This is a genomic window from Hyphomonas sp. (assembly GCF_018402285.1).
Classification (GTDB): Bacteria; Pseudomonadota; Alphaproteobacteria; order Caulobacterales; family Hyphomonadaceae; genus Hyphomonas.
On record NZ_JAGYJH010000003.1, the window covers coordinates 1,388,972 to 1,442,839 of the forward strand.

Consider the following 53,868-nt stretch of genomic DNA (forward strand, 5'->3'; position numbering starts at 1 on the left):
CGGACGATCATGAAACCTGGCGGATCCATTCTTTCAGATTGTAATAGGTGGTGACGCGCGTGATCTGGCCATCCTTCACATCGAAGAAGGCGCCGGCGGGCAGGCGGTAGGCCTGGCCGGTGGCTTCAGGGAGACCGGCATCGGTTTTCTTGTAGACGCCGTTGACGATAAATTCGGCCGAGGCGCGGGCGCCATCGGGCGTGGCCATGACGACGATCTCGGTCAGGGTCTCGTCATAGCAATCGTCCATATGGGCGATGAAATCTGCGAAGGCGGCGCGCCCGCCGCGCTTGTCGCCTTCATTGACGAAATGGTTGATTTCTTCTGCCACGCAGGCGGCCATGCCGGCCCAGTCCTTGGCGTTGAAGGCAGCGTAATAGCGGGAGACGAGGTCTGTGGTGGTCATTTGGGGAGCCCTGGCTGGCCAGCCTGTTCGGGGTATGCCGTGACATACGCTTTCTTCAGCTCAATGGAGCGGTTGTGTGCACCCTGCGGGCTCCAGCCGGGGGCATTGACCGCGCGGCCCGCCCAGCGCCACGGGCGCAGCCCGTCTTTTGCGCAGTCGCTCAGGAAGCCGCCAAATTCGTGGAAGGCGATGGTTAAGGGGTTGTGGGTGGTGAGCTGCTTGACGATGCCGTAGCTGGGTTTGTCGTCGTCCCGTTCCGGCACGAATGTGCCGAACATCTTGTCCCAGATGATGAAGACGCCGGCATAGTTCGTATCGATATAGCGCGGATTGGTGGCGTGGTGTACGCGGTGATGGGAGGGGGTGTTCATCACCACCTCGAACCAGCGGGGCATCTTGTCGATCGTCTCTGTATGGATCCAGAACTGGTAGATGAGGTTCAGCCCGCCTGCGAGGGCGAGCACGTACGGGTGGAAGCCGAGCCAGACGAGAGGCAGGCCGACAAGGATGAGCCCCGTGAACGGACCAAACCAGGGTTGGCGCAGCGCGGTCGTAAGATTGTAGTGCCGCGAGGAATGGTGGGTGACGTGCTCCATCCAGAACCAGCGCATGCGGTGGGCGAAGCGGTGTTTCCAGTAATAGACGAAATCATACGCCACGAAGCAGAGGGCGAAGCTCCACCAGGCGAAAGGGAGCGTGGCGATGCGGAAGGGCCAGGCCAGCATCATCATCCAGAGCGCGATGGTGGCGGTGAGGGTATTGACCACGACATTACCGATGCCCATCGACATGGAGGCCAGGGCATCCTTCGTTTCATAGCGGCCTTTGGCGCGGCCGGATCTGACCGCCCACCATTCCCAGGCGACGGATGCAACGAACACCGGCGCAGCCAAAGTGGTGACAGCAGGAAATGGCGTGAACTCCATCGTCGGTGGCCGTCAGAAGGACGAAGCCAGCGGGACGCCGTCCTGCTTGTAGACGATCCCGCCTTTCATCACGAAATCGACATCTGCAAGGCGCTGCATGTCGGCCAGGGGATCGGCGCTGACGGCGACGAAATCTGCCTTGCAGCCAACGTCTCCGCAGCCGACTTCGCCGGTCTTGCCGAGGGCTTCGGCGGCAAAGGAGGTACCTGCGCGCAGGGCCTGCATTGGCGTCATGCCGAAGGTGACCATGCGGGAGAACTGGTTGCCGTTGAGGCCATGGGGATAAACTCCGGCGTCTGAGCCGAACACCACCTTGGCGCCCGCCTTGACGGCGGCCGAGAAGCTGGCGCGCTGGCGGGCCGAGATGGAGCGTTCCTTGGCCAGGGATTCTTCCAGCAGGCCATTCTTGGCGCCTTCGGAGAGAATGTATTCGGTATTGTAGATGTCCATCGAGAGATAGGTGCCGTGCTCGACGGCGAGCTGGATGGTGGCCTCGTCCATGATGGAGCCGTGTTCGACCGTATCGACGCCGGCGAGGATGGCGTTGCGGATGCCAACGGTGCCGTGGGCATGGCTTGCCACTTTCAGGCCGCGGGCGTGGGCCTCTTCGACGATGGCCTCGAGTTCTTCGATCGTGCCTTGGGCCGCGCCGAGCGCCGTGCCCTTGGAGAGGACGCCGCCGGTGGAGCAGGTCTTGATCAGGTCGACGCCGTATTTGATGTTCTCGCGCACCTTGGCGCGCATTTCCCAGGGGCCGTTGGCGACGCCTTCGCCTTTCAGGCGATATTCAGATGGCAGAAGGTTCATGTCCGAGCAGTGGCCGCCCGAGATGCCGACCGGGGGGCCGGAGACGAGCAGGCGGGGGCCGGGCACTTCGCCGGCATCAATGGCCTCGCGCAGGGCGACATCGCCATAGCTTTCGGCGCCGAGATTGCGGACAGTGGTAAAGCCTGCCAGCAGCGTCTTGCGGGCGTTCTTGACGCCCTTGATGGCCATGCGCTCATCCGAGAGGCTCAAGGAGTAATAGGGGCCATCTTCGGCATCGCTGGTGAGGTGGACGTGCATGTCGATGAAGCCGGGCATCAGCCAGGCATTGCCGAGATCCACCGTCTTGGCGCCGCGCGGGGCCCTGAGGCTCGATTTCGTGCCGCGCTGGGCCACGGCGCCGTCCTCGATGACGAAGGCAGCGTCGCGCACTGTCTCGCCCGAAACCGGATCCACGAAATGGCCGGCCGTAAGGTAAACCGTTTCGGCCGACGCAGCGCCGCCTGCCATCAGGAAGGCCGTTGCAACTGTGGCGAGGGCGCTTTTTAACATGGACAACCAGCTCCTGTAATTTCCGTCATCAATTGTGACTGTTGTGCGGCGCAGGGGGCGGCCGCGTCAAGCACCCCGGTACGCTTGACGGACCTAAGGGAAGGAGGGCCTTCTCAGCAGGCAAACGCATCACCGGAGGAGAGCGATCATGGCAAGGCCCAAGGAATTCAAGGAAATCATTCTCGACATCGAGGACGGCATCGCGACACTGACGCTGCACCGGCCGGACAACATGAACGCCTTCACCGGCACCATGATGTATGAAATCATCGAGGCTTTCGACATGACGGACGCCAATGACGATGTGAAGGTCGTGATCGTGACCGGGCATGGCGACCGCGCGTTCTGCGCCGGGGCCGACCTTTCGGCCGGCGCCAAGACGTTCGACTATGACGCGCGCGCAGGCGATGGCGAAAAGGGCCGGACCGAATCGGTCGACATCCAGCGTGATGGCGGCGGACGGGTAACCCTGCGAATCTTCGAGAGCCTGAAACCGGTGATCGGCGCCATCAATGGCGCGGCTGTGGGCATCGGCGTGACGATGCAGCTGCCGATGGATATCCGGATTGCGTCTGACAAGGCGCGCTTCGGCTTTGTGTTCAACCGCCGGGGCATCAACCCGGAAGCGGCCTCCAGCTGGTTCCTGCCGCGTCTTGTGGGCATCCAGCAGGCGCTGGAATGGTGCTATACAGGCCGCGTGTTCCCGGCAGATGAAGCGCTCAAAGGCGGGCTGGTGAGCCGCGTTGTTCCTCATTCGGACCTTATGAGCGAAGCGCGCGCGCTGGCCAGGGAAATTGCTGACAATACCGCGCCTGTCTCCAACGCGCTGACGCGCCAGATGATGTGGCGCATGCTGGGCGCGAGCCATCCAATGGAGGCCCATATTGTGGATTCGGCCGCCATCTACACGCGCGGCAAGACGCCGGACGCGAAAGAGGGGGTGATGAGCTTCCTCGAGAAGCGCACCCCGACCTATCCGGTGAAGGTGTCGGACGGCATGCCGGGCTTCTTCCCCTGGTGGGAGGAGAAAGAGTTCGAGTGGATCGGCAACAAGTGATTTCAGCGGCGAAGGGGCCGTAGGGCCATGCAGACTTTATTGCCTCTTGCCGCCGAGATAGGCGACATCCTGAAGGCGCGGCGGGAGACCGTCGCGATTTCAGAATCATCAGCAGGCGGATTGATTTCGGCCGCCCTGCTGGCGGCGCCGGGGGCGTCGCGCTATTACCGGGGTGGCGGGGTGATCTATACGCCGCAGGCTTTCCGGGGGCTGTTGGGGCTGAGCCGGGAAGACCTGGGCGACAAGCGGTCTTCCACCGAGCCTTATGCGCGGATGCTGGCGGGGCGCATACGCGAGGTGCTCGAGGCGGACTGGGGGCTTTGCGAGACGGGCGCCTCGGGGCCCACGGGCAACATGTATGGCGACGCGGCGGGACATACCTGCGTGGCGCTGGCGGGCCCTGGCGGCGTGATTGTTTCGCGCACGCTGGAGACCGGGCTCTCCGACCGGGAGGCGAACATGCGCCTGTTTGCGGCAGACGCGCTGGACCTGCTGAAGGGCGGGCTGGCCTAGCTCTATTCCAGAATATCTTCGGTCATGCGGGACTTGTCGAGGTCTCCGAAGCGGGTGACGTTGGCATCAAAGGCGAGCTTGACGGTGCCGATCGGGCCGTGGCGCTGCTTTGAGACGATGACTTCGGCGGTGCCGTAGACCTGGTCCATGCGGGAACGCCAGGTCTTCCACTTTTCGTTCGAGGTCGGATCGTTTGGGTCGGCGGCAGGCTCTGTCCGCGCCAGATAGTATTCCTCGCGATAGACGAACATGACGATGTCGGCGTCCTGCTCGATCGAGCCGGATTCGCGCAGGTCCGAAAGCTGGGGGCGCTTGTCGTCGCGCTGCTCTACCGCGCGGGAGAGCTGTGAGAGGGCGACGATGGGGACGTTGAGATCCTTGGCGAGGGCCTTCAGCGCGGTGGTGATCTGGGTCACCTCCTGCACGCGGTTGGTCTGGCCACCGGAGCTGGAAACCGTGATCAGCTGAAGATAGTCGATCACGATCATGTCGAGGCCGACCGAACGCTGCAAACGGCGGGCCCGGGCCGTCAGCTCACTGATGGAGATACCGCCGGTGTCGTCGATGAAGAGGGGCAGGTTCTGCAGCTCGGCGGTGGCCTCGACGAGTTGTTCAAAGTCGGCCTTTGTCAGATCGCCCTGGCGGATGCGGTGGGCGTTGATACCGGTGCGCTCAGCGAGGATACGGGTGGCGAGCTGTTCGTTCGACATCTCGAGCGAGAAGAAGGCGACGATGGCGCCGTCCAGGGTTTTCTTCGAGCCATCGTCCTGCGTCTCGTATTTGTAGGCGGCGGCGGCATTGTAGGCGATGTTGGTGGCGAGCGATGTTTTGCCCATCGACGGGCGGCCGGCGAGAATCAGAAGGTCGGACCGGTGGAAGCCGCCGAGCTGGTTGTCGAGGTCGCTCAGGCCAGTGGGGATGCCGGCTATCTTGCCGCCGCGCTTGAAGGCGGCTTCAGCGGTGATCAGCGATTCGGCGAGGGCTTCGGCGAAGCTGGAGAAGCCGCGTTCGGCACTGCCGCGCTCTGCAAGGTCGAACAGGGCGCGTTCAGCCTTGTTGATCAGGGTGGAGCCGGTGTCGTCCTGCTCGGGCATGATGGCCTGGGACTGGATCGTGCCGCCGACCGTGATCAGCTCGCGCCGGATGGCGAGGTCGCGGATGATGCGGGCATAGTCCTTCACCTCCGGGCCGAAGGCGGCGGCATCGAGCAGGTCGACGAGGTATTTGGCGCCGCCGATCTCGGCGAGCTTTTCCTTCTGCTCGAAGTATTCGCGCAGGGTGACGCCATCGGCGACCCGGCCTGTCTGGATCATATTGGAGGCGACGGCGTACACCTCGCGGTGGGCGGGGGCGTAGAAGTCGGGCGGGGTGAGGATGTCGGCGATGAACTGGTAGACATTGTTGTCGAACAGGATCGCGCCGAGCACCGCGGCTTCGGCGGCGAGGTTGTTTGGCGGTGTGATCGACCCGCCTCCCGGCTTTTGCTCAGACATGGGCACCCCCGTGGCGCAAACGTTTACTATAGCGAACGCGGCCGGGTTTGCGACTCGCGGAAACAGGATTCGGGGGGAATTCCCGCCTCTATCCCCAAGCTGGCAGAGACACAGAAAAACGGCGGCCCCAGGGAGCCGCCGTTTCGATTGTGTGGCCAGGGCCGGGGCGAAGATTACTCTTCTTCGCCGCCCAGTTCGGCACGCTCTGCAGCAGCGGCGGCGAGTTCGCCGGCCTGCTCGTCGGCCTGTGCCTGGTTGGCAGCCTGGAGCGCAGCGACGATGTCTTCGCCTTTTTCCTGACGCTCGGCCTCTTCGGTCGAGCGGGCCACGTTCACCTGGATTTTCACGGTGACTTCCGCGTGCAGGCGGACGGACACTTCGGAAAGGCCGATGGACTTGATCGGCTTGTCGAGGCGGACCGCAGCGCGGTCGACCTTGTAGCCGGCTGCATCCGCGGCATCTGCCACATCGCGGGCCGTGACCGATCCGTACAGCTGGCCGGTTTCGCCAGCCTGGCGGATCAGCACGAAGGTTGCGCCTTCGAGCTTTTCAGCTTCGGTCTTTGCGGCGTCGCGGGCAGCGGCGTTGCGGGCTTCGATGGCGTCGCGCTCGAGTTCAAACCGCTTGCGGTTCTTCTCGTTGGCAATCAGCGCCTTGCCTTGCGGGATGAGGAAGTTGCGCGCGAAGCCGTTCTTGACGCGGACTTCGTCACCGATCTTGCCGAGGCGGTCGATGCGCTCAAGGAGAATGACTTGCATGGGGGTCTCTCCTTACTTCACTTCAAACGGGATGAGCGCCAGCATGCGGGCGCGCTTGATCGCCTGAGCCAGCTTGCGCTGGTTCTTCAGGTTCACGGCGGTGATACGGCTCGGCACGATTTTCCCTTTTTCAGAGATGTAACGCTGGAGCAGCTTCACGTCTTTGTAGTCGATTTCCTGTGCGTGCTGGCCGGTGAACGGGTCCACCTTGCGGCGGCGGCCGAACGGGCGGCGGGCAGGAATGTTCGTGATGTTGATTTTCTGTGCCATGTGTCGGTTTCCTTCCCGTTAGTCGCGCGGACGGCGCTCTTTGCGAGAGAGAACCGGCGAAGGCTCGTCGCTCAGCGTTTCAACGCGAACGGTCATGTAGCGCATCACATCTTCCGAGATACGCTGGCGGCGCTCCAGTTCGTGGACCGCTTCAGCCGGGCCGTCGATGTTGATGAGCGAGTAGTGGCCCTTGCGCTGTTTCTTGATCGGGTAGGCGAGGCTGCGAAGGCCCCAGTACTCGGTCTTGCCGACAGTTGCGCCTTTTTCCTTGAGGAAGGTGGAAATCTCTTCGATGAAGGTTTCAACCTGGGCAGGCGAGATATCCGGCCGTGTGATCACGACGTGCTCGTATAGTGCCATGTTTTCATTCCCAAAATTATGAAGATGCGGCACCAGTGAGCGGGAAACCCGACCGGCGATGGCCCCTCTTTCTCCGGCTCATTCCGGATCGTGGAGGACCGCACCTTGCTATCAAGAGGCGCTCTTAAGCCTATCCTTGTGGAAAATTCAAGCGCTTGCATGCCGGAGACACGCGCTTTACGCACGCCGGAAAACTAGGGAGACAGGGTAAACATGACCCTCGCATTCATTTTTCCCGGGCAAGGCAGCCAGGAAATCGGCATGGGCAAGGCACTCGCCGACGCCTTTCCAGCCGCAAAAGCGGTGTTTGAAGAGGTGGACGAGGCGCTCGGCCAGAAGCTCTCGACCCTGATGTGGGACGGCGACATCGCCGAGCTGACGCTCACCGCCAATACCCAGCCCGCGCTGATGGCCCATTCGGTGGCCGCCATGCGGGCGCTGGAAGCCGGTTTTGGCCTCTCGGCGAAGGACGCGGCCTTTGTGGCCGGACATTCGCTGGGCGAGTATTCGGCGCTGGCCTCGGCCGGCGCGATCACCCTTTCAGATACCGCGCGCCTGCTGCGCATCCGCGGCAATGCCATGCAATCGGCGGTCAAGCCGGGCGAGGGCGCGATGGCGGCTCTTCTGGGCGCCGATCAGGCCCAGGCAGACGCCGCCTGCGCCGCCGGGCGCGAGACGGGCGGCGCGTGTGACATCGCCAACGACAACGCCCCCGGCCAGCTGGTCATCTCCGGCACCAAGGGAGCGATCGAGGCGGCCATTGCCTGGTCGCAGGCCAATGGCGTGAAGAAAGCCATGGCGCTGAACGTGTCTGCGCCCTTCCACTGCGCCCTGATGCAGCCGGCAGCCGACGCGATGGCCGCTGCGCTGGCCGGAACGCAGATCAAGGCGCCCGCAGTGCCGCTCGTCGCCAATGTCAGCGCCGGCGCTGTGACCGACCCGGAGACGATCCGCCAGAATCTCGTGAAACAGGTGACCGGCCGGGTCCGCTGGACTGAATCGGTGCAGTACATGGTCGGCCAGGGCGTCACCGCGACCGGTGAAGCCGGGTCCGGCAAGGTGCTCACCGTGATGCAGCGCCGGATCGAGAAATCCCTCAACGGCCTTACCCTCGGGAGCCCTGAGGATCTGGAAGCCTTCGCCAAAGCGATCAAAGGATAAGACCCATGTTTGACCTGACCGGCCGCACGGCCCTTGTTACCGGCGCTTCGGGCGGCATTGGCCGCGCCATTGCACAAGCGCTTTCCGACGCTGGCGCGAAGGTTGCGCTCTCGGGCACCCGCGAGGCAGTCCTGCAGGAGGTGGCCGCCACCCTGAAGGGGGAAACGGCGATTGTGCCCTGCAACCTCTCTGATCCGGCTGGCGTGGACGCGCTGGTGGGCCAGGCGGAAGCGGCCATCGGCCCGCTCGACATCCTGATCGCGAACGCCGGCATAACGCGTGACAAACTGCTCATCCAGATGAAGGACGAGGACTGGAGCGATGTGCTGAATGTTAACCTGGGAAGCTATTTCCGGCTGACGAAATCAGCTGTGAGGGGAATGATGAAGCGCCGCCATGGCCGCATCATTGGAATCACTTCGGTGGTCGGCGTGACGGGAAATCCGGGCCAGACAAATTATTGTGCATCAAAAGCCGGGATGATCGGCTTCACCAAATCGATTGCCCAGGAGGTCGCTTCGAGGGGAATCACCGCCAACACGATCGCCCCCGGCTTCATCGAGTCGCCGATGACCGACGGGCTGCCCGAGGCCCAGAAAACGGCGCTTTTGGGGCAGATTCCGACCGGAAGGCTTGGTCAGGGCGGCGACATCGCGGCCGCGGCAGTGTATCTTGCGTCCAATGAGGCGGCCTATGTCACCGGCCAGACGCTGCACGTAAATGGCGGGATGGCAATGATTTAGGCCCAGCAGTAGGGCATCAGACAAGGGCTTGGCGCTCATCCGTACTGTGTGCTAGGCGCAACACAATGGTTCTCATAAGGACCAGTCATCAGACATATCGAGAGAGGTATTCATGTCTGACGTTTTTGAACGTGTGAAGAAAATCGTAGTCGAGAACCTCGACGTGGAAGCAGACAAAGTTGTCGAAAGCGCAAGCTTCATCGACGATCTGGGTGCTGACTCGCTCGACCTCGTCGAACTCGTGATGGCTTTCGAAGAAGAGTTCAACATCGAGATCCCTGATGACGTGCAAGAGTCGATCCGTTCGGTCGGCGACGCCGTCTCGCACATCAAGGCCCACGTCTAAGGCGCTGGGTTGTCATGTCGAAGCGTCGTGTTGTCATCACCGGTATCGGTATTGTTTCTCCGCTGGCCAATGGCCGCGAGGCGACTTGGGAGCGTCTGATTGCCGGTAAGTCCGGCGCAGGCAAGATCGACAATTTCGACGCTTCGGACCTGCCGTGCAAAATCGCTTTCCAGGTCCCGTGGGCCTCCGGCCGGGGGGGCGGGGAAGGCGACGAGCACGCTTTCGATCCTGACAAGGTGCTGTCCTCCAAGGAGCAGCGCCGGATCGACGAGTTCATCCTGTACGGGATTGCCGCTGCAGACGAAGCGCTGGCCGATTCCGGCCTGAAGCTTGATACCGAAGAGCAGAAAGAACGCGCCGGCGTTATGATCGGCTCCGGCATCGGCGGTCTCGAGACCATCTATGAGACCTCGATCACGCTGCATGAGCAGGGCCCCCGCAAGGTCAGCCCGTTCTTCATTCCGGCATCGCTGATCAATCTGGCCTCCGGGCAGATATCGATCCGGCATGGGCTCAAGGGTCCCAACCATTCTGTGGTTACGGCCTGCGCGACTGGCGCGCATGCGATTGGCGACTCGGCGCGTCTCATCTCCTACGGCGATGCCGATGTGATGGTGGCGGGCGGGGCTGAAGCCGTGATCGGCCGGCTTGGCATCGCAGGCTTCTGCGCTGCCAAGGCCATGTCGACGAGCTTCAACGATACGCCCGAGAAGGCTTCTCGCCCTTACGACAAGGACCGGGACGGCTTCGTCATGGGCGAAGGCGCAGCTGTGCTCGTGCTCGAGGAATACGAACACGCCAGGGCCCGCGGCGCGAAGATCTACGCCGAAGTGTCAGGCTATGGCCTGACCGGGGACGCGCACCATATTACCGCGCCGGCCGAAGGCGCCGAGGGCGGCTACCGCGCCATGAAGATGGCGCTGAAGAATTCCGGAATCGACCCGACCGAGATCGATTACGTCAACGCCCACGGAACCTCGACGCCGAAGGGCGATGAGGGCGAAGCGGGCGCTGTCGAGCGGGCTTTTGGCGACCACGCCAAGAACGTGTCGATGTCCTCGACCAAATCGGCGGTCGGGCACCTGCTCGGCGCGGCCGGTGCGATCGAGGCGGCTTTCTGCGCGCTGGCGATCCGCGACCAGATCATGCCGCCGACCCTCAACCTCGACAATCCGAGCTTCGAGACGGTGCTGGATCTCATCCCGCACACGGCCAAGAAGGGCCGCGTCCGGGCTGCCATGTCCAACAGCTTCGGCTTTGGCGGCACGAATGCGTCGCTGGTCCTGCGCAAGGTTGACTGACGCAGGCTGTTGTACACGCAACGATTTTTTGAGGAACCGTCGGCTGACAAGCTGGCGGTTCTTTCATTTTGCCTGACAGCGCGGCGACTCATGGCAAGATTGATGACATATCGGTTATTGCCTGATCCGGCTGCGGAGCATGCTTTTCTGTGGCCGTCTGGCCGGGTTAGAACTCCCTGCTGGATCAAGTAAGATGAGGCTCGCATGGGATTCCTGAGGACGCTCTTCACCTGGGTGTTTGTGCTCGCCTTCATCGCGGCTGCAGGCGCGATCGCCGGCTGGGTGTGGCTCAACAACGAGATGACCCAGCCAGGTCCCCTCCAGGAAGAGGTGGTGTTCGTCGTGGCGGAAGGGGAAACTCTCACGGCGGTGGCCGGGCGCCTTGAGGAACAGGGCGTCATCAAGGATGACCGCATCCTCCTGCTCAAAAGCCGGGTTGATGAGGAGATGCAGGGCGACATCCCGCATGTGAAGGCGGGAGAGTACATGCTCGACCCCGCCATCAGCATGGCGGCGGTGCTGGCCATTCTGACCGAGGGGCGATCTGTGCTGCACAAGATCACGTTGCCGGAAGGGCGCACGACAGCGCAGCTGCTGCGCATCATAGAGGCCGACCAGACGCTGGAAGGGGAGATGCCGGAAGTGCTGCCGGAGGAAGGTACACTTCTTCCGGATACCTACATGTTCCATCGGGGCATGACGCGTCAGCAGCTGATCGAGAAGGTCCAGAAGGCGCAGGCCGATGTGCTGGCCGAACTCTGGCCCCAGCGCCAGGAAGGCCTGCTTCTGGAAACACCCTATGACGCCGTGATCCTTGCCTCAATCGTGGAAAAGGAAACCGGCATTGCTGCAGAGCGCGATGAGATCGCCGCACTGTTCACGACCCGGATGAAGAAGGGCATGCGCCTTCAGAGCGACCCGACGATCATCTATGGCATCTCAAAGGGTGAGCCACTCTACAACAATCAGGGTCAGCGCCGGACGCTCTACCGCTCTGAAATAGATCGGCCTACGGAATGGAACACGTATCAGATCGACGGGCTTCCCAAGACGCCGATATGCAATCCCGGGCGGGAGGCGATTGCGGCCGTGCTTAATCCTCCGGAGACAGAATACATCTTCTTTGTGGCGGATGGCAAAGGCGGGCACCTCTTTGCCAGGACACTGGCCGAGCATAACCGAAATGTCGCCGCCTATCGCGCCTATGAGCGCGGCGAAATCGAGCGGGAGCGGGCAAACTGATGGGAACACTATCCGGCATGACAGGCTTCGCGCGGGTAACCGGTGAAGCCGGCTGGGGCGGATGGGCCTGGGAAGCCAAGAGCGTCAATGGCCGCTCGCTGGATGTGCGGGTGAACCTGCCGCCCGGCGCAGAGCTGCTGGAGCGGGAAGTGAAGGCGATGGCCGCAGCCCGGTTCAATCGCGGGTCTCTGCAGGTCAGCCTCCGGATCGAGCTGGAAGCTTCCGGCGCTTCGGCCGTCGTCAATGAGGCGCTGCTGACCCTGCTCTCCCAGTCTGCCCGCAAGATTTCGGGCCGTGAGCTTTCCGCAGAAGCCATTGCCACGCTGATGTCGGTCAAGGGGGTCGTCGAGGCCGGGGCAAGTTCCACGCGCGATGTTCTCGATGAGGAGGCGCTCGCCCTGCTTGGGGCCGGGGCAGCGCAGGCGCTCGACGGGTTGGCCGAAGGGCGACTGGCCGAAGGCGCGTCACTTCAGACACTGCTCGGCGATCTGCTCGACGAGATGGAGCGCCTGAAAGGTGAAGCCGAAATCCATGCGGCCGGGCAGCCCGAACTCATCCGGGCAAAGTTGACCCGGCAGCTGGAAGAGCTGGACCGGGAAAGCCGGGTCGACGCCGAGCGCTATGCCGCCGAAGTGGCGCTGGCTGCGGCAAAGGCCGATGTGCGCGAAGAGCTCGACCGGCTCGCCGCCCATATCAGGACCGGCCGTGATCTGCTGAAGGCAGGTTCTCCGGCGGGCCGGAAAATCGATTTCCTCGCGCAGGAACTCAACCGCGAAGCCAACACGCTTTGCTCAAAATCCCTGAGCCTGGATTTGACGAATGCCGGGCTTGGCCTCAAAGGGGTGATCGACCAGTTCAAGGAGCAGTCGGCCAATGTCGAATAGCGGACATCCCAAAGACAGAGGCCATCGCCGCGGGCTGATGCTGGTGCTGTCCAGTCCTTCGGGCGCGGGCAAGACGACGCTTTCAAAGATGCTGCTGGACGAGTTCAGCGACGTGAAACTCTCGGTGTCTGCCACCACCCGCCCGCCCCGGCCGAACGAGATCGACGGGAAGGACTATTACTTCAAGACGCCGGAAGACTTCCACCGCATGATCGAGCGGCGGGAGTTTCTCGAATGGGCCCATGTCTTCGACAAGCATTACGGCACGCCCAAAGCCGACACGGTTGCCCGGCTTGAAGCCGGGGAAGACGTGCTTTTCGATGTGGACTGGCAGGGCGCCGACGCGCTGCACGACCAGATGCCCAACGATGTCGTCTCGGTGTTCATCCTGCCGCCGAGCATCGAGGCCCTGCAGGCGCGCCTCGCAGGCCGCCCGGGCTCAACGCCGGAACTGGTTGCCCGCCGCATGGAGGACGCCAAGCGCGAGATCATGCACTGGCGCCGGTACGACTATGTGATCGTCAATGAGGATCTCAACGTGGCCTATCAGCGCCTCAAGCGCATCCTGCTGACCGAACGCCTGAAGCGCCTGCGCCAGCTGGACCTGGAAGACCATGTCCGGGCGCTGCTGGGAGAGGTCTAGGCCAGGCTCGATGCGAGGGTCCGAAACTCGGCCTGGGTGAGCGTTTCGGCCCGGGCAGTCGGATCAATGCCGCACTCTTCCAGCCAGGCTTCCGCCTTCATGCCGCGTTTTTTCGCAAAGGGTTTCAGCGCGGCGCGCAGCATCTTGCGGCGCTGGCCAAACGCGGCGCCTGCGATCTGCTCCAGCAACGCCAGATGCTCGAAGCGCTGTCCCGGTGGCAGAGGCTCGAACTCGACAACGGCGCTGTCGACCTTTGGCGGCGGGCGGAAGGCGCCCGGCGGCAGGGTGAAGGCGATGCGCGGCCGGGTCACGGCCTGAGAGATCACCGCGAGGCGGCCATAAGCATCCGAGTCAGGCTTGGCGCAGATTCGGTCGGCCACTTCCTTCTGGAACATCAGCGCCATAGGACCGCGCCAGTCTCCGGCCTTCAGCCAGTCGATCAGCAGCGGCGTTCCGACATTGTACGGAAGGTTTGCAATGATCATGACGGGCGTGGCCGCGCCGGCCTCGGTCAGCACCTTTTCCCAGTGGACCTTGCGGGCATCCTTCGCGATGACCTGAAGTTTGCCCGATTGTGCTTCTGGCCAGCTGAGCAGGGCTTCGGAAAAGCGCGGATCGGTTTCGACCGTAATCAGCAGCGCAGGCTCTTCATTCAGGATTGCGCGGGTGAGACCACCCGGGCCGGGGCCGACCTCGATCACCGTCCGGCCCTTGACCGGGCCCGCGGCATTGGCGGCGCGTTTCAGGATGCTGGGATCAAACAGGAAGTGCTGGCCCAGCGCCTTGCGGGCGGGCGCATCTGTCAGCGCGGGAGCGCTGTTGCCGTCATCGTCATAGTCGTCATGGGGGTCGCTCATGCGGCGTTCCTTGCGCGGTGGCGGGCCTGTTCGCACGCAGAGTGTATGGCGGCGATCAGGCTGTCGGGCTTGGCAGTCCCGGCGGCGGCCGCGTCATAGGCGGTGCCGTGGTCGGGGCTTGTGCGGATGATGGGCAGACCGAGCGTCGTGTTGACGCCGCCCCACATGTCGAGCGTCTTCACCGGAATGAGGCCCTGATCATGCGTCATGGCGATCACCGCGTCGAAACGGCCGGAGAGGGCTTCGGCAAAGACGGTGTCCCCCGGGCGGGCGCCGGAAATGTCGATGCCTTCAGCGCGCAGGCGTTCGGCTGCAGGATTGATGATTTCGATTTCTTCGCGGCCAATCGTTCCATTTTCGCCAGCATGGGGATTAAGGCCGGTGAAAGCGATGCGGGGGCGGAGGATGCCGAACTGGCGCTGAAGGGCGGTGCAGGTGATGCGCGCAATGCGGCTCAGGCGCCCATCGGCGATGGCGGCAGGCACCGAGGCATAGGGCAGGTGGATCGTGGCGAGGGCAACGCGCAGGCCGCCACCGGTGAGCATCATCACGGGCTCGGGCGCCGGGCCATCTTCCGGCGCGCAGAGGTCTGCGATGAACTCCGTATGCCCCGGAAAGCGGAAGCCCTGGCCATAAAGAAGCGCCTTGTTGATCGGATTGGTGACGACGGCGCCGGCATTGCCGCTCAGGGCGTGGGCGGTGGCGACTTTGATGGCGGCAATGATGCCCGGGGCGGCGGCCGGATCAGGGGTTCCGGCAATAATCGCGCGTTCCTCATCCAGCGCCAGAACCGGCAGGGCGCGCGCATAGACACTGACGGCTTCGGCGGGTGCGCGGATCACGTCTACCGGGACGCCTGTGTAGAGGCCCGGCCATCCGATGACGTAGAAGGCGCTCGACGGGTTGGTGTGCAGGGCACGCCAGGCGGCTGCAGTGATCTGCGGCCCGCAGCCTGCGGGGTCACCCATCGTCAGGGCCAGCGGGAGGAGGGAAGGCGTGGTCACGCGCCGGGGTGTCGCGCCAATTGCGCAGCGGATCAAGCGGTTTCGCCTGCCCTAGCGGTAGATGATGGTGGCCAGGCGCCGGGTGTTGCGCAGCTCGCGCTCGGAAATCATGTTGAGTTCGCGAGACTTCAGCGAGCCTTTCAGGTCTTCGCGCGAGGGCAGGGCCTCGGCGCCGTCTTCCCGGCGGCAGACATACATCACGGCAAGACCGGCGGTGACGGCGAAGATTTCGGTCGGCTTGCCGACTTCGGTTGCCAGCACAAGGCCGCGACCTTCCGGGCCAAGTTCATCTACGTTGATGTCGTTGATGTCCTGGGCCCGCAGGGTGGTGCGCGAATTGGCGACCGACTGGACGTTGTCACAGCTTGTGATGCGGCCAATGGCTTCGGTAAGGGTGGCTTCCATCCCGTCGGTCGCGACGAGACGCTTGAGGTCGACGCGGGTGACGGGCTCTGCCGGCTCGCGCTTGCCGCCCAGAAGGATGATGAAAATGCCGTTGTCGGTCTGAATGGGCTCGAGCAGGCCGTTGGCGCCGGCCTTGGTCACTGCTTCGGCAATGGCCGGGGCGATGTCTTCGGTGGTGACCCAGCCCATGTCGCCGCCTGCGGCAGCGGTTGGCGCAGAGGAAATGCGCTGGGCGGCAACACGAAAGTCTGCGCCCTGCTGAAGCTGTGCTATAATCGACTCGGCCGCCTGCATGGCCTCTGTCTTGGTCGCCTCATCAGGCGCGTAAAGGAAGATTTCGCCAAGACGGTACTGCGTTTTCTGGGACGCCGTGCGCAGACGTGAGAGCTGATCGTCGACCTGATTTTCGGAAATGCGGATACGATTGCCATAGAGGCCGCTCATCAGGCGGTTCCAGGCAATGTCGGCGCGCATCTGCTCTTCGAGGCTGGCCGGGTTCACGCCAGAGGCGACGAGTTGCTGGCGCAGGGCCTCGCCGCTGACGCCTGCTTCGCTGGCCATCTCCTGGACGGCGGCATCAATTTCGCGGGGATCCACCTCGACTTCGTATTCGGCCACGCGGTCGAGCTGGAGCTTTTCGTCCACAAGCTGCTCAAGAGCCTGGCTGGTGATCTGCTGGACCTGTTCCTGGGTCGGCTCCGAGGCGCCGATGGTCAGCAGCAAGAGGCGCGCCCGCTGGCGGACATCGGAATAGGAGATCGGCTTGTCATTCACGATGGCAGCGATGCCTTCGAGGGTCTGACGGTCTGATTCCTGCGCGCTGGCGGTCGATGCAGGGACGCCAAACGCGCCGATCGCCGCAAAAGCTGCTGCCAAGAACACTACACGTACCATACGACGTCTCCATGGCCCCCAGGGTCGGGAAATTAGCCTGTTTTTCGCAATCGGACCTTACAAGTCTCGTCTCATCGCGCAACGCGTGGCTACAGTCATCCGCGAAGTTTGCTGCAGTTCGTTTTTCAGGTGAATTCCGCCTAGTCGAAATTTTCCGAGCCGAAATTGCCCAGAGACAGCAGTGAGAAGCGGATCTGGATGCTCTCAGACGGGCCAAGCGTGCGGTCCCGAAGTTCGGAGCGGTCATAGATGAGTTCGAACCGGGCGCATTCATCAGTGTAGGCGATGCCGAGTTCCTGCCGTGTGTCGACGTTCCGGCTGATGTCGCGCAGCTGGCCGAAGACGACTGAATAGCGGTCTGTCACCTGCACTTCGCCGCGCAGGTAGAGGCCCTCATCGGACGTGCCGGCAGGGCTGATGCGTTCATCGATCTTGTAATACTGGCCCACGGCCCGGAACCGGTCGATGGACGTTGAGGCGCGCAGGTCAAACCGGCTGAGCGAGAGGTCGTCATCATTGAGGCGGACGCGTGATCTCACTTCCAGGGCGCTGCCGATCCTGACGCTGGCGGCGGCCAGCCAGTCGGATGACTTACCATCAAGGTTGCTGGCCACATCGAAGGCCGGGTCGGCCTTCGAGCGCCAGCGGCGGCCGACGGTGGTGGAGATTTCCGTGCCGTTCTTCCAGATGGCGCGTGCCGTGAGGCCGGCGCTCAGCTTTCCGTCGCCCTCATAGAGGTCGAAGTTGCCAAAGCCGTTGGGGTCAAAAAGGTTCGACTCATCAAACTCGTAGAGCTGGCTGTCCTCGACCGGGATGGCCGGGTCATTGGCGTCCGAGACCCCCCAGGCCGCCATCACCGCAGGTTCGATCATCAGGTCGACATTCGTGCCGGGCCGGATCATCGGATAGGCGATCTTGGCGCCGGCATTGCCAACGGCGCGGGCTACGGATTCTTCGCCGCTGACGGCCTCGTCCAGCAGGTAATAGTCGCCGCGCAGTTCTGCGAAGGGCTCGAACGTGAAGCCGCCCGGCAGGACTTTCATCGTGCTCCAGTCCCCGCCAAGGCTGACGCGGTGGCTGTCGGCGCCGACTTCGCGGCTCAGGATGGCGGAAGACGCGTTCACCGAGGCGAAGCCATAGTCGCCCAGATCCCAGTATTTCTCGCCATAGGCGAGGGGCGAGACGAGCGGCAGCCGGGCGGCATCGTCTTCGCCGCGCAGGCCCTGGAAATTCAGGACGGCGATGTCGGTATAATAGCTCTCACCCTGGCCGGTGACGAAAAGCTGCGAAAGAAGGCGCCGGGGCTGGTTGGAATAGAGGCCGCGCTTCTCGTTCTGGCCGCTTATGTCGTAGCGCCGGTCATAGAGGTCGTCGGTCTGGGACTCGATGCCGAAGCCCCATTTCCATCCTGGCGAGATCGCGAAGAGGCCGTTGCCGTAGACATGGCCCCGGAAGCTTTCCTCACCGAAGGTTTCGCCATCGCCGTCGAAGTCGGCTTCATGGGTGAAGCTGGTCTCGAACTTCACCGCGCCGGAATAGAAGCGTTTGCTGAAATCGACGCCGATCAGCGGGTTCACGTTCTGCGATACCATCGGAGAGAGGGTGATGTCCGAATAGTCGGACACGGCCCAGTAATAGGGCTGCTGATAGAAGGCGCCGAGCTTTGAAGAGAGGCCTGCCTTGGGCACGAGCAGGCCGGAACGGCGCTCGGAGTTGGGGTCGGGATGGGAGAGGTAGGGCAGGTAGAAGACCGGCACGCCGGCGATTTCCACAACCGCGTCCCGGTAGGAGATCATCTGCGCTTCTTCGTCCAGCACCGCGCGGCGGGCGCGGATGGACCAGGTCGGGGTCTTGTTTTCCTCGCAGACCGGGCAGGCGGTGTAGACCAGATAATCCATGGCATTTATGCCGTCAGAGCGCCGGATCGCCGATTTGGCGGCGATGCTGGCGTCGCCGGCGAGGCGGGCGGAGTAGCCGATGGCATAACCGTCGGAGAGGTTAGCGCCGACATCGATCTCGTCGGCGAATTGCTGGCTGCCATCGGCTTCGATGATGATGACGTTGCCGGAGGCGCGCGCGCGCTGGGTGGCCCGGTCATAGATCAGCCGGTCGGCGCGCAGGACGCGGCCCTGATAGAGGGCTTCGACATTGCCTTCGGCAATGAGGGTGTTGTCCTCGGTGTTCTCGTAGACGGTGTCGGCTTCGAGCACGACGCGTTCATCGGTGACTGTAGTGGTTGATTCAGGTTCCGCTTCAGTCTGGGCATAGGCAGCAACCGGCAGGACCGCCGAAACGCCGGCCAGAAGCGCATAGTGAGACCATTTCACCACAGACGGCATCCTGAACTACCCGTACACAACGCCCCACCCGGCAGTTGGCGCCGCGTTTCTCCCGAAAAGTCAGGCTTAGAGACGAACAGACGGGGCGTCCAGCCATGCAATGGCGTGGATATGCATTCGCGCCATTGCAGTGCAGTCGGGCCACATCAAAGCCTGACAAATCCGGCACTTTTATCGCCAGAACGCGGCCAGGGGCGGTCAAACAGGGGAGACTTCCGGCCATTTGCGGACATATCAGGACAAGAAGTGCCCCCGCGCGCCGCCATTCCTGCCGAGACGGTAACGGCCTTCCCGGCGCGTTCCAGCTCCATCAGGATCGGGCCGGCGCGCGCGGCAGAGACCCCGGCAGCGCGGGCGATCTCGTCCAGAGGCATGGCCAGCGGGCTGAGCGCCTCGCGCACCCGGGCGAGATCGGACGGGCGGGATCGGGGCGCCGCCGCCATGGGCCGCGTCATAGGGATCGGGCGGGGGCGCCGAGACCCGCAGGAGGGTAAGCGAGCTCAGCACCTCCAACACGTCGCCGGCATGGCGGAGGAGGGCGGCGTCATTGTGGATGAGGTTGTTGGTGCCTGCCGCGCGCGGATCGAGCCGGGAGCCGGGCACGGCCATCACCTCGCGGCCCTGGTCGTGGGCGACGCGGGCGGAGATGAGAGAGCCTGGCCGCTCGGCTGCCTCGACCCCGACCGTACCGCGCGCCAGGCCGGTGATGATGCGATTGCGGCGGGGGAAGTCCTGCGCCTTGGCGCGGTGGACCAGGGGTATTTCCGGCTCGATGAGGCCCTGCTGGAAATTTCGCTATAGAGCCGGTCATGCCGGAGCGGATAGACTTGATCCGTGCTGCCGCCGAGGACGGCGATGGTGCCGATCGAAAAGGCTGTGGCGGCGTGGGCCTCGCCGTCGATGCCGAGGGCAGGGCCGCAGACAATGGTCTAGCCGGCCTTGCCCGGCGCAGCGGCCTTGGCCCGCGCGATCTTGCCGCCCGCGGCAGAGGCGTTGCGCGGACCGACGATGGCGCAGGTGGGCCAGGCGGTGAGGGCGGCATTGCCCAGCAGGGTGAGCGCCGGGGGCGGGGGATCGAGCGTGTGCAGGTGGGTCGGAAAGTACCTCTCGCACCTGGCTGCGATACGGGCGCCATACTTTGCGGCGGGGTCTGTCTTGCGGGCGATATTGTCCGCAGACAGAATGGTAACGGATTTGACGCCTGCAGGGCGGCTGGCGATTTCCGGCAGGGCCTCAAGCGCGCGCCCGGCATCGCCATAGCGCAGGATCAATGGGCGAAAGTCACCGGGCCAGCGGTCTGGGCTGGCGCCAAGCGCAGCCCGTCGAGGCGCTGCCCGCCTGCAAGGAGACAGGGCAGGCTCATGCTTCCGGGGCGTCTTTCTTCTTGGCGCCAAAGCGCGGCTCGGTGCCGCTCAGGAGGCGGCCGAGATTGGCGCGGTGGGTCCAGAACACGAAGACCGACAGCAGGGCGAGCCCGCCGAGAATGAAACTGCTGCGCTCACCCAGCAGCCAGGCGCCGGGGGGCACGGCGGCGGCGGCCACCAGTGCGGCAAGGGATGAAATGCGCGTCAGGGCAAAGAGGCCAAGCCAGATCGGCGCGGCGACGACCAGCCCGTGCAGCGGGGAGACGAAAGCGAGGAGGCCCGCATAGGTGGCCACGCCTTTGCCGCCCTTGAAGCCAAGCCAGACCGGATAGCAATGGCCGATGAAGGCAGCAAAGCCTGCGACGAAACCCACTTCCCGGCCCACCAACAGCGTGAAGGCGAGGGCCACGAGGCCGGCTTTCAAACTGTCGAGCAGGAAGGTGGCGAGCGCCAGATCCTTGCGGCCGGTGCGCAGCACATTGGTGGCGCCGATATTGCCCGATCCGATCTGGCGGATGTCTCCGAGACCTGCGGCTCTGGTGATGACGAGACCGAAGGGAATGGAGCCGGAGAGATACCCGGCGGCCGCCGCGACTGCGTAATGTGCCCATTCCGGCATGTGGAGTTCCTCGCCCGTCCCTTTGAGTGGTCAAGGTTTAGGGGGGTGTGGGGAAGGGGCAAGGGGGCCTCGAGGCGGGCGGCGTTGTCACCCGCTGCGCAGCGGGAGCGCATAAGGGATGACGCGTCGGGGAGCGCGCGACCCGGTTTAGCTTGCTAGGCTGGGCCTGGAATTTGCATCAGTGCGGGGCTTAAAGGCATACCGCTATCTGGCTGGGTGTGGGGCAATTTTCAGTGGCGCATCGTGCCGGAATCAACGGGTTGCGCGCCCTTGCGGTTACTTCTGTCGTCATTTTCCACTTTTCTCCGAACTGCTGAAGCTGGACGAGGCGCGCTAACGCTTGAACTCCAGTGTTCCTCCTACGAATGTCTTCATGACGCGGCCCTGAAGGCGTCGGCCATCGAAGGGGGAGTTTTTTGAGCGGGAGAGCAGGTCTTCACGCTCGCAGAGCCAGGGCTTTCCGGGATTGAAGAGGATGAGGTCTGCCGGGGAACCTTTCGCGAGGCGGCCCTGCGGCAGGCCGAGGATGCTGGCCGGGCCGATCGTCACCGGGGCGAGCGCTTCGAGCAGGGTAAGCGGGCCGTCATGGTGCAGGTTCAGAAGGGCCGAGAGTACGGTTTCAAGGCCTGCTGCGCCGAAGGCAGCCTCGCCAAAGGGAAGCCGCTTTTCTTCCGGGGGCTGAGGATCATGGGCGGAGACGACCGCGTCGATTTCGCCGGCTTTCAGCGCCTCGATTAGCCCTTGACGGGTGGCTTCGTCGCGGAAGGGCGGGTTCACCTTGCAATAGGTAAGGTAGTCGCCGACATCGCGCTCGTTGAAGAAGAGGGAATGGGCGGTCGCCGTGGTGTAGACTTTTGCGCCGCGCTTGCGGGCGGCGGTGGCAATCTCCAGCGTGCGGGCCGTGGAGACCTGGTCGAGGATCAGGGTGCAGCCGGTCTGCTCGGCCAGAGTAACGTCGCGCATTGCGCCGATCCACTCGGCCTCGGGCGGAATGCCGGAGAGGCCCGCACGGGCGGCAAAGGCGCCGGCATTCATCACGCCGCTGCCGGTGAGGGCGCGCTCGTCGGGGCGTGACATGACGATGGCGCCGCGGCTGGCGGCATACGCCATAGCGCGCTTCATCACTTGGGCGTCGGCTACCGGGCAGTCCCCATTGGTGAAGAGGAGGGCGCCAGCGTCTGCCATCAGGCCGATCTCGGCCATAGCAAGACCGGCAAGGCCCACGGTGAGCGCGCCGGCCGGATAGATGCGGGCTTTGGAGGTTTCCCGGGCCCGCTCGGCGATGAACCGGACGAGGGCGACATCGTCGATGACGGGGCGCGTATCGGGCATCACGACGAAGCTGGTGATGCCGCCGGAGAGGGCCGCGCGGGAGGCGGTTTCCAGCGTTTCCTTCTGCTCGTCGCCGGGCTCGCCGGTCTTGACGCGCAGATCGATCAGGCCGGGGGCGAGGCAGAGACCGGCAGCATCGATGGTTGTTTCAACGCCGGGGAATACCGATCCGGCGCCCTCGCGGATGTCTTTGATCTTTCCGTCCTCGATGAGGATGGCGCCTGGGGCGTCTAGCTCCGTAGCCGGATCAAGCAGGCGCGCATTGATGATCTGCAGGCTCATGACTTTCCTCCGGCGAGAAGGTGGAGGACGGCTTCGCGGACGGCGACGCCCATTTCGACCTGCTGGGTGATGACCGAACTTGGTCCGTCAGCAATGATGCTTTCGATCTCGACGCCGCGGTTCATAGGGCCGGGGTGCATTACGGTGACATTTGGCTTGGCGAGGGCGAGGCGGGCCTGGGTGAGGCCGAAATAGCGGAAATATTCGCGGCGGCTGGGCAGGAAGGCGCCGTTCATGCGTTCCAGCTGCAGGCGGAGCATCATGACGATGTCGGCGCCCTTCAGCACCTTGTCGAAATCTGCGCCCGCGCTTTCGGCGCCCCATGTGTCGGTGCCCGGAGGGATAAGTGTCTTCGGGCCGCAGAGATGCACGCGCGCGCCCATCAGGTGGAGCGCCATGGTGGTGGAGCGGGCAACGCGGCTGTGGGCGATGTCGCCGCAGATGACGACTTTGAGGCCCTCGATGCGGCCTTTGACGCGACGGATCGTGAGCAGGTCGAGTAGCGCCTGGGTGGGGTGTTCGTGGGTGCCGTCGCCGGCATTGATGACTGCACAGTCGACCTTGCGGGAGAGGAGCTTGGCCCCGCCGGACGCCGAGTGGCGGATGACGAGGGCGTCGGGCCTCATGGCATTTAGGGTCATCGCCGTGTCGATCAGCGTTTCGCCCTTCTTTACCGAGGAATTGGCGACCGGCATCGAGACGACATCGGCGCCAAGGCGCCGGGCGGCAATCTCGAAGCTCGACATCGTGCGCGTGGACGTCTCGAAGAAGAGGTTCACCACCGTCTTGCCGGTCAGCACCGGATCGGGGCGGATACCGCCGCGCGTCTTCTCGGCATAGCTGTCTGCCAGATCGAGAATATGACCAATATCGAGGGGATGAAGGCCTTCGATTCCAAGCAGATGCTCGTGCGTGAAGGTGTAGTCTGGCCTGGGCGGTGCCATGGGAATACCTCAGATTTGCGGCGGTGTAGGCGGGATTCTGAGGCGGGGCAAGCCTTTCAGGCCGCCCCGAGCCACAGGATCAGGGCCCAGGTGAGCGGCAGGGTGATGGCAGCCAGAACGGTCTGGACGGCGATCAGATTGGCGGCGAGCGTCGTGTCGCCGCCGAGTTCGCGGGCGAGGACGTAGGAGTTGGGGGCGGTTGAGGTGGCCGCGCAGAGGAGGGCGATGGCGAGCGGCAGGCCGCTGAGGCCGATCATCAGGCCGATGGCGAGCACGATGGCGGGCATGCCGATGAGGCGGATGAGCGACCAGACGACGGTGCGCAGGCCCGCGCGGCCAAGGGCTTTGAGGTCTACCCCCGCGCCGGCGCTGAGGAGGCCGGTGGCGATGGCGGCGCTGGCGAGGATGCGCAGGGTTTCGTCCAGCCCAAGCGGGATCTCAATGTGCAATACCGCGAGCGTGATGCCGATGAGACAGGCGATGACCAGCGGGTTGCGCGTCATGGCCAGGAAGGGACGGGGTCTGACGCCGGGCGGGCGGTCGGCATGGGCGGTGAGCGCGTAGACCGAGAGGACGTTGGCCGCCGGGATCATTACGGCGGCGGCGAGGCCGACGAGGGCAATGCCTTCATCCCCGAACAGCGCGGCGCCGAGGGAGAGCGCGATGATGGTGTTCCAGCGGACGTTTGACTGGATGATCGTGCCGATGGCCGGGCGGCTGATCCCCGGCCAGCCATAGGCGGCGAGGCCAATGACGCCCATCAGGCATTGGGCGGCGATCAGGGTGACCACCATCTGCCAGGGCGCGGTGTCGAATTCTGCGTTCGCCAGCGCGCGCACGATCAGGGCAGGCAGGAGCACCAGAAAGGAGAGCCGGTCGATCGAGCGGAAGGCTTCCGCGGCGATCCAGCGGCGGGTGGAGAGAAGTTGCCCGAGCGCGACGATCAGGATGACCGGCAGGAGCGCGATCAGGAAGGCGCTCATGGGCGCTGCTCCAGCCGGGAGAGGGCGTCCTGAAGTATGATGGCGGCGGCGGCGGCGTCGATGCCTGCCTCGCGGTGGCGGCGGGAGACCCCCGCGGCGCGCAGGACATCGCCCGCTTCGGCAGAGGAATAGCGCTCATCCTGGAAGGCGACGGGCAGGTCTCGCACCTTCAGGAGGCTGGAGACGAGTGTGCGGACGGACTGGGCGCGGGGTCCCATGCTGCCATCGACATTCAGCGGCAAGCCGACGATGAGGCCGACGGCTGCGCGCTGGTCGTAGATCTGGAAGAGGCGCTCAAGCGCCGGGGAGAGCTTTTTCTTGAGGATGGTCTCGACCGGGGAGGCCATCATTCGGATGGCGTCTGTGGCGGCGACGCCAAGGGTTGCGGTTCCGGGGTCGAGGCCCAGAAGCACGCCCTCGCGGGGCAGGTCGAAGAGATCCACCACAGCCATAGTCCCGCGTCCCTTACAGCCTTGATGGGCCTCTGCCTATGGCGTATGGGGCAGGAACTATCAGGAGCCTGCACCCATGAGCGTTACCCGCGACGATGTCCGCAAAGTTGCCCGTCTGTCCCGCATTGCGGTGCCAGAAGAGCGGCTGGACGAGCTTGCCGGAGAACTCAACGGCATCCTCGGCTGGATCGACCAGCTCAATGAGGTGAATGTCGAGGGCGTGGAGCCGCTGACGTCCGTGGTCGAGACGAAACTGCCGATGCGTGAGGACGTGGTGACGGATGGCAACATCCAGGACCAGGTGCTGGCGAACGCCCCGCGCAGCGAGCACGGGTTTTTCGTGGTTCCGAAGGCCGTGGAATAAGCAGCCGAATAAGACGGGCTGCCCGCCTTACATTCCGCTCAGTTGTGCCTCACATTGGTTTGAAGGGGCGATTCTTGCCCCGGTCACTGAAAGTGCGAACCGATGGCCAAGGGTCAGATGAAATCCAAAAAGGAAATCCGCAAACCGAAAGCGGAAAAAGTGAAACCCAAGCTCGGCGCCCCTGTCGCCAGGCCCGGTGACCTGAAAGGCATGGAACATCTGAAGCGCTAGGCGTTTCAGGGCAGTCTTCACCGCTCTCAATCTAAAAAATGACCCAGCCCAAATCATCCCGGTTTCGCCGCAGGCGAAACCGGGATGACTTAAGCTGAGAGGGCTCGCGAGCCTTCCGCTTACTTGCTCGGATTGATCAGATACTTCGTGCCTGTAGCCTTGGCGTTGTAGGCGTGGAGGGTATCGAGATCGAGCGCCTGCGCGAGCGAGATTTCGGCCGTGTAGTGGCTGGCGAATGTGGTGGTCAGCTCATCCATGACACGCTGGCGCATCTTGGCGCGCACTTCGGCGCCCGCCTTCTGCAGGAACGGCGTCAGGAGATACCCCGACAGGTTCCAGGCAAAGCCGACGCCCGGTGGCACGGTGGTGGGCGACATGTCGAGCCGGCCGTAGATGTAGACCTGGGTTTCCTGGCCCGAGCCGTAGCGGCTGAACTCTTTCATCTTGCGGCTGGCGGCCGCTTCCATGGCGATCAGCAGCTGACCGGCGAGCGGGCCGCCGCCGATGGCGTCAAAGCCGAGCGTCGTGTCGGTTTCGGCCAGGGCAACGATCAGTTCTTCCATGAAGTCGGGCGAGGTCGAATCGACGACGTATTTCGCGCCGAGGCCCCGGAGGATGTCGGCCTGTTCCTGCTTGCGGACGATATTGACCAGCGGGACATTGTCCTTCTGGCAGATCTTCACCAGCATCTGGCCGAGGTTTGAGGCGGCCGCCGTGTGAACGATACCCTTGCGGCCTTCCATGCGCATGGTCTCGACGAAGGAGAGCGCGGTCAGCGGGTTGACGAAGCAGGAGGCGCCCTCGCGCGACGTGGCGCCAGCGGGAAGCTCCATGACCTGGGCGACGTTCAGCATCCGGTACTGTGCATACATCTCGCCGCCAAGGCCGGTGACCCGCTTGCCGAGCAGGGCCTGAGCGGCGGGTGATGAGCCAGCCTTGACCACAACACCGGCCCCTTCATTGCCGACGGGCATCGAAAGGTCGAGGCGCGCGGCCATGGCGCGCAGGGCGGGCGGGGGCACATCGGCGGTGATGACGGGGCGGTCCTTGGTGCCGGACGCCCTGGCAGTACGCATGTCGGCGCCGCCGACGAGGAGGCCGAGGTCGGACGGGTTGATCGGGGTCGCCTCGATCTGGATGACCACGTCATCGGGGCCAGGCTCGGGCACGGCGACGTCTTCGAGCGAGAGCTCCAGCCTGCCGTCTTTGGTGACAAGGCTGCGCAGTTGCAGGCCGGTTGCAGGAACGGTCTGGCTCATGTGTATTCCTCCATTTTTTTGCTTGGCCGATTGGCCCGCCGCGAAGCTCACATCGCCTCGTCAGCAAAATCTTCGTAATCAATAAGAATTTCGTCGCCCGCTTTCAGGGCGATGCGCGTGGTCAGGGTGACGGTTTCTGCCTCGGCGTCAACGTAGAAGTCTGCGTTTGCCTGGGGGCTGTGATTGCACATCGAGATCTTGCCGAAGGCGACAGCGGTGCGCACGCCGCCGCCTTCGCGCTCATCGACGTAGAAGACGTAGTGATAGAGGCGGGTGGATTTCAGCTGCTCAGTGTCCTCATGCGAGAGGATGAGCAGCGGATAGACCCCCAGCAGCGCGCCGGCAGGAATGTCGGTTGAGGCAAACAGGCCGCGTCCATGAAGGGGCGAGGTTTTGACCTCCACGCGCGAACCCCCGGATGATGTCGTCATGAGGCGGCTCTCTAGCACGCCCGGTGGCGGGCGCCATCGGGGTGGCCGTGAAAATTATTCGGCCGGTGGGGCGTCTTCGGTTTCCGGCTCTGGTTTTGCCTCGGCCCGGGAGTCCCAGGTGTAGATGTCCTTGATCAGGCAGCGGCCCGAGCCAACGGTCGTGGTCTGTCCCATAAGGGAGCTGGAGACCAGAAGGGCGTCGCTCCGGGTCAGGCAGTTGGTGCGGGCATCGAGGCCGATGGCCTGGGCAAATTCCAGCTCCGGGCAGGCGCCGAGGACTTCGACAAGATACTCCCGGCGGCCATCTTTGAGGACGACGGTGCGGTCATTGTTGGTGCGGAAGCCGTCGATTGTGGAGGCAAAACAGATGCTGTCGGTCCGCTCGCCAAGGCGCGGGTCGCCCTCATAGGCCGCGATACCGCGCAGGACAGGCTTGCCCGGCATCGAGGAGCAGGACACCAGTATGGCGGTGGCGGCGATCAGCAGGGCGGGTTTCAGCATCAAATGCTCCGGAATTGGCTGGCAGGCGTTCGGGCAGTGTGCACCTGCCCCACAAGCGCAGCAAGCGGCCTCACGGACACTTGAACTTTCCGGCGTTGGAGCCTAGCAGGCGGGGGTTATTTTCCATGGGATTTCCCGATGACCGACCTGACCGATCTGACCCTTGCCGCCGCGCTGGATGGCCTGAAGTCCAAGCAGTTTTCCTCTGCCGAGATCACGGGCGCATTTCTCCAGGCGATGGAAAAGGCCCGGATCCTCAACGCCTATGTCGTCGAGACGCCTGAAAAGGCCATCGAAATGGCCAAAGCCTCCGACGCCCGTATCGCAAAGGGCGAGGGCGGCAGGCTGGAAGGTGCGCCGCTGGGCATCAAGGATCTCTACTGCACCAAGGGCGTGCGCACGACGGCCTGTTCGAACATACTGGGCGAATTCACGCCGACCTATGAGTCCACCGTCACCCAGAACCTCTGGGACGAAGGCGCCGTGATGCTGGGCAAGCTCAACATGGACGAGTTCGCCATGGGCTCGTCCAACGAGACCTCGCGCTTTGGACCGCCGATCAACCCCTGGCGCCGCAAGGGCGACAATGCGGGCCTGACGCCGGGCGGTTCCTCGGGCGGCTCTGCGGCGGCGGTTTCGGGCAATCTCTGCCTTGCTGCCACCGCGTCTGACACCGGCGGCTCCATCCGTCAGCCTGCCTCCTTCACCGGCACGGTCGGCATCAAGCCGACCTATGGCCGCGCCAGTCGCTATGGCATGGTGGCGTTTGCCTCTTCGCTGGATCAGGCCGGGCCGATTGCCAAGACGGTCGACGACAGCGCGCTGCTGCTCGAGATCATGTGCAGCCATGATCCCAGGGACTCCACCTCGCTGAAGGTCGAGACGCCGGACTGGCGCAGCCAGGTGCGCAAGGGTGTCAAAGGCATGAAGATCGGCATTCCGAAGGAATACCGCATCGAGGGCCTCTCCGAGGAGATCGAGGCGCTCTGGCAGCAGGGCATTGTCTGGCTGAAAGCCGCCGGCGCCGAGATAGTCGAGATTTCCCTGCCGCACACCAAATATGCCCTGCCGGCCTATTACATCGTGGCGCCGGCTGAAGCCTCGTCCAACCTCGCCCGCTATGACGGCATGCGGTATGGTGCACGGGTGGAAGGCAACAATCTGACGCAGACCTACGAAGCCTCGCGCGCGGGCGGTTTCGGCAAGGAAGTGCAGCGTCGCCTGATGATCGGCACCTATGTGCTCTCCTCGGGATATTACGACGCCTATTATCTCCGGGCACAGAAGGTACGCACCAAGATCTTCCAGGATTTCGTGGACGCCTTCGAGACGTGCGATGCCATCCTGACGCCGGCTTGCCCGTCCCCGGCATTTGCCTTTGGCGAGAAATCAGGCGATCCGATCGAGATGTATCTCAATGACGTGTTCACGGTGACGGCAAACCTTGCCGGCCTGCCCGGCATCGCGGTTCCGGCGGGCCTCTCGGCCAGCGGCCTGCCGCTTGGCCTGCAGGTGATCGGCAAGGCGCTGGACGAGAGCGCCTGTTTTCGGGTGGGCGGCGCTCTGGAAGATGCAGCAGGCTTTGTGGCCAAGCCCGACCGCTGGTGGTAATCTGGCCGGCATGGTCCGTTATCTCCTGATTTTTGCGGTTATTCTCGGCATCGGTCTCGTGATGATGGCCGGAATTCTGGCTCAGAACGGCTACAGCCTGTTTGCGCCGGAAATGCGCATGATGCTGCTCGTCTGCGTGCTTGTGGCGGCGTATGTCGCCTGGCGCATCTCAACCATCCTCAAGCGGCGGCGGGAAGATGCGGCAGACCGCCGGTCGCCCGGCAGCCCGCCATCGCGCACTGCCGGGCTGGACGGCCTTCTGGGTGGGAAAAGCCGGTCACAGCTGGAGCGGGAAGCCCGGATAGCCGCGCGGCGCCGCAAGCTGATCGCCGAAGGCAAGCTGGAAGCGGAGGAGGGTGACCTGCCCGAGCCTGAACCCGAATTGCCTGCGCCGGAGAGCGAAAAGCCGGTCCGCGTGTCATCTTCCGCTTCCGTGAAGGACAAGATGGCTGCCCGGGCCGAGCGCGTCAGGCGGGCACGGGAAGAGGGGAAGATCTAGGCGGGCGAGGCGCGCGCGCGGCTTTGGTCTCGGTGGCCGGGGCTTTGCTGCCGCCGCCTGGCTTGTCGCCGTCCTCATCCTCGGGAGCACCCTCCTCGCGGCTGCGGTCTGTAATCCTGGAGAGATAGACGCCCGCGCCGACCAAGCCCCCGATGGGGCCAAACTGCAGCAGCATGGCCGCCACGAAGACGATCGGTACGTTCAGCTGCAGATCGCCGAGCATCAGGAAAATGCCTGCAACCAGCCCGCCGCCCAGGGCGAGCCCGCCCGCAAAGCCCGCCACAATATGTTTCAGGAAGCCCCGCGCAATGCCGCGTTCTTCCTCCCGGGCACCCTCAAGGATCATCTTGAACAGCATGCGCGTCCTGCTCCTTGCTCCAACCGGCTGATATTGCCTGAGTGGAGGCAATATGAACCCCATTCCGGCGCAGTTCAACAAGCGCCCGCCCTGCGGTGTCAGCGTCGCTCGACAGGCCCCTCCGGTGAGGGTTAGAAGATCCTCGAATTTGTGCAGGATTGATTGAGAGAAGCGATGAGCGAACGCACCCCCTTCCGCATCAAAGGCGAAACCGGCGACTGGGAAGTCGTCATGGGGCTCGAAATCCATGCGCAGGTGGCGTCCAATGCCAAGCTGTTCTCCGGCGCGTCGACCACCTTTGGCGCCGATCCCAACTGCAATGTCTCGCTGGTTGACGCCGCCATGCCGGGCATGTTGCCGGTGATCAACCGCTTCTGCGTGGAGCAGGCGATCCGCACGGGCCTTGGCCTGAAGGCGCAGATCAACACCTACAGCCGCTTTGACCGCAAGAACTATTTCTATCCCGACCTCCCGCAGGGCTATCAGATCAGCCAGTTTGCCCACCCCATCGTGGGCGAGGGCGAGATCGAGGTGGATGTCGAGGTGCCGGGCAAGGAGGACTATTCCTTCCCCTGCCGCATCGAGCGTCTGCACCTTGAACAGGACGCAGGAAAGTCGATCCACGACATGGACCCGCATGCGACCTATGTGGATCTCAACCGCTCTGGCGTTGCGCTGATGGAGATTGTTTCCAAGCCCGACATCCGCTCGCCCGCTGAGGCGGCCGCTTACGTGAAGAAGCTGCGCGCGATCGTCATCGCACTGGGCACCTGCGACGGGGACATGGAAAAGGGCAACCTGCGCGCCGACGTAAACGTGTCAGTGTGCAAGCCCGGCCAGTATGAGAAGTTTCGCGAGACCGGCGATTTCAGCCATCTGGGCACGCGTTGCGAGCTCAAGAACATGAACTCCTACCGTTTCATCCAGCAGGCGATCGAATATGAGGCCCGCCGCCAGATCGAGATCATCGAGGGCGGTGGCAAGGTCGATCAGGAAACCCGCCTGTTCGACCCGGTAAAAGGCGAGACCCGTTCCATGCGCTCCAAAGAGGACGCGCATGATTACCGCTATTTTCCGGACCCGGATCTTCTTCCCCTCGAAGTCGAGCAGGCCTGGATTGAAGAGATCCGCAAATCTCTGCCCGAACTGCCTGACCAGAAGCGCGCGCGGTTTGAAAAGGATTACGGCCTTTCCCGCTATGATGCGGGCGTTCTGACATCTGATGCCGACAAGGCAGCCTTCTTCGAGGAAGCTGCCACGGGCCGTGACGCAAAGCTGACCGCCAACTGGGTGACACAGGAGCTGTTCGGCTATCTCAACAAGGAAGGCCTGGAGCTGTCGCAGAGCCCGGTCTCCGCCAACGCTCTGGGCGGCCTGATCGAGCTGATCTCAAACGACACGATCAGCGGCAAGATTGCCAAGGATGTCTTTGCGCGGATGATTGCGGGCGAGGGCGAGGCGGCTGCCATCGTCGAGAAGCACGGCCTGAAGCAGGTCACTGACACCGGCGCCATCGAGAAGGTTGTCGATGCGATCATCGCGGCAAACCCGGAACAGGTCGCCAAGGTAAAGGACAAGCCCCAGACGCTCGGCTGGTTTGTCGGCCAGGTGATGAAGGAGTCCGGTGGCAAGGCAAACCCCAAAGCCGTCAACGACATTCTGAAGGCGAAGCTGGGGATCTGATTTTCCTCCTGCCTGAACAAGAAAAGGCCCGTGGGCGGTTGCTCACGGGCCTTTTCTTTTGCCTTGGGGGTCTGGTTCAGATCGCCGCGCGGATCTTCGCTGCAATCGGCGCCAGCTCATCGGGCCTGGCCATTGTGCCTGTGCCGTGGCGGCCCATCTCCCTGCTTTCCCAGATCGGGATGATGTGGAAGTGAAGATGGAAGACGGTCTGCCCGGCGGGGGTTCCGTTGAACTGCATCACGCGCAAGCCGTCGGGCTTCAGGCCCCATTCGACCGCTTTGGCCACCCGCTGCACGCGCAGCATGTAGCTGCCCAGGCGGTCTGCCGGCATGTCGAGGAAGTTGCGCGCCTCTATGCCTTTCGGGATCACCAGCGTATGCCCGTCGCTTTGGGGAAACACGTCCATGAAGGCGAGGGCGACATCATCCTCGAACACTTTCAGGCTCGGCATGTCACCGCGCAGGATTTTGGCGAAGATATTGTCGGGATCGTAGGCGGCGTGAAGGGTCATGCGGTTTACGGCTCTTTCTTGAACGGAGTCCGGTCTCGCAAATAGTTCATGTCTTCGTCAACTGCCGCGCGCTCGCGCTCCAGATAATCGGAGACGGCGTCGCGGAAGCCCGGATGGGCGATCCAGTGGGCCGATCGGGTGAGGACGGGGGCATAGCCGCGGGCGAGCTTGTGGCCGCCCTGGGCGCCGGCTTCGACCGTTTTCAGGCCGTGAGCGATGGCATAGTCTATGGCCTGGTAATAGCAGGTCTCGAAGTGCAGCATCGGGCGGCCGTCCAGCGTGCCCCAATAGCGGCCATAGAGTGTGTCCGAGCCGACAAGGTTCATGGCTCCGGCAATGATCTCATCGCCTTCACAGGCGAAGATGAAGAGCAAGTCCTTGGCCATCCGTTCCCGGATGAGCGAGAAGGATTTTCGTGTGAGATAGGGCGATCCCCATTTGCGGTTTCCGGTGTCCATGTAGAATTCAAAGAAGATGTCGAGATGGTCCTCGGTGATTTCTTCGCCGCGCACATGCCGGAAGATGAGGCCCGCCTGCGCCCTGGCGCGTTCCTTGCGCAGGTTCTTGCGTTTCTCCGAGGAGAGGCTGGCGAGGAAATCATCAAATGATCCGTACCCGTCATTTCGCCAGTGGAACTGCTGGTCGGTACGGGAGAGGAAGCCGGCTTTCTCAAGGGGCGGGGCTTCGCCGTCCTCGATGAAATTGATGTGGAGGGAAGAGACGCCGGTCTGCTCGGCCAGCTGCAGGGCGCCGTCGAGCAGCGCGGCGCGGTAAAGCTCCGCGTCCGGCCCCGGCGCAACGAGGCGGCGGCGGCCTGTCACCGGTGTGAACGGCACAGCGCAGAGCAGCTTGGGGTAATAATCCCCGCCCGCCCGCTGCCAGGCCTCGGCCCAACTCTGATCAAACACGAATTCGCCGCGCGAATGGTATTTAAACCACATCGGCATGGCCGCGCGCAGGCGTTCATTGGTGTCGCGCACAAGGATATGCGCGCCGCGCCAGCCGGTGCGCGGGGTAGCGGCGCCGGAGCTTTCCATGGCTTCGAGGAATTCCCAGCTCAGGAAAGGGTCGTAGGCAAGGCCCGGAGGATTGGCCACGGCGTTCCATTCGGCGGGGTCGACGCCGGAGAGGGAGGAAACGGAACTGATCTGGGGGAGGGCGGCGTCCATGGCCCTCAAATCTAGGGCGCGAGGGCGCCCAGCGCCAGCGCCGGGCTGAAATGTTCAAAGATTATGGCCGGGCCAAGGGGTTTCAGCGCGGCCAGATCGGCCTGCGTGCGCACCGTCCAGACGACAAATGGCATGTCGCGGCTCTCTGTTACGGCGGCGGCGCGGGCGGCGTCTGTGTAGTGGACGGCAAGGTAGTCGATGCCGTCCTCGATGGCGCGCGCCGCGAAGGTATCAAAATACGCTGCGCCGAACTGCGCGCTGGGCGCGATCAGCTGGCCGCGCATCAGGCCCTCGGGAAGCGCGCGCACGGCGATGTCGGAAAAGCTCATGACTGCGGCCAGACCCGGCCAGTCCAGCAGCCGCGCGCCGGTCTTTGCAGCGAACGCGGCAGCATCCGTGCTGCCGTCGATCTTCATCTCCGCCAGCATCGGCAGGTCCTGCGGCCAGAAGGAGAGGAGGTCCTCGAAGGAGGCGAGCCCCTCCGGCCCGCCATTCAGGCGGCGGGTTTGCAGCGCGCTGGCAGGCAGGGTCTCAACCTCGCCGGGCGCGCCGGTCATGCGCTCCAGAAACAGATCATGGAACACCATGATCTCGCCATCGCCCGAGGGGCGCAGGTCAAACTCGATGCCAAGGCCGGCCGCCGCCGCGGCCCTGAAGCTGCCAAGAGAGTTCTCCGGCAGCCCGTCCGTCGTCCAGAGGCCGCGATGGGCGTAGGCGAAGTCCTTCAGGGCAAAGCGGCGTGCCATCCTGCGTCTCAGGCGATCTCGAAGATGGCGTCAACTTCCACAGCCACGCCGAGCGGCAGGGTGGGGCAGGCAACGGCCGAGCGGGCATGGGCGCCGACTTCCGGGCCAAACACCTCAACCATCAGGTCCGAGCAGCCATTCACGACCTGCGGAATGTCCACGAAGGAGGGCGCGGCATTGACGAAGCCGCCAAGCTTCACAACGCGCTTGATACGCGAGAGGTCACCCACAGCCGCCTTCGCCTGCGCGATGAGGTTGATGCCGCAGACGCGCGCGGCCTGCTGGCCGGCGGAGAGTTCCATATTCTCGCCAAGGCGGCCGAGGATGCGGCCTTCGGCTGTGGCCGAAACCTGGCCCGAGACGAAGAGCATGTTGCCGGTAATGACGAAGGGCACATAGGTGGCCACCGGCTTCATCGGGGCAGGCAGGGCGATGCCAAGGGCGTCGAGACGGGCTTCGGGGGTGGACATGGAAACTCCTGTTGAATCTTCGGGCTCGTCCTAACCCGGCGGACGGCCCGAGTCAGCCCTCAGGTTTCTTCGCCGATTTCGCCGCCCGCCCTGTCACCACGGCGCCGGTGCCGAATTTGGCGCGGGCCTTGTCGGACGCGCGTTCGGCGGCGGCGCGTTTGGCGACTTTGGGGTCGATGAGGTCTGTTCCGTCGCCGCGGTAATCGGAGAGTTCCGACAGGCCAACGCCGATCAGGCGGTACTTCACCGGGCCTATCGCTTCTTTCAGGAGCAGGGGCCGGGCGGCGCGGAACACTTCCTGGGCAAGCTGGGTCGGCTCGCTCAGGGATGTACGCCGCGTCAGCGGATGGAAGTCGGAGGTCTTTAGCTTCAACGTCACCACCCGGCCTGAAACACCCTCCGCCTTGGCCCGGTCAGCGGTCTTCACGCTGAGGCGCCAGAGATGGTCCTCCAGGATGCCGGTGTCGGCGGTGTCCTCGAAGAAGGTCGTCTCGCTGGAAACCGATTTGCGGTCTTCGTGCGGGGTGACTTTTCGGGTGTCGTGGCCATGGGCGCAGCGCTTGAGCCAGTCTCCCGTCTCGCCATAGCGCCGGATCAGGTTTTTGAGGTCCGCCTTCTGGATGTCCTCGATGGTGTAGAAACCGTCCTTGGCGAGGGATTCGGCGAATTTCGGGCCCACCCCGTGCAGGAAGCCGACCGGGTGGGGCGCCAGGAAGGCTTCGGCCTCGTCCGGCGCGATGATGGCAAAGCCGCGCGGCTTGTCGATCTCGCTGGCGGTCTTGGCGAGGAACTTGTTGGCCGAGAGGCCGACGGAGACAGTCACGCCCACCTCTCGCTCCACATTCTTCGCCAGCCGGGCAAGGCTCGCTGCCGGCGGCGCGCCGTGCAGGCGTTCCGTTCCGGCCAGGTCGAGATAGGCCTCGTCGATGGAAACCTGCTGAACCAGCGGGGTCAGATGGTCCATCTCGGCGCGAATCGCTTTGGCTGCGTCGCGGTATTTCCGGAAATCTGGCGGCACAACGACCGCGTCCGGGCACAGTTTGAGCGCCTTGAACATCGGCATGGCCGAGCGCACGCCATAGAGCCGCGCAATGTAGCAGCAAGTGGTTACCACGCCGCGCTGGCCGCCGCCGACAATCAGCGGCTTGTCCTTGAGCGTTGGATTATCTCGCTTTTCGACCGTGGCGTAGAAGGCGTCACAGTCCACATGCGCAATCGAGAGGCTGAAAAGCGCCCGATGGGACACGGTTCTGCGGCTGCCACAGGCGGGGCAGGTGGCGAGATCGGCCTCGCTCTTGTGCTGGCAATCGCGGCAAAGACTCGACATGGCGGATATGTTCCTGCCATGTTCCTGCAGCCGCCGCAAACATGCCCTGCGGCAGGCGTAAAGGCGCGTTAACATTTTGCAGTATAGCTGAAGCTGGCGCACCCACGCCCGCGCGAATCGTCAACTAATTCGGACTCTTATGGTCAAGAAGCGATCCGGAAAGGTGCTTGTTGTTGAGGACAATGAACTCAACATGCGCCTCTTTTGCGACCTGTTGGGCGCATACGGCTTCACGACCTTTCAGTGCCGTGACGGGGCAAAGGCTGTGGAGATTGCGCGCAAGGAGCTTCCCGATCTCATCATCATGGACATCCAGCTGCCGGAAGTCTCAGGCCTCGACATCACCCGCTGGCTTAAGGACGACAAGAAGGTCGCCCATATTCCCGTCCTTGCCGTCACCGCCTTTGCCATGCGCGCCGATGAGCAGCGCGTGCGCGAAGCAGGCTGTGAAGGCTATCTCTCCAAGCCGATCCAGATTGCCTCTTTCATCCGCGCGGTTGAAGCGCTGATGCCCAAGGAACCGGCGGCATGACTGCGCGGATCCTCGTCGTGGATGATATCGAGGCGAACCGCCGCCTGCTTCAGGCCAAGCTTGAAGCGCAGTACCACACGGTATTGCTCGCCGAGCACGGTGCCCAGGCGCTGGAACTTGCTCATGCCGAGGCCCCCGAGATCATCCTGCTCGACGTGATGATGCCCGGTATGGATGGCTATGAGGTTTGCCGGCGCCTCAAGGCCGATCCGGTCACTTCCTATATCCCGGTCGTCATGGTCACCGCGCTCAGCGAGATGGAAGACCGCGTGCGCGGGCTGGACGCGGGGGCAGAGGACTTCCTCACCAAGCCGGTGGATGATTTCCTGCTGAATTCCCGCATCACTGCCCTGATGCGCTACAACACGGTTGCCTCCGAACTGCGCCAGCGCGAGGCCAGCGGCATCCGCTCCGGCGCGATGGAAGAACTCAACCGCGACGAGATCGATCGGCCTTCCCGCATCTTCATCGTGGACGATGAGGCCCGCTCCTCTGCGCGCCTTGCCAACACCCTGCGCGCGCAGGGTCATAAGGCGACGACCCTCATGGAAGCCGGCGACATGGGCGAGCTCGCCTCCGAACGGGTGGATGTCCTGATCCTCTCCCTTTCTGCCCGCAGCTTCGATCCGCTGAAACTGATCGCGCATTTCAAGATGAACCCGGTCACCCGGTCCATTTCGGTGATCCTCATCTGCGATCCCCATGACAAGGCCAAGGCCCTGCGCGGGCTCGAGATCGGCGCCAGTGACATGATCACCATCCCGATTGACCGGCAGGAGCTGGCCGCGCGCATCCGCACCCAGACACGCCGTACACGGTATATCGATATTCTGCGCCAGCGCGTGGACCGGGGCCTTGAGCTTTCGGTCATCGACCAGCTCACCGGACTGCACAACCGGCGCTACATGAATGGCCAGCTTGAACAGTTCATGCAGCGCGCCGTGCGCGGCAACCAGCCCTTGTCGCTGATGATGGCCGACATCGACCACTTCAAGGCCGTCAACGACACCCATGGTCACCAGGCCGGGGATGATGTGCTGCGGGAAATCGGTAAGCGCCTGCGCGCCAATGTGCGCCCCACCGATGTCGTCTGCCGCACGGGCGGGGAAGAATTCGTCGTGCTGATGCCAAATACGCCAGGCGACCTTGCCTGCGCGGCGGCCGAGCGCATCCGCAAGGCTGTGGCCGCCGAAACGTTTCCCGTGTTGGGCGGGTCGCAGAGCCTGCGCATCACGGTGAGCGCCGGGGTCTCAACCTTGCAGGGCGCCGATGACAGGGCCGACGATCTGATGCACCGCGCCGATACCGCGCTTTACCAGGCCAAGACCGGCGGGCGCAACCGCGTCGAGAGCATTGCGGCCTGATTGACTTCCCGCTTTGGCAGGCTCACAGCGGCACAGTAGCTGGCTGAGGAAGCTCTGCGCTCATGACAGACCGTTTCGCGGCGTTCCGGTATTCTTCCTATGCCCGCTATTTCATCTCGCGCTTCTTCACATCGTTCTCGGTGCAGGTTCTGTCGGTTGCGGTTGGCTGGCAGATCTATGACGCGACGCGCGATCCGGCGCTGCTGGGATGGATCGGGCTCGTCCAGTTCCTGCCGGCCCTCTGCCTTGTCGTTGTGACTGGCAATGTGGCAGACCGGCTGGGCCGGCGCCTTGTCATGGCCTGCGCGATGCTGCTGATGATGGCCTGCGCGGGCGCCATCCTCTACCTTGCCACGACTGACCAGTTCGCGCCGGTCCTTGTGCTGAGCGTGCTGACCCTGTTCGGGGTGGCGCGCGCCTTTTATGGCCCGGCCTCGACCAGCCTTGCGGTCAATCTTGTGCCCAGGGAAGTGTTTCCCAATGCGGTGGGGTGGATATCTTCCTCCTGGCAGCTGGCGACGATTGCCGGACCGGTGGCAGGCGGGCTGCTCTACGGCCTCTCGCCCATGGCCGCCTATGGCACCGCCACGACCCTCTTTGCCTTGGGCGCCGCGCTTATCCTGACGATCCCCAAGCCCATCCAGCAGGTCGACAAGGCGCCCACGACCCTCTCCAGCCTCCTTGGGGGCTTCAGCTATATCTGGAAGGAGAAGATCGTTCTGGGCGCCATCACGCTCGATCTCTTTGCGGTGCTGCTGGGCGGGGCGGTGGCGCTGATGCCGGTCTATGCCCGGGATATCCTGGATGTCGGCGAGTTGGGCCTTGGCCTCCTGCGGGCCGCGCCGGGCGTGGGGGCGATCATCGCCATCGCGCTGATCACGGCGTTCCCGATCCGGGACTATGCCGGGTGGATCCTGCTCGTGTCGGTTGGGTTCTTCGGCCTCGCAACCGCTGTGTTTGGCGCCTCAACCCTCGCCTGGGTCTCGATCCTGGCGCTGATTTGTGTGGGCGGTTTCGACATGATCTCGGTCTATGTCCGCGAGATACTGGTGCAGATCCGGACGCCCGATCAGCTGCGGGGGCGGGTGAATGCAGTGAACTCGATCTTTGTCGGGGCGTCCAATGAACTGGGGGAGACGCGGGCCGGGTTCATGGCGGCGGCGCTGGGGCCGGTGTTTACGGTGGTAGCCGGGGGAATTGCGGCGGTCGGCGTGGCGGGGCTGTCGGCCTTCCTCTTCCCCAAGTTACGGGATGCGCGGCGGCTGCAGGAGGGTCGGCCGGAAGCGTAAGACCAAGAAAAAACCCGCGCCGGAAAGCGCGGGTTCTTTGAAAATTTCCAAAAGGAACAAGACGTTACTTGATCTTGCCTTCTTTGAACTCGACATGTTTTTTCGCGACGGGATCATACTTCCGCTGGACCATTTTCTCGGTCATCGTGCGCGGGTTCTTCTTCGTCACATAGAAAAAGCCGGTATCAGCCGTCGAGTTGAGGCGGATTTTGATGGTTGCGGGTTTGGCCATGTCGCGGCCCTTCTGATCTGGGGTGAATCCGGAAAACGCGCTTAATGGCGAGGGTTCCGGGGGAAGTCAAGCGGCATTGGACGGCCATGAGCGGCCATTTCCGGCCCCTTTCGGGTCAAAGACGGTCAGTCTGATGCCCGCTGCGGGTCCAGCGCAGATAGGGCGGGCGGTGATCCTCATCCGGTTTGGCAAGGCGCTCACCGATCTCTTCCAGCATGAACCGGGTAACCGAGGGCAGGTCGAGCTTCATGGCATCGGCGAGCGTCACCCATTGCAGGTCAGAGAGTTCCGCCCCGTCCACAGGGGGGCGCTCGTCGATCAGGGCCTCTTCGGCCTCGGCCATGAAGAAGCGCGCATCGAAGCGCCGGGGCCGGTAAGGCGGGGTGACCGCGCGGCCGATGAAGGTCAGCGGAGCCAGATCAGGCGCGATGTCCATCCTGTGGAAATCGTCCCAGCCAACCGGGCACATGTCCGGCATCTCGGCCGAGCGGCCCATGATCAGGCCGGTTTCCTCGAACAGCTCGCGAATCGCCGTCAACGCCATGGAACGGGGCAGCCGGCGCGATTGGAGGCGTAGTTTCGCTTCGACATCTGCGCGCAGTTCCTGCCAGGCAATCGCCTTGCCGTCATGTGGGTCAACGCGCCCGCCGGGGAACACATATTTATCTGGCATGAAGGCATTGGTGCCCGCGCGCTTGCCCATCAGCACGCGCGGCTGGGCCTGGTCGCGCCGCACGAGGATCAGCGTGGCCGCATCCCTGGGGCGCAGGCTCGGCTTTCCCCGAATGATGACGTCGCCGTCTTCTTCTTTATCGAACGCGGATCTGAGCATGCCGGACATGAGGCAGTCCTATAGGCGAATCCCGGCCTCTGAAACCGTGACGTAGGGAGAGGTCGCCGCGTTGTTGCGGCGCAGCATTGCCGGGGCGCTGCGAGCGCTCATCTGCGCTTCGGTTTGCCCTTTTGGGCAGCGTACGCTTGTCGAATTTCGGTTTGCCGCGGCGCGGCGGGCCGCCGCCCCCTCCGCCACCACTGCGCCCGCGCGGCGCGCCGCGTTCACGGGTGATTGCCTGACGGGCCGCCTTGCGGCCAGGTGGCGGGGGCAGGGGCTCTGACAGCATTTCCAGGAGCAGCCCGCCCTGCAGGGGGGTGACTTCCCGCAGCTTTACACGGACCATCTGACCGATGGAGAAGGTCTTGCCCGAGCCGCGTGCATAGACCGCCACGGCGGCCTCGTCATGAATCCAGTAATCCTCCGAGATGGACGAGATCGGCACAAAGCCATCCGCGCCTGATCCCGCCAGCGACACGAAGAGGCCGGCCGGCGTCACGCCCGTGATGCGGCCATCAAATTCCGCGCCAACCCGGTCTGACAGGAAGATCGCAAGATACCGGTCGGTCGCGTCGCGTTCGGCGGCCATCGAGCGGCGCTCGGTGGTGGAGATGTGCTCGGCAATCTCCTCAAGGCGCGACGCGGCGCGCTCGGAGAGACCGTCCGGGCCGAAATCATGCGCCCGGATCAGCGCGCGGTGGACCACAAGGTCTGCATACCGGCGGATGGGCGAGGTGAAGTGGGCATATTTGGGAAGGTTGAGGCCAAAGTGGCCAAGGTTTTCTTCCGAATAGATCGCCTGCGCCTGCGTGCGCAGCACCATCTGGGAGATCATCCCTTCATAATCCCCGCCCCGGATTTCAGCGAGCAGGCGATTGAACTTGTGCGTCTGCGGACGTTCCCCGATATTCCACTTCATGTCGAGCGTCTGCAGGAACTCGGCAAACGCGGCCACTTTCGCGTCCGACGGTGTGTCATGCACACGGTACATGACGGGGCTGTTCTTCTGCTCCAGCGTTTCAGCGGCCGCCACGTTCGCCTGGATCATGAACTCTTCGATCAGGCGGTGGGCGTCGAGGCGTACCTTGGTGGTGATGCCATCAAGCTCGCCTTCAGGTGTGAACATGATCCGCCGCTCAGGCATGTCGAGGTCAAGCGGGCTGCGGATGTCGCGCGCCCTGGAGACCGCCGCATAGGCGCCCCAGAGCGGTTTGAGCACCGTCTCCAGCAGCTCTTCCGCCTTGCCGCCGGGTTTGCCATCAATGGCGTCCTGCGCCTCTTCATAGGAAAGTTTTGCCGCTGAGCGCATCGTGGCGCGCAGGAAGCGGTGGCGTTTCTTGTGGCCATCTGCGGAGAATATCATCTCTAGCGCCAGGCACGGCCGGTCTTCATTCTCGCGCAGCGAGCAGGCATCTGCTGACAGCTCAAAGGGCAGCATGGGGACGACCCGGTCCGGGAAATAGGTCGAGTTGCCGCGTTTTTCCGCTTCCTTGTCGAGGGCGGAGCCTTCGGTGACGTAAGCGGCGACATCGGCAATGGCGACGATCACCTTCCAGCCGCCATCCTGCGTCTGCTCGGCCCAGACGGCGTCGTCATGGTCGCGTGCGTCATGCGGGTCGATGGTGATCAGGGGCGTATCGCGAAGATCCGTTCTGGGAACGTCCGCCGGCTCCTTCCCGCGCGCTTCAACCAGCGCGGCTTCGGGGAAGTCCACCGGGATGTCATGGGCATAGATGGCGATGAGGCTGGCCGAGCGGGCATCGGTGATATGGCCAATGACCTCCTTCACCACACCTAGTGGCGGGCCCATCTGGCGGCGCCCTTCCGGCTTAGGCTCGGCCACCACGAGATCGCCGTCCCTGGCGCCCTTGCGGTCGCCTTCCTGGATCAGCAGTTCGCGGCGTTCCTTGCGGCTGGCGGGGATGACCCGGCCGCCGCGCGGGCCCTGTTCAAAGAGGCCGACGATGCGGTCGCTGAGGCGCTTCTCGAGCAGCGTGATGACATAGGCGCGCCATTCGCCGTCTTCGCGGCCCACGATCTTGCAGATCGCCCGGTCGCCCTTGCCCGGCGCGCGGCCACGGCTCTTGCCCGAGGGACCTCCATAGATCAGCTCCGGCCCGAAGAGGCCGCTCGCGCCGAGGCACTGGCCGACAAGATCGCCCTCCCTGGTGAGGCGGGTAAACTCAACAAGGCCCGAAGGGGGCGGGCGGTCGGTCTGCGCAAAGCTGCGCTTGCCTGTGCGCTCCAGCTTGCCTTCCTCCTCGAGGGCTTTGAGCACCTCGCGTAGCAGGGCGCGCTCCTGGCCCTTTACTTTAAGGCCCCGGGCAATATCGGCTTTGCTGGTCGCGTCCGGATTTTCTTTCAGAAAATCAAGGACAGTCTGTCTGTCTGGAAAACTCATGGTGCCCGATATAGGGCAGTTCGCGCCCGATTGCGCGGGAATTTATGCGAAACGGGCCCTTATCGCACCAGTTGCACGAGGATTGCCGTGGCGCCGCCCTCGGTATTGGTTGTCAGGCGCACAAGGCGGGCGGAGATGAACACGCACTGGCCGGGCACCACGACCGTCTCGATATTGTCGGTCTCGTCAAAGTCAGGATCGCCCGAAAGGATCACCGCGTTCACCGCATTTCCGCCGCCATGGCACACCTGCAGCACCGGTGTTGAGAGCACCTGCGCGCCTTCAGGCAGCGGCTGGCTGACCAGCACGGGCACGACCTGCTTGCCCTTGGCTGTCACGCGGATGGGCGGGGGCACCTGCGCAAAGGCCGGGGCGGCCAGCACGGCGGCGATTGTGGCCAGGAATATGGTCCGGATCATGACAGTGCCTTGCGTCTGCGCGACTCGATGTGCCGGAGGTTGCTCGCGGCCCCGCCAGTGTCAATCTCAGCGCAGCAGCGTGACGCTTGCCCGGACTGTGCCCTCGCCCTTCCAAACGGCAAGGTCGATCTGATCGCCGGCGAAGAAACCGCATCTCCCGCGCGACAGCAGCTGCTTTCGGGCACCAATTTGGACGCTGAGCGTTTCCGGGTTGGGGGTAGAGGCGGCGCTGTGATAGCAGATGCGGAAGACTGGCAATGTGCCGGCATCGGTCAGGCCGGGCGGCGCCATGAAGACGGTCTCGCTGACCTTGTCCCGCACGTAGATTTCCATCTCGTAGGCGCTGGCCGCGCCTGAGGGCGCGCCCATAAGGGTGATTGCGGAAAACAAGGCAGGCAGGAGCATGGCGGGAGCCTCCGGTCAACTTCCTCCGCATACGCGCAGAGGGAAGCTGAAGGGAGGGTGAATGGCTATTCCTCAGCCTTTTTCGCTGCCGCCTTCTTCTTTGGCGCAGCTTTCTTCGCGGCTGGCTTCCTGGCCGCCGCTTTCTTTGCCGGCGCCTTCTTCTTGGCGGCGCCGCCCTTGGCATTCACGAGGTCGATGGCTTGGTCCAGCGTCACTCTGTCAGGCGTGATTTCCTTGGGCAGGGTGGCGTTGACCTTGCCCCATTTTACGTAGGGGCCATAGCGGCCCTCGAAGACTTCGATGGCGCCGCCATCGGGGTGGTCGCCGAGGGATTTGAGCGCGGCCGCACCGCCGCGGGCCGAGCCGCGGGCTTTCTTGTCCTCGATCAGCGAGACAGCGTGGTTGACGCCGATGGTGAACACGTCGCGCGGGTCCTTGAGGTTCGCATAGGTCTTGCCATGCTGAACATAGGGGCCGAAGCGGCCGAAATTGGCGAGGATCATCTCGCCATCTTCCGGGTGGGGGCCAACTTCGCGCGGCAGGCTGAGCAGCTCGACCGCGCGGTCGAGCGTCAGCTCGGCGGCATTGTCTGCCTTGGCAAGGCTTGCCCGCTTGGGCTTCTCGCCATTGGCCATTTCCACATACGGGCCAAAGCGGCCGGATTTGAGGAAGATCATCGCGCCCGTATCCGGGTGCAGGCCGAGCTCGTTGCCGTCCGGGCTGATGGCCGAATCTCCGCCCTCGGAGGAAAACTGGCGGGTGTACTTGCATTCAGGGTGGCGCGAGCAGCCGACAAAGGCGCCGAACTTGCCGAGCTTCATCGACAGCTCGCCCTCTTTGCACAGCGGGCAGAGGCGCGGGTTCTCGATGGTGTTGCCGTCCGCGTCCTGGCGCGGGAATACATAGGCGCCCAGCGCCTCGTTCAGCGCGTCGAGCACGGCAGAGACACGAAGGTCCTTTGTGCCGTCGATGTCGGCGGCAAACTGCTGCCAGAATTCGCGCAGGAACACTTTCCAGTCGAGCTTGCCATCGGAGATGACGTCGAGCTTTTCTTCCAGGCCCGCCGTGAAGTCATACTCCACATAGCGGCTGAAGAAGTTTTCAAGGAAGGCGGTGACGAGCCGGCCTTTATCCTCCGGCACCAGCGCCTTGCCCTCGATGCGGACATAGCCGCGGTCTTCCAGGGTGGAGAGGGTGGAGGCGTAGGTCGAGGGACGGCCGATGCCGAGTTCTTCCAGCCGCTTGACGAGTGAGGCTTCGGTATAGCGCGGGGGCGGCTGGGTGAAGGACTGGTTGGCGTCAGCCTTAAGAAGGTCAGAATGCTGACCTTCTGCCATTTTCGGCAGGCGGCCTTCGGCGTCCTCATCATCATCGCCGGCGTCATGGCCTTCGGCGTAGAGCTTGATGTAGCCGTCAAACACCAGCACCTGGCCGGTGGCGCGCAGGGCGGCGCGCTTGTCCTTGGAGGTCAGGTCGATGGTGGTGCGCTCGAACAGGGCGGTTTCCATCTGGGACGCGACAGCCCGGCGCCAGACCAGCGTGTAGAGTTTCTTCAGGTCTCCGTCGCCGTGATAGTCTTCCGGGCGCAGATTGAAGTCGGTGGGGCGGACAGCTTCGTGGGCCTCCTGCGCGTTCTTTGCCTTGGAGGAATAGCGCCGGGTATTTTCCGGCAGGTAGCGCGCGCCATAGTTCGACTGGATCATGGTGCGGGCGGCGACATAGGCCTCCTCGGCCATGTTGACCCCGTCGGTACGCATATAGGTGATGCGGCCTTCCTCGTAGAGCTTCTGGGCGGCCTGCATGGTGCGCTTGGCGGAGAAGCCGAGCTTGCGGCTGGCTTCCTGCTGCAGCGTCGAGGTAATGAAGGGCGGGGGCGGGTTGCGCTTGACCGGCTTGGCTTCAACCGAGGTGACCGAATAGCCGCCTACCTTGACGATCTCCAGCGCGCGGTCGGCCTCCCCCTTGTTGCTGAGGGTGAACTTCTTCAGCGTCTCGCCATCCAGAGAATGCAGCCGGGCCTCGAAATGGGAGCCATCGGGCGCGCGCAGTTCGGCGGCAATGTTCCAGTATTCCTGAGGCCGGAAGCTCTCGATCTCGTTTTCCCGGTCGCAGACGATGCGCAAGGCAACCGACTGGACGCGGCCGGCCGAGCGGGAACCCGGCAGCTTGCGCCAGAGAACGGGCGAAAGGTTGAAGCCGACGAGATAGTCCAGCGCCCGGCGGGCGAGATAGGCGTCGACGAGTTCCTCATCGAGCTTGCGGGGGTGCTCCATCGCCTGGGTCACGGCGCTCTTGGTGATCGCGTTGAACACCACGCGCTCGACCGCCATGTCCTTTTTCAGGGCCCGGCGCTTCTTCAGCGCCTCGATCAGGTGCCAGGAGATGGCCTCGCCCTCGCGATCAGGGTCGGTCGCCAGGATCAGCGTGTCGGCGTCCTTGAGGGCATTGGCGATGTCGGAAATACGCTTTGCGGACTTGGCATCGGCTTCCCAGACCATCTCAAAGTCGTTTTCAGGGTCAACCGAGCCGTTTTTCGACGGCAAATCGCGGATATGCCCGTAGGAAGCGAGGACCTTATAGTCCTTGCCCAGGTACTTGTTGATCGTTTTGGCCTTTGCCGGAGACTCGACGACGACAAGCTTCATGCGGGGGTCCACCTCTTCAAGGGCGGCAGAGATGGTCTGCCACGGCAGGGGCTGTCAAGGCCGCTGCGGTTTCAGCCATCTTCCCGGTAGGCGATGAAGGCGAGGCTGACGAACAGCACAAACAGGGGCGGAGACCATGCAGCCACCGCAGCCGGCGCAGCCCCGGTGGCCCCGAGGCTTGAGGAAAACTGCGTGAAGAAATAAAGCCCGATGGCCGCCAGAACCCCCGTTGCCAGAAGCCTTGAGGTGCCCCCAAGCCGCTGCAGGCGCAGGCAGGCGAGCGCCCCGATCAGCGCCATGGCCGTGAAAAGCACCGGCGTCGCGGTCAGTTGCAGCAGCCGCATCCGGTAGCGCGACGTATCGAGGCCCGCTGCTCTCGTCTCCGTAATGAAGCGGGGCAGGTCCCAGAACCCGATCGTGCCGGGCGAGGCAAACTCGTCCAGCAGGCGAACGGCGTCCAGCGTGGTCGGCAGCGCCAGGGTCTCCCGCCGCTCCGGCACCTGGTTGGGCAGGTTCTCGACCAGGTTTTCCAGCTGCCAGAACCCGTCATTCAGGACGGCGCGTTCTGCATCGATCCGGCGCACGAAGGCAAAGTCATTGGTCGGCTGGCGGCCATTATAAAGGCGCTGTTCCTCGATGATCTTGACGTCCAGCAGGGTGCGCCCGCCATCCTCTACCCGCCTTGCATGGATCACATACTGGCTGGCATCATCCCCCTGGCGCAGCCAGACGCCGGTATCGGCCACCGCCACCGTTTGCCGCCCGATATTCAGCAGCCGCGCCCGTTCCGCCTCGAAAGACTGGGTCAGGCGCGCCGCAAAGGGGTTTAGCGCAAGGGACGAAAAGAGCCCCAGAACCACGCCCAGCACGATCACCGGCGTCAGGAAGCGCCAGGCCGAAAGCCCGCTGGCCCGGATGATCGAGAGCTCCGAGCGCCGGTTCAGGCGGGTGAACGCCATCATCGTCGCCGCCAGCAGCGCAAAGGGCAGGGTCTGCTCGACGATCATCGGCAGCTTCATCAGCGACAGCCGCAGCGCGTCCAGAAGAGTGATCTGCACATCCCCGCCGACCGTGCGCAGCTGCTCCACCACGTCGATCATCATGATCGCCAGCAGCAGGATGCCCAGCACCAGCGCCAGCCCCGAGAGGCATTCGCGCAGGATATAGCGCTGGATGCTCGAGAAGAGCGGCATCAGGCGCGCGCTCCGGGAACGTAATCGGGTCTTGGCTGGGTCACGGCCTGTTTGCGGCCGATCCGGGCCCCGCGCCCGAAATAGATCCAGGCGAGTGTGCCGCCGGTGAGCAGGGGCACAGCCCAGAGCGCCGCATTCAGGCCCGGATCATCCGACGCAGCAGACTGCAGCGCCAGATGCACCACCAGAACAAGGATCGCGCCCGATGTCGCAATCCCGATCCGCCGGGAATAGCCCTGCCGGCTGAAATCCCCGCCCAGCACCGCATAGATCGCCAGCAGCGCCATCACGATGTTGAGCATCGGAGATGTGAGGCGCGCGTTCGCCTCTGCGATGAAGCCGTCGGCTTCCTTGTTTTCAAAGTAGTTCTTCCGGTCCAGAAAGATGAGCTCGTGCAGGAATTTGTCCGAAGCCTTGAGGATCAGCTCGGAATCTTCCTTCATGAAGTCTGTCAGGTCGAACATGTACTGGTCAAACTCCAGCACCGAGAGTTGCTGGTTGGCGTCGAGCTGCTGGCTGAGCGCGTCGCGCAGCAGCAGGGTCGGGCGCCCGTCCACGGAGACGAGCGCGGCTGAACGGGCGAGGATGTCGGTCGGGAAGTCCGGATCGGTCATGTCCGAAATCAGCACCCCGCGCAGCTCGCCGCCGACCTGATCGCGCGCATAAAATGTGAGCCGCTCGCCATTCGACGTGAACTGGCCCGCCCGGAACACGGCCGCGGCAAGGTCTGCCCGGGCTTCGGCGACGGCTTCACGCATCGCCCGCTGCGACATCGGCTGGACCCAGAGGTTCACCCCCAGATGCACCACCATACAAACGACTGCGAGCCGCAGGACCGGCGAAGCCACCTGCCAGCGTGTCATGCCTGCGGCCTGCGCCACGACAATCTCCGAATCCTTGTGGATGCGGTTGAGCGACCAGACTCCCGCCACGAACAATGCCAGCGGCAGCAACAGGGCGATCACCTGGGGCGATCCCAGCATGACGATGTAGAAATAGGTGATCGCCGATTGCCGGTTTTCGAGAATCAGATCGGTGCGCGACAGCCCCTGCGCCAGCAGGGCGACCATCACCAGACTGCCGACAATGATCAGCACGGCCTGCACGACCTGCTTGAAGAGATGCAGCTGGATCTTCGTCATGAAAGGGGTGCGGGCACTCTAGCGTTCAGAAGCCAAACCGGAATTGGCAGCAATTCATTAGCTAACGAGTTGCGCTTGGCGCGTCGATGCTTAGTTTCCGCTCCAAACGGAGTTTCCACACATGAAGATTACATTCGCAGACGCCGCAAAGGCTGACATCGCCGCCTTCATCGCCGATGAGGGGGCAGGTCTGCCCGGCAGCGCAGAAGCGCTCGACAAGGCCACCGGCGGCCTCCTTTCCGAGGCGATCGACGGCGGCCGCTTTGATGGCAAGACCGGCCAGCTGGTGTCAGCGGTTCTGCCCAAGGGGGCTGACGCCCGCCGCGCCGTCATCGTCGGCGGCGGCAAGCCCAAGAAGCGGGACGCCCGCGCCATGGAGAATATCGGCGCCCATTTCGTGAAGGGCTTTGCCTCCTCCGGCTTCAAATCGGCCTCCATCGCGGCCCACACCGCCGAAGAGGCCGCCCGGGTGGCCGCCGGCGCCAAGCTCGCGGCCTACCGGTTCGATACCTATTTCACCAAGCTGAAGCCCGACCAGAAGCCCAGTCTCTCGAGCCTCACGCTCGTCTGCGACGATCCCAAGGCCGCCAGGGCCGCTTACGCCCTGCTCGACGCGGCCACCGACGGCACTTATCTGGCGCGCGACCTCGTCAACATGCCGCCCAACGACCTTCACCCGGAAAGCTTTGCCGAGAAGATCAGGGAACTTTCTTCTCTCGGCATCGAGGTTGAAGTCCTCGGCGAGAAGCAGATGGCCAAGCTCGGCATGGGCGCGCTGCTTGGCGTCGGCCAGGGCTCGGTCAAGGAAAGCCAGCTTGGCATCATGAAATGGAATGGCGGCAAGCCGGGCGAAGATCCGGTCATCCTCGTCGGCAAGGGCGTCTGCTTTGACACCGGCGGCGTCTCGCTCAAGCCCGGCCCCGGCATGGAAGAAATGCGCGGCGACATGGGCGGCGCGGCGGCTGTCACGGGCACGATGCGCGCGCTCGCCCAGGCCAAAGCCAAGGTCAACGTCGTCGGCCTTATCGGCCTTGTGGAAAACATGCCCGATGGCAATGCCATCCGCCCCGGTGACATCCTCCGCTCGGCTTCGGGTCAGACCATCGAAGTCCAGAACACCGACGCCGAAGGCCGCCTCGTCCTGTGTGACGTGCTCTGGTACGCTCAGGAGCATTACAAGCCGAAGGCCATCGTCGACCTTGCCACGCTGACCGGCGCGATCGTCATTTCCCTCGGCCACCATCATGCCGGCCTCTTCTGCAATGATGATGACCTTGCCGAAGAGCTGACCAAGGCGGGCATGGCCGAAGGCGAGCGCGTGTGGCGCCTGCCGATGGGCCCGGAATACGACGCGCTGATCAAGTCGAAGTTCGCCGACATGCGTAACATCGGCGGCCGCGCCGCCGGCTCGATCACGGCGGCGCAGTTCCTCAAGCGCTTCATCAAGGACGGCGTGCGCTGGGCGCATATCGATATCGCGGGCGTTGCCTGGGTCGAAGGCGAAAAAGCCCCGACCGATCCTAGCTGGGCCTCGGGCTATGGCCCGCGCCTGCTCAGCCGCTGGATCGTGGACAACTACGAGGCCTGACACATTCCCGAGAGCCCCCGCGCAAGCGGGGGTCTCGACCGGCCATACCAGAGCCCCGCCTTTGCGGGGGTAAGCGGAGAGAGGGTTGAGCATGCAGCCAGCAGCCCCCGAATGGTGGTTCTACCATCTCTCGCGCAGCGCGCTGGAGGAGGCGGCCGCGCCGCTCCTCCAGAAATGCCTTGAGGTTGGGTGGCGGGTGCTCGCCGTATCTTCGCGCGCCGAGCGCCTCGCCAGGCTCGACGCCGTGCTCTGGACCTTTGACGATGCATCCTTCCTGCCACATGGCCAGGCCGACGCGCCGGGGCTCGATGTGACGCGCCAGCCGGTGCTGCTGTCGGCCAAGCTCGCCAATACCAACAACGCCGACGCCCTGATGCTGATGGACGGGGTCGAGGCGCCGGTCGACGCGGCTTTCAAGCGTTGCATGGTGATGTTCGAGGACGCCGACACCGCCACCCGCAACAAGGCGCGCGGTCAGTTCAAGGCTGCCAAGGACGCTGGGCTCGTAACGCGCTATTTTCAGCAGACGGAACGGGGCGGCTGGAAAGAGGCGGGACTTTGATTCTAGCTCTCAAGATTGGCTTTTTGCCATTCAACCATGGTTTCCCACAAGTCGTTGAATATCAGTGTATCTGCATCATACTTTAGCAGTTTGCAGATTTCCGGAAGATCTATTTCGTAACGTTGGTATCTTTCGACGATATACTTCGCGCCCGGTATGTTTTTGCGGCGTGAGACGGTTTTGAGCCAATCCCGTATGCAAAGGATAGCTTCGCCTGGGTCTCCGCTGTGGTGGCTGATATCCCGGCCAGATATGTCGGACATCGCGATCTTGTAGCGATGTGGTTCCTTATCCAAAATTATCAGCCGTTTATCTTTTTGGGTGCCGGAGCCAAATCTTCGGGCACCGAGAAACAGCCCAAGCTCTAGCGGCATGTTGAACCGGGGTAGGAAATTTTTCTCATCCAGTTCCATATTCGAGAGATCGTGGATGCCGAACTTCGATTGTTCTATGATTGCCTCAATCTTCTGTAAGCGGATTTGTCCACCATCGTTGGTTTCCAGAGCGCAGCGAGGTTCGTATCCGCAATCTACCACAGCAAATACCATCGCGCGGAACATTGGCGCGAAGTCATCTGAAAAGGGGCAATTGATGAAGACCGAACGTGAGTAGGTCGGCATCCGAAAGTTTAAGCGCTTTTGCTGCGTTGTGATACGACCGCAGTGACAGCATCACGAATAGCGCGCTTGGTCAGCGTCCCACCCGATGGCGGAACCACAAGCTTACGCCCGTCCTTCAGTTGGACGAACTGCCCGCTTCGTGAATCACGCGCCACAGCGCCTGATTTATGCGATTTTTCCGACACGTGTTTCATAAGAGAAACATTGCATATCTGAGTGCGTCTACAAGTTGATGCCCTCAAACCTTCTTCACAAACTCCGACTTAAGCCCCGTCGCGCCGACGTCGTCGATCTTGCAGTCGATGTCGTGATCGCCCTCCACAAGGCGGATGTTCTTGACCTTCGTGCCACGCTTCACGACCAGCGATGAGCCCTTCACTTTCAGGTCCTTGATCACCGTCACCGTGTCGCCATCGGCGAGCGGGTTGCCGACCGGGTCCCTGACAACCTTCGGCCCGTCCGCTGCCGTCTCGCCCCGGCGTCCATGCATGGGCGCATTCGGGGCAGACCAGCAGAGCGCCGTCTTAACAGGTCAGGCCAGAGCCACATTTGGGGCAGGGGGGAAGGTCGCTCATGGCCGCCAGGGTTTCGCTTGTGGAAAAAGGCCGCCCTACGCCCTGGCTTCCCCGTGCGCAAGGGCGCCTATCGGCGCTTGCCCCGGCGACGCCGCGCCGCTATAGGCCGCGCAAATCCCCGCAAACATCAAAAGACTACAGGAAGCTCCTCATGGCCGTGCAGCGCACCTTTTCCATCATCAAGCCCGACGCCACCGAGCGTAACCTTACCGGCGCGATCAATGCCGTGATCGAGAAAGCCGGTCTGCGCATCATCGGCCAGCGCCGCATTCAGATGACCCGCGCCCAGGCCGAGCGTTTCTACGCCGTCCATTCCGCGCGCCCCTTCTTCGGCGAGCTGGTCGACTTCATGATCTCCGGCCCGGTCGTCGTTCAGGTTCTCGAAGCGGAAGACGCCATAACGAAGTACCGCGAAGTGATGGGCGCCACCAACCCTGCCGACGCGGCCGAAGGCACCATCCGCAAGCTGTTCGCCAAGTCGATCGGCGAGAACTCGGTCCATGGTTCGGACTCGGCCGAGAACGCCGCGCTCGAAATCGCGCAGTTCTTCTCCGAGGCGGATCTCACGAGCTGACCAAATCTGGTTGCCTTCGGGCACCGGATCAGAGCCGGAGGCAGGGACGCCCGCCTCCGGCTTTTTCGTGTCCGGAAGTGGCCGGATCTGGCCGGATCTGGCCGGAATTGGCGACGGATTTGTACCCGCTGGCACCGGTTTGGCGACATTTTGCGGGGGTCTGAAACGGCTGGAATCCGTAAACCCTTCCTTTCAGATCATGATTAATTGGCCCCTTACCCTTCATGGCCCTACAATCCCGGCCTGATAAGACACGTATCAGACCAGAGATTCAGGTAACCCGTCCCATGTCCAAAACGCCAAAAAATACCGAATTAAAACACGGCGCCGAAGACCTTGAGGCCCGCCTGGCCGCGCTGCGCGCCGAGGTCGATGAGATCATGCTGGCCCTCGCCGCAAAGGCAGAGGCTGAAAAGGCAGACGTTGGGGCGAAGGTCGAAGACGCTGCGAAATCTGCAGCAACCACTGCAGAAGAGCTAAGTGAGGAAATCCTCCGCGATGCCCGCCGCGCGCTGAAACAGATCCACAAACAGGCCGCTTCGCTGGAGAAGACGCTGTGGGTAGAGACCCGCGCCAATCCCCTGCAAACCCTGCTGATCGCCTTTGGCGCCGGCTTCATCGCTTCGCTGCTGATCCGCCGCTGATGCTGTCTTTCCTGTCCTCCCTTTTGCAGAGCCATGTCGAGGTACAGGTGAACCGCGGCATCAGGGGCCTTGGCACCCTTGCCGTGGTCGGGGCGATGCTGCTGACCGCTTATATTGCTGCAGTTCTGGCGCTTGCCCTGTTCCTGGCCGAACGGATGAGCCCCTGGGCCACGGCGGCTTTCATCGCCCTCGGCTTTGCCCTGATGGCAGGACTTATCCTCCTCTTCGTGTCGCTCAAGAATGACGCCGACAAGCGCGCCGAAGAGGCAGCTGCAAGGGCGCGTCAGGACACGCAGGCTCAGATTCTGTCTGCCCTGACAGGCGGCGAAGGCGGCGGTAAACAGGCCTTGGTGATCGCCGCCATTGCCGGCCTGATCCTCTCCAGCCTGCTCGGAAAGGGCGATGAGGAGGATGGCGACGCCTGATCCCCGTTATTCGGCGCCAACCTTCACGACGCGCCGGCCGGTATTTTCCCCCCGGAAAAGTCCACAGAAGGCTTCGGGCATCGCCGCGATGCCCTCAAAGCGCTCTTCCTGAGTTTTCAGGCCGCCGGAAGCGATCATTTGCGCCATGGACCCAAGGGCCTCGGGGAAACCGCGCGCAAAATCGAAAACCACCAGCCCTTGCATGTTCACCCGGTGGGTGATGAAGGGTTTGGTGTGGACAATGCCCGGCGTTTCCTCCGGTTTCAGGTTGTAATCGGCCACCTGACCCGAAATGCAGATCCGCCCGTTCAGCGCCATCAGCTGCAGCACGGCGTTGACCATCGCATTGCCCACATTGTCGAACAGGATAT

General features: G+C 63.5%; 58 protein-coding genes and 3 pseudogenes (2 of these 61 only partly in view). 21 read left to right on the top strand and 40 right to left on the bottom strand.

What is annotated here, in order from left to right:
- The 4 genes in view from KG722_RS09385 to KG722_RS09400 are tightly spaced (at most 12 nt apart) and all read right to left on the bottom strand, a layout consistent with a single transcriptional unit that may run on beyond the window.
- Positions 1-11, bottom strand: the start of a protein-coding gene (locus KG722_RS09385; protein ID WP_300998340.1) for a GNAT family N-acetyltransferase. The gene continues 571 nt to the left of window position 1, outside the view; the window shows 11 of its 582 coding nt (coding positions 1-11); it begins with the start codon at positions 9-11; its stop codon lies beyond the left edge, outside the window.
- Positions 8-406 (bottom strand): ketosteroid isomerase-related protein, encoded by a 399-nt coding sequence (locus KG722_RS09390; RefSeq protein WP_213271465.1) that lies wholly within the window; start codon positions 404-406, stop codon positions 8-10. The genes KG722_RS09385 and KG722_RS09390 overlap by 4 nt, the downstream gene beginning before the upstream one ends.
- Positions 403-1,332: a sterol desaturase family protein gene (locus tag KG722_RS09395; protein ID WP_213271466.1), complete on the bottom strand. Its 930-nt coding sequence runs from the start codon at positions 1,330-1,332 to the stop codon at positions 403-405. The genes KG722_RS09390 and KG722_RS09395 overlap by 4 nt, the downstream gene beginning before the upstream one ends.
- A gap of 12 nt (positions 1,333-1,344) precedes the next feature.
- Positions 1,345-2,649 (bottom strand): amidohydrolase family protein, encoded by a 1,305-nt coding sequence (locus KG722_RS09400; protein WP_213271467.1) that lies wholly within the window; start codon positions 2,647-2,649, stop codon positions 1,345-1,347.
- A 148-nt stretch (positions 2,650-2,797) separates the two neighbouring features.
- Here KG722_RS09400 and KG722_RS09405 point away from each other — a divergent pair, with 148 nt between their 5' ends.
- Positions 2,798-3,706 (top strand): crotonase/enoyl-CoA hydratase family protein, encoded by a 909-nt coding sequence (locus KG722_RS09405; protein WP_213271468.1) that lies wholly within the window; start codon positions 2,798-2,800, stop codon positions 3,704-3,706.
- A 27-nt stretch (positions 3,707-3,733) separates the two neighbouring features.
- Positions 3,734-4,219, top strand: a complete 486-nt coding sequence (locus tag KG722_RS09410) for a CinA family protein (protein WP_213271469.1) — start codon at positions 3,734-3,736, stop codon at positions 4,217-4,219.
- A gap of 2 nt (positions 4,220-4,221) precedes the next feature.
- Here KG722_RS09410 and KG722_RS09415 read toward each other — a convergent pair whose 3' ends face one another.
- The 4 genes from KG722_RS09415 to rpsF form a co-directional block, all read right to left on the bottom strand.
- Positions 4,222-5,712 carry a replicative DNA helicase gene (locus tag KG722_RS09415; protein WP_213271470.1) on the bottom strand — a complete coding sequence of 497 codons (1,491 nt, stop codon included), beginning with the start codon at positions 5,710-5,712 and terminating at the stop codon, positions 4,222-4,224.
- A gap of 173 nt (positions 5,713-5,885) precedes the next feature.
- Complete coding sequence (rplI, locus tag KG722_RS09420) at positions 5,886-6,470, bottom strand: 50S ribosomal protein L9 (RefSeq protein WP_213271471.1); 585 nt, start codon at positions 6,468-6,470, stop codon at positions 5,886-5,888.
- A gap of 12 nt (positions 6,471-6,482) precedes the next feature.
- Complete coding sequence (gene rpsR, locus KG722_RS09425) at positions 6,483-6,740, bottom strand: 30S ribosomal protein S18 (RefSeq protein WP_213271472.1); 258 nt, start codon at positions 6,738-6,740, stop codon at positions 6,483-6,485.
- An 18-nt stretch (positions 6,741-6,758) separates the two neighbouring features.
- Complete coding sequence (gene rpsF, locus KG722_RS09430; RefSeq protein WP_213271473.1) at positions 6,759-7,100, bottom strand: 30S ribosomal protein S6; 342 nt, start codon at positions 7,098-7,100, stop codon at positions 6,759-6,761.
- A 213-nt stretch (positions 7,101-7,313) separates the two neighbouring features.
- On the opposite strand from rpsF, the gene fabD reads away from it, so the two are divergent.
- The 7 genes from fabD (at position 7,314) to gmk (ending at position 13,420) form a co-directional block, all read left to right on the top strand.
- Positions 7,314-8,261, top strand: coding sequence for an ACP S-malonyltransferase (fabD, locus tag KG722_RS09435; RefSeq protein WP_213271474.1), 948 nt, complete (start codon positions 7,314-7,316; stop codon positions 8,259-8,261).
- A gap of 5 nt (positions 8,262-8,266) precedes the next feature.
- Complete coding sequence (gene fabG / locus KG722_RS09440) at positions 8,267-9,004, top strand: 3-oxoacyl-[acyl-carrier-protein] reductase (RefSeq protein ID WP_213271475.1); 738 nt, start codon at positions 8,267-8,269, stop codon at positions 9,002-9,004.
- 112 nt (positions 9,005-9,116) lie between these two features.
- Positions 9,117-9,350, top strand: coding sequence for an acyl carrier protein (locus KG722_RS09445; protein WP_011647152.1), 234 nt, complete (start codon positions 9,117-9,119; stop codon positions 9,348-9,350).
- 14 nt (positions 9,351-9,364) lie between these two features.
- On the top strand, positions 9,365-10,651 hold the full coding sequence (gene fabF / locus KG722_RS09450) for a beta-ketoacyl-ACP synthase II (protein ID WP_213271476.1): 1,287 nt from the start codon (positions 9,365-9,367) through the stop codon (positions 10,649-10,651).
- A gap of 204 nt (positions 10,652-10,855) precedes the next feature.
- Positions 10,856-11,893 (top strand): endolytic transglycosylase MltG, encoded by a 1,038-nt coding sequence (gene mltG / locus KG722_RS09455; protein ID WP_213271477.1) that lies wholly within the window; start codon positions 10,856-10,858, stop codon positions 11,891-11,893.
- Positions 11,893-12,777, top strand: a complete 885-nt coding sequence (locus KG722_RS09460) for a YicC/YloC family endoribonuclease (RefSeq protein WP_213271478.1) — start codon at positions 11,893-11,895, stop codon at positions 12,775-12,777. The genes mltG and KG722_RS09460 overlap by 1 nt, the downstream gene beginning before the upstream one ends.
- Positions 12,767-13,420 carry a guanylate kinase gene (gene gmk, locus KG722_RS09465; RefSeq protein WP_213271479.1) on the top strand — a complete coding sequence of 218 codons (654 nt, stop codon included), beginning with the start codon at positions 12,767-12,769 and terminating at the stop codon, positions 13,418-13,420. Before KG722_RS09460 ends, gmk begins: the two co-directional genes overlap by 11 nt.
- Here the strand turns inward: gmk and rsmA are convergent.
- From rsmA to ruvX, 12 genes and pseudogenes are all read right to left on the bottom strand, one after another.
- A complete protein-coding gene (gene rsmA / locus KG722_RS09470) occupies positions 13,417-14,277 on the bottom strand; it encodes a 16S rRNA (adenine(1518)-N(6)/adenine(1519)-N(6))-dimethyltransferase RsmA (RefSeq protein ID WP_213271480.1) in 861 nt (286 codons plus the stop codon). The two genes, gmk and rsmA, sit on opposite strands and share 4 nt — an antisense overlap.
- On the bottom strand, positions 14,274-15,317 hold the full coding sequence (gene pdxA / locus KG722_RS09475; RefSeq protein WP_300998341.1) for a 4-hydroxythreonine-4-phosphate dehydrogenase PdxA: 1,044 nt from the start codon (positions 15,315-15,317) through the stop codon (positions 14,274-14,276). The genes rsmA and pdxA overlap by 4 nt, the downstream gene beginning before the upstream one ends.
- 15 nt (positions 15,318-15,332) lie before the next feature.
- Complete coding sequence (locus KG722_RS09480) at positions 15,333-16,580, bottom strand: peptidylprolyl isomerase (RefSeq protein ID WP_213271481.1); 1,248 nt, start codon at positions 16,578-16,580, stop codon at positions 15,333-15,335.
- Positions 16,581-16,720: 140 nt separating this feature from the next.
- Positions 16,721-18,910 (bottom strand): LPS assembly protein LptD, encoded by a 2,190-nt coding sequence (gene lptD / locus KG722_RS09485; protein ID WP_213271482.1) that lies wholly within the window; start codon positions 18,908-18,910, stop codon positions 16,721-16,723.
- A gap of 155 nt (positions 18,911-19,065) precedes the next feature.
- Positions 19,066-19,362: a hypothetical protein gene (locus KG722_RS09490; RefSeq protein ID WP_213271483.1), complete on the bottom strand. Its 297-nt coding sequence runs from the start codon at positions 19,360-19,362 to the stop codon at positions 19,066-19,068.
- A 148-nt stretch (positions 19,363-19,510) separates the two neighbouring features.
- Positions 19,511-19,845 (bottom strand): annotated as a pseudogene (locus KG722_RS15455) (DNA-processing protein DprA); the annotation flags it as partial.
- Between the two features lie 3 nt (positions 19,846-19,848).
- Positions 19,849-20,190, bottom strand: a complete 342-nt coding sequence (locus tag KG722_RS09505; protein ID WP_213271484.1) for a DNA-processing protein DprA — start codon at positions 20,188-20,190, stop codon at positions 19,849-19,851.
- A gap of 88 nt (positions 20,191-20,278) precedes the next feature.
- Positions 20,279-20,902, bottom strand: a complete 624-nt coding sequence (gene plsY / locus KG722_RS09510) for a glycerol-3-phosphate 1-O-acyltransferase PlsY (RefSeq protein WP_213271485.1) — start codon at positions 20,900-20,902, stop codon at positions 20,279-20,281.
- 333 nt (positions 20,903-21,235) lie between these two features.
- Positions 21,236-22,516, bottom strand: coding sequence for a dihydroorotase (pyrC, locus tag KG722_RS09515; RefSeq protein WP_213271486.1), 1,281 nt, complete (start codon positions 22,514-22,516; stop codon positions 21,236-21,238).
- The gene (locus KG722_RS09520) at positions 22,513-23,460 is read right to left on the bottom strand and encodes an aspartate carbamoyltransferase catalytic subunit (protein ID WP_213271487.1); all 948 of its coding nucleotides are present in this window, start codon (positions 23,458-23,460) and stop codon (positions 22,513-22,515) included. Before KG722_RS09520 ends, pyrC begins: the two co-directional genes overlap by 4 nt.
- 56 nt (positions 23,461-23,516) lie before the next feature.
- Positions 23,517-24,443, bottom strand: a complete 927-nt coding sequence (locus KG722_RS09525; RefSeq protein WP_213271488.1) for an AEC family transporter — start codon at positions 24,441-24,443, stop codon at positions 23,517-23,519.
- Complete coding sequence (gene ruvX, locus KG722_RS09530; protein WP_213271489.1) at positions 24,440-24,895, bottom strand: Holliday junction resolvase RuvX; 456 nt, start codon at positions 24,893-24,895, stop codon at positions 24,440-24,442. Before ruvX ends, KG722_RS09525 begins: the two co-directional genes overlap by 4 nt.
- A 76-nt stretch (positions 24,896-24,971) precedes the next feature.
- Between ruvX and gatC the strand changes: the two genes are divergently transcribed.
- A complete protein-coding gene (gene gatC, locus KG722_RS09535; protein WP_213271490.1) occupies positions 24,972-25,259 on the top strand; it encodes an Asp-tRNA(Asn)/Glu-tRNA(Gln) amidotransferase subunit GatC in 288 nt (95 codons plus the stop codon).
- Positions 25,260-25,609: 350 nt separating this feature from the next.
- Here the strand turns inward: gatC and KG722_RS09540 are convergent, their stop codons facing one another.
- The 3 genes from KG722_RS09540 to KG722_RS09550 are packed head-to-tail and all read right to left on the bottom strand — an operon-like array spanning position 25,610 to position 27,681.
- Positions 25,610-26,749 carry a zinc-binding dehydrogenase gene (locus tag KG722_RS09540; protein ID WP_213271491.1) on the bottom strand — a complete coding sequence of 380 codons (1,140 nt, stop codon included), beginning with the start codon at positions 26,747-26,749 and terminating at the stop codon, positions 25,610-25,612.
- A gap of 47 nt (positions 26,750-26,796) precedes the next feature.
- Positions 26,797-27,180, bottom strand: coding sequence for an SET domain-containing protein-lysine N-methyltransferase (locus KG722_RS09545; protein ID WP_213271492.1), 384 nt, complete (start codon positions 27,178-27,180; stop codon positions 26,797-26,799).
- Positions 27,181-27,234: 54 nt separating this feature from the next.
- Positions 27,235-27,681, bottom strand: a complete 447-nt coding sequence (locus KG722_RS09550; RefSeq protein ID WP_213271493.1) for a DUF6491 family protein — start codon at positions 27,679-27,681, stop codon at positions 27,235-27,237.
- Positions 27,682-27,819: 138 nt separating this feature from the next.
- Between KG722_RS09550 and gatA the strand changes: the two genes are divergently transcribed.
- Both gatA and KG722_RS09560 read left to right on the top strand, forming a co-directional pair.
- The gene (gene gatA, locus KG722_RS09555) at positions 27,820-29,292 is read left to right on the top strand and encodes an Asp-tRNA(Asn)/Glu-tRNA(Gln) amidotransferase subunit GatA (RefSeq protein WP_213271494.1); all 1,473 of its coding nucleotides are present in this window, start codon (positions 27,820-27,822) and stop codon (positions 29,290-29,292) included.
- A gap of 10 nt (positions 29,293-29,302) precedes the next feature.
- Positions 29,303-29,791, top strand: a complete 489-nt coding sequence (locus KG722_RS09560) for a hypothetical protein (RefSeq protein WP_213271495.1) — start codon at positions 29,303-29,305, stop codon at positions 29,789-29,791.
- Here KG722_RS09560 and KG722_RS09565 read toward each other — a convergent pair.
- Positions 29,760-30,149 carry a hypothetical protein gene (locus tag KG722_RS09565; protein ID WP_213271496.1) on the bottom strand — a complete coding sequence of 130 codons (390 nt, stop codon included), beginning with the start codon at positions 30,147-30,149 and terminating at the stop codon, positions 29,760-29,762. The genes KG722_RS09560 and KG722_RS09565 overlap by 32 nt on opposite strands.
- 174 nt (positions 30,150-30,323) lie before the next feature.
- On the opposite strand from KG722_RS09565, the gene gatB reads away from it, so the two are divergent.
- Complete coding sequence (gatB, locus tag KG722_RS09570; RefSeq protein WP_213271497.1) at positions 30,324-31,832, top strand: Asp-tRNA(Asn)/Glu-tRNA(Gln) amidotransferase subunit GatB; 1,509 nt, start codon at positions 30,324-30,326, stop codon at positions 31,830-31,832.
- A 76-nt stretch (positions 31,833-31,908) separates the two neighbouring features.
- Here gatB and KG722_RS09575 read toward each other — a convergent pair whose 3' ends face one another.
- From KG722_RS09575 to KG722_RS09595, 5 genes are read right to left on the bottom strand one after another with little or no spacing between them, the layout of a single operon-like run.
- On the bottom strand, positions 31,909-32,343 hold the full coding sequence (locus KG722_RS09575; RefSeq protein WP_213271498.1) for an HIT family protein: 435 nt from the start codon (positions 32,341-32,343) through the stop codon (positions 31,909-31,911).
- Between the two features lie 5 nt (positions 32,344-32,348).
- Positions 32,349-33,512 (bottom strand): GNAT family N-acetyltransferase, encoded by a 1,164-nt coding sequence (locus KG722_RS09580; protein WP_213271499.1) that lies wholly within the window; start codon positions 33,510-33,512, stop codon positions 32,349-32,351.
- Between the two features lie 11 nt (positions 33,513-33,523).
- On the bottom strand, positions 33,524-34,258 hold the full coding sequence (locus KG722_RS09585; RefSeq protein ID WP_213271500.1) for a glycerophosphodiester phosphodiesterase family protein: 735 nt from the start codon (positions 34,256-34,258) through the stop codon (positions 33,524-33,526).
- A gap of 8 nt (positions 34,259-34,266) precedes the next feature.
- Entirely contained in the window at positions 34,267-34,728 is a 462-nt protein-coding gene (locus KG722_RS09590; RefSeq protein WP_213271501.1) for a RidA family protein, read from the bottom strand.
- Between the two features lie 52 nt (positions 34,729-34,780).
- Positions 34,781-36,055, bottom strand: a complete 1,275-nt coding sequence (locus tag KG722_RS09595) for a DNA polymerase IV (protein WP_213271502.1) — start codon at positions 36,053-36,055, stop codon at positions 34,781-34,783.
- 139 nt (positions 36,056-36,194) lie between these two features.
- Between KG722_RS09595 and KG722_RS09600 the strand changes: the two genes are divergently transcribed.
- The 3 genes from KG722_RS09600 to KG722_RS09610 all read left to right on the top strand — a co-directional run bounded on the left by KG722_RS09600 (position 36,195) and on the right by KG722_RS09610 (position 39,240).
- Positions 36,195-36,587, top strand: coding sequence for a response regulator (locus KG722_RS09600; protein WP_035592468.1), 393 nt, complete (start codon positions 36,195-36,197; stop codon positions 36,585-36,587).
- Positions 36,584-37,951, top strand: coding sequence for a PleD family two-component system response regulator (locus tag KG722_RS09605; RefSeq protein WP_213271503.1), 1,368 nt, complete (start codon positions 36,584-36,586; stop codon positions 37,949-37,951). The genes KG722_RS09600 and KG722_RS09605 overlap by 4 nt, the downstream gene beginning before the upstream one ends.
- Positions 37,952-38,013: 62 nt before the next feature.
- Entirely contained in the window at positions 38,014-39,240 is a 1,227-nt protein-coding gene (locus KG722_RS09610; protein WP_213271504.1) for an MFS transporter, read from the top strand.
- Between the two features lie 64 nt (positions 39,241-39,304).
- On the opposite strand, the gene rpmG is transcribed toward KG722_RS09610, so the two are convergent.
- The 8 genes from rpmG to KG722_RS09650 form a co-directional block, all read right to left on the bottom strand.
- Complete coding sequence (gene rpmG, locus KG722_RS09615) at positions 39,305-39,472, bottom strand: 50S ribosomal protein L33 (RefSeq protein ID WP_011647275.1); 168 nt, start codon at positions 39,470-39,472, stop codon at positions 39,305-39,307.
- A 115-nt stretch (positions 39,473-39,587) separates the two neighbouring features.
- The gene (locus KG722_RS09620; RefSeq protein WP_300998344.1) at positions 39,588-40,313 is read right to left on the bottom strand and encodes an NUDIX hydrolase; all 726 of its coding nucleotides are present in this window, start codon (positions 40,311-40,313) and stop codon (positions 39,588-39,590) included.
- Complete coding sequence (gene rnr / locus KG722_RS09625; RefSeq protein WP_213271505.1) at positions 40,282-42,705, bottom strand: ribonuclease R; 2,424 nt, start codon at positions 42,703-42,705, stop codon at positions 40,282-40,284. The genes KG722_RS09620 and rnr overlap by 32 nt, the downstream gene beginning before the upstream one ends.
- A 59-nt stretch (positions 42,706-42,764) precedes the next feature.
- Complete coding sequence (locus KG722_RS09630) at positions 42,765-43,124, bottom strand: hypothetical protein (protein WP_213271506.1); 360 nt, start codon at positions 43,122-43,124, stop codon at positions 42,765-42,767.
- A gap of 66 nt (positions 43,125-43,190) precedes the next feature.
- Positions 43,191-43,529, bottom strand: a complete 339-nt coding sequence (locus KG722_RS09635) for a hypothetical protein (protein ID WP_213271507.1) — start codon at positions 43,527-43,529, stop codon at positions 43,191-43,193.
- A 65-nt stretch (positions 43,530-43,594) separates the two neighbouring features.
- Positions 43,595-46,174, bottom strand: a complete 2,580-nt coding sequence (gene topA / locus KG722_RS09640; RefSeq protein WP_213271508.1) for a type I DNA topoisomerase — start codon at positions 46,172-46,174, stop codon at positions 43,595-43,597.
- 71 nt (positions 46,175-46,245) lie between these two features.
- Positions 46,246-47,367, bottom strand: coding sequence for an LPS export ABC transporter permease LptG (lptG, locus tag KG722_RS09645; RefSeq protein ID WP_213271509.1), 1,122 nt, complete (start codon positions 47,365-47,367; stop codon positions 46,246-46,248).
- The gene (locus KG722_RS09650) at positions 47,367-48,509 is read right to left on the bottom strand and encodes an LptF/LptG family permease (RefSeq protein WP_213271510.1); all 1,143 of its coding nucleotides are present in this window, start codon (positions 48,507-48,509) and stop codon (positions 47,367-47,369) included. Before KG722_RS09650 ends, lptG begins: the two co-directional genes overlap by 1 nt.
- Positions 48,510-48,624: 115 nt before the next feature.
- Between KG722_RS09650 and KG722_RS09655 the strand changes: the two are divergent.
- Positions 48,625-50,097, top strand: a pseudogene (locus tag KG722_RS09655) (leucyl aminopeptidase); the annotation flags it as partial.
- Positions 50,098-50,188: 91 nt separating this feature from the next.
- On the top strand, positions 50,189-50,659 hold the full coding sequence (locus KG722_RS09660) for a DNA polymerase III subunit chi (RefSeq protein WP_213271512.1): 471 nt from the start codon (positions 50,189-50,191) through the stop codon (positions 50,657-50,659).
- 2 nt (positions 50,660-50,661) lie between these two features.
- On the opposite strand, the gene KG722_RS09665 is transcribed toward KG722_RS09660, so the two are convergent.
- Both KG722_RS09665 and KG722_RS09670 read right to left on the bottom strand, forming a co-directional pair.
- On the bottom strand, positions 50,662-51,279 hold the full coding sequence (locus tag KG722_RS09665; RefSeq protein ID WP_213271513.1) for a hypothetical protein: 618 nt from the start codon (positions 51,277-51,279) through the stop codon (positions 50,662-50,664).
- A 238-nt stretch (positions 51,280-51,517) separates the two neighbouring features.
- Positions 51,518-51,794, bottom strand: a pseudogene (locus KG722_RS09670) (zinc ribbon domain-containing protein YjdM).
- A gap of 211 nt (positions 51,795-52,005) precedes the next feature.
- Between KG722_RS09670 and ndk the strand changes: the two are divergent.
- From ndk to KG722_RS09685, 3 genes are all read left to right on the top strand, one after another.
- Entirely contained in the window at positions 52,006-52,428 is a 423-nt protein-coding gene (gene ndk / locus KG722_RS09675) for a nucleoside-diphosphate kinase (RefSeq protein WP_213271514.1), read from the top strand.
- A 287-nt stretch (positions 52,429-52,715) separates the two neighbouring features.
- On the top strand, positions 52,716-53,072 hold the full coding sequence (locus KG722_RS09680; protein WP_213271515.1) for a hypothetical protein: 357 nt from the start codon (positions 52,716-52,718) through the stop codon (positions 53,070-53,072).
- Positions 53,072-53,497, top strand: a complete 426-nt coding sequence (locus tag KG722_RS09685) for a phage holin family protein (protein ID WP_213271516.1) — start codon at positions 53,072-53,074, stop codon at positions 53,495-53,497. Before KG722_RS09680 ends, KG722_RS09685 begins: the two co-directional genes overlap by 1 nt.
- Positions 53,498-53,503: 6 nt before the next feature.
- Here the strand turns inward: KG722_RS09685 and KG722_RS09690 are convergent, their stop codons facing one another.
- Positions 53,504-53,868, bottom strand: partial view of an NADP-dependent oxidoreductase gene (locus KG722_RS09690; protein ID WP_213271517.1) — the final stretch only. 658 nt of this gene lie beyond the right edge of the window; the window shows 365 of its 1,023 coding nt (coding positions 659-1,023); its start codon lies beyond the right edge, outside the window; its stop codon occupies positions 53,504-53,506.

What these genes read in the sequence shown, in the direction of transcription:
- KG722_RS09390 (WP_213271465.1), bottom strand. Translation starts at nt 406, where the DNA reads ATGACCACCACAGACCTCGTCTCCCGCTATTACGCTGCCTTCAACGCC.
- KG722_RS09395 (WP_213271466.1), bottom strand. Translation starts at nt 1,332, where the DNA reads ATGGAGTTCACGCCATTTCCTGCTGTCACCACTTTGGCTGCGCCGGTG.
- KG722_RS09400 (WP_213271467.1), bottom strand. Translation starts at nt 2,649, where the DNA reads ATGTTAAAAAGCGCCCTCGCCACAGTTGCAACGGCCTTCCTGATGGCA.
- KG722_RS09405 (WP_213271468.1), top strand. Translation starts at nt 2,798, where the DNA reads ATGGCAAGGCCCAAGGAATTCAAGGAAATCATTCTCGACATCGAGGAC.
- KG722_RS09410 (WP_213271469.1), top strand. Translation starts at nt 3,734, where the DNA reads ATGCAGACTTTATTGCCTCTTGCCGCCGAGATAGGCGACATCCTGAAG.
- KG722_RS09415 (WP_213271470.1), bottom strand. Translation starts at nt 5,712, where the DNA reads ATGTCTGAGCAAAAGCCGGGAGGCGGGTCGATCACACCGCCAAACAAC.
- rplI (WP_213271471.1), bottom strand. Translation starts at nt 6,470, where the DNA reads ATGCAAGTCATTCTCCTTGAGCGCATCGACCGCCTCGGCAAGATCGGT.
- rpsR (WP_213271472.1), bottom strand. Translation starts at nt 6,740, where the DNA reads ATGGCACAGAAAATCAACATCACGAACATTCCTGCCCGCCGCCCGTTC.
- rpsF (WP_213271473.1), bottom strand. Translation starts at nt 7,100, where the DNA reads ATGGCACTATACGAGCACGTCGTGATCACACGGCCGGATATCTCGCCT.
- fabD (WP_213271474.1), top strand. Translation starts at nt 7,314, where the DNA reads ATGACCCTCGCATTCATTTTTCCCGGGCAAGGCAGCCAGGAAATCGGC.
- fabG (WP_213271475.1), top strand. Translation starts at nt 8,267, where the DNA reads ATGTTTGACCTGACCGGCCGCACGGCCCTTGTTACCGGCGCTTCGGGC.
- KG722_RS09445 (WP_011647152.1), top strand. Translation starts at nt 9,117, where the DNA reads ATGTCTGACGTTTTTGAACGTGTGAAGAAAATCGTAGTCGAGAACCTC.
- fabF (WP_213271476.1), top strand. Translation starts at nt 9,365, where the DNA reads ATGTCGAAGCGTCGTGTTGTCATCACCGGTATCGGTATTGTTTCTCCG.
- mltG (WP_213271477.1), top strand. Translation starts at nt 10,856, where the DNA reads ATGGGATTCCTGAGGACGCTCTTCACCTGGGTGTTTGTGCTCGCCTTC.
- KG722_RS09460 (WP_213271478.1), top strand. Translation starts at nt 11,893, where the DNA reads ATGGGAACACTATCCGGCATGACAGGCTTCGCGCGGGTAACCGGTGAA.
- gmk (WP_213271479.1), top strand. Translation starts at nt 12,767, where the DNA reads ATGTCGAATAGCGGACATCCCAAAGACAGAGGCCATCGCCGCGGGCTG.
- rsmA (WP_213271480.1), bottom strand. Translation starts at nt 14,277, where the DNA reads ATGAGCGACCCCCATGACGACTATGACGATGACGGCAACAGCGCTCCC.
- KG722_RS09480 (WP_213271481.1), bottom strand. Translation starts at nt 16,580, where the DNA reads ATGGTACGTGTAGTGTTCTTGGCAGCAGCTTTTGCGGCGATCGGCGCG.
- KG722_RS09490 (WP_213271483.1), bottom strand. Translation starts at nt 19,362, where the DNA reads ATGGCGGCGGCGCCCCGATCCCGCCCGTCCGATCTCGCCCGGGTGCGC.
- plsY (WP_213271485.1), bottom strand. Translation starts at nt 20,902, where the DNA reads ATGCCGGAATGGGCACATTACGCAGTCGCGGCGGCCGCCGGGTATCTC.
- pyrC (WP_213271486.1), bottom strand. Translation starts at nt 22,516, where the DNA reads ATGAGCCTGCAGATCATCAATGCGCGCCTGCTTGATCCGGCTACGGAG.
- KG722_RS09520 (WP_213271487.1), bottom strand. Translation starts at nt 23,460, where the DNA reads ATGGCACCGCCCAGGCCAGACTACACCTTCACGCACGAGCATCTGCTT.
- KG722_RS09525 (WP_213271488.1), bottom strand. Translation starts at nt 24,443, where the DNA reads ATGAGCGCCTTCCTGATCGCGCTCCTGCCGGTCATCCTGATCGTCGCG.
- ruvX (WP_213271489.1), bottom strand. Translation starts at nt 24,895, where the DNA reads ATGGCTGTGGTGGATCTCTTCGACCTGCCCCGCGAGGGCGTGCTTCTG.
- gatC (WP_213271490.1), top strand. Translation starts at nt 24,972, where the DNA reads ATGAGCGTTACCCGCGACGATGTCCGCAAAGTTGCCCGTCTGTCCCGC.
- KG722_RS09540 (WP_213271491.1), bottom strand. Translation starts at nt 26,749, where the DNA reads ATGAGCCAGACCGTTCCTGCAACCGGCCTGCAACTGCGCAGCCTTGTC.
- KG722_RS09545 (WP_213271492.1), bottom strand. Translation starts at nt 27,180, where the DNA reads ATGACGACATCATCCGGGGGTTCGCGCGTGGAGGTCAAAACCTCGCCC.
- KG722_RS09550 (WP_213271493.1), bottom strand. Translation starts at nt 27,681, where the DNA reads ATGCTGAAACCCGCCCTGCTGATCGCCGCCACCGCCATACTGGTGTCC.
- gatA (WP_213271494.1), top strand. Translation starts at nt 27,820, where the DNA reads ATGACCGACCTGACCGATCTGACCCTTGCCGCCGCGCTGGATGGCCTG.
- KG722_RS09560 (WP_213271495.1), top strand. Translation starts at nt 29,303, where the DNA reads ATGGTCCGTTATCTCCTGATTTTTGCGGTTATTCTCGGCATCGGTCTC.
- KG722_RS09565 (WP_213271496.1), bottom strand. Translation starts at nt 30,149, where the DNA reads ATGCTGTTCAAGATGATCCTTGAGGGTGCCCGGGAGGAAGAACGCGGC.
- gatB (WP_213271497.1), top strand. Translation starts at nt 30,324, where the DNA reads ATGAGCGAACGCACCCCCTTCCGCATCAAAGGCGAAACCGGCGACTGG.
- KG722_RS09575 (WP_213271498.1), bottom strand. Translation starts at nt 32,343, where the DNA reads ATGACCCTTCACGCCGCCTACGATCCCGACAATATCTTCGCCAAAATC.
- KG722_RS09580 (WP_213271499.1), bottom strand. Translation starts at nt 33,512, where the DNA reads ATGGACGCCGCCCTCCCCCAGATCAGTTCCGTTTCCTCCCTCTCCGGC.
- KG722_RS09585 (WP_213271500.1), bottom strand. Translation starts at nt 34,258, where the DNA reads ATGGCACGCCGCTTTGCCCTGAAGGACTTCGCCTACGCCCATCGCGGC.
- KG722_RS09590 (WP_213271501.1), bottom strand. Translation starts at nt 34,728, where the DNA reads ATGTCCACCCCCGAAGCCCGTCTCGACGCCCTTGGCATCGCCCTGCCT.
- KG722_RS09595 (WP_213271502.1), bottom strand. Translation starts at nt 36,055, where the DNA reads ATGTCGAGTCTTTGCCGCGATTGCCAGCACAAGAGCGAGGCCGATCTC.
- KG722_RS09600 (WP_035592468.1), top strand. Translation starts at nt 36,195, where the DNA reads ATGGTCAAGAAGCGATCCGGAAAGGTGCTTGTTGTTGAGGACAATGAA.
- KG722_RS09605 (WP_213271503.1), top strand. Translation starts at nt 36,584, where the DNA reads ATGACTGCGCGGATCCTCGTCGTGGATGATATCGAGGCGAACCGCCGC.
- KG722_RS09610 (WP_213271504.1), top strand. Translation starts at nt 38,014, where the DNA reads ATGACAGACCGTTTCGCGGCGTTCCGGTATTCTTCCTATGCCCGCTAT.
- rpmG (WP_011647275.1), bottom strand. Translation starts at nt 39,472, where the DNA reads ATGGCCAAACCCGCAACCATCAAAATCCGCCTCAACTCGACGGCTGAT.
- KG722_RS09620 (WP_300998344.1), bottom strand. Translation starts at nt 40,313, where the DNA reads ATGTCCGGCATGCTCAGATCCGCGTTCGATAAAGAAGAAGACGGCGAC.
- rnr (WP_213271505.1), bottom strand. Translation starts at nt 42,705, where the DNA reads ATGAGTTTTCCAGACAGACAGACTGTCCTTGATTTTCTGAAAGAAAAT.
- KG722_RS09630 (WP_213271506.1), bottom strand. Translation starts at nt 43,124, where the DNA reads ATGATCCGGACCATATTCCTGGCCACAATCGCCGCCGTGCTGGCCGCC.
- KG722_RS09635 (WP_213271507.1), bottom strand. Translation starts at nt 43,529, where the DNA reads ATGCTCCTGCCTGCCTTGTTTTCCGCAATCACCCTTATGGGCGCGCCC.
- topA (WP_213271508.1), bottom strand. Translation starts at nt 46,174, where the DNA reads ATGAAGCTTGTCGTCGTCGAGTCTCCGGCAAAGGCCAAAACGATCAAC.
- lptG (WP_213271509.1), bottom strand. Translation starts at nt 47,367, where the DNA reads ATGCCGCTCTTCTCGAGCATCCAGCGCTATATCCTGCGCGAATGCCTC.
- KG722_RS09650 (WP_213271510.1), bottom strand. Translation starts at nt 48,509, where the DNA reads ATGACGAAGATCCAGCTGCATCTCTTCAAGCAGGTCGTGCAGGCCGTG.
- KG722_RS09660 (WP_213271512.1), top strand. Translation starts at nt 50,189, where the DNA reads ATGCAGCCAGCAGCCCCCGAATGGTGGTTCTACCATCTCTCGCGCAGC.
- KG722_RS09665 (WP_213271513.1), bottom strand. Translation starts at nt 51,279, where the DNA reads ATGCCGACCTACTCACGTTCGGTCTTCATCAATTGCCCCTTTTCAGAT.
- ndk (WP_213271514.1), top strand. Translation starts at nt 52,006, where the DNA reads ATGGCCGTGCAGCGCACCTTTTCCATCATCAAGCCCGACGCCACCGAG.
- KG722_RS09680 (WP_213271515.1), top strand. Translation starts at nt 52,716, where the DNA reads ATGTCCAAAACGCCAAAAAATACCGAATTAAAACACGGCGCCGAAGAC.
- KG722_RS09685 (WP_213271516.1), top strand. Translation starts at nt 53,072, where the DNA reads ATGCTGTCTTTCCTGTCCTCCCTTTTGCAGAGCCATGTCGAGGTACAG.